Source organism: Terrabacter terrae (assembly GCF_039529575.1).
Lineage (GTDB): Bacteria > Actinomycetota > Actinomycetes > Actinomycetales > Dermatophilaceae > Terrabacter > Terrabacter terrae.
Genome location: NZ_BAAANB010000020.1, coordinates 6,333 through 60,632 on the forward strand (window position 1 = coordinate 6,333; position 54,300 = coordinate 60,632).

The following is a 54,300-nucleotide window of genomic DNA, read 5'->3' on the forward strand; positions in this document are numbered from 1 at the left end:
AGAACACACACATTCCCGGGACCGCTACGCGTACATCGAAGAGCCACTCGGCTCTTCGACGAGCGATGCCGTCCCGGCACGACGCACGAGGGGGTCACGCCATGGGGCGCGGCCGAGCCAAAGCCAAGCAGACCAAGGTCGCACGGCAGCTCAAGTACTACACACCTGACACGGACTTGAGCGCGCTGGAGCGTGAGCTGCACGGACCGTCGCAACGCGACGGTGCCAACCAGCCACGGTCCGTCGACGACGACGAGTACGACGAATACGGCAAGTGGGTATCGGGCGAGCGCTGAGCTCCCCGCCTTCCCCTTCCGTCTGCACCTCGTGTGTCGGGTGTTCACGCCCGGCATGCGTCCGGTGCTGCCCTCGAGGCGCCACCGTCCCGCGTCGCTCAGACGAGGCCGGCCGTCTCGGTGACGCAGCGAAGCCCGCACGCCCTTCCGGGTGCGCGGGCTTCGTCGTGCCTCCGCGCACGAGGCCGTATGCCGTCCCGCAGGGTCAGCGTCTCAGCTGTCGTGCCCGCTGTCGTGGCCCGCCGGGCGTGGCTCCGGCTCCGGGTCTGCCGCTGGGGCAGCAGCCGGCCGCTGAGTCGGCAGACGACCCGCGGTCTCAGGCGGTCGGGTGCGTTCCGACGACCTGGACTGCGCCGCCGTCGACACCCTTGGCCCCGCGCACGATCTCGGCGTCCCGGGCCACGAGCCCGCCGGACTGTGCGCGCTCCTCGGTCGCCACCTCACCGAGGCGCCACGCCCGGATGCCCCGATCCTCGCTGAGGGCGATCGCGCGCTCGGCGTGCGCCTCGGGCAGCACGGCGACGAAACCGATGCCCTGGTTGAGGGTGCGCTCGATGTCGGCCTGAGGCACGCGGCCGAGGTCCTGGATCGTGCGGAAGACGGCCGGCGGCGTCCACGTCGAACGGTCGATGCGGGCGAAGGCGCCGGTCGGCAGCACGCGGGCGAGGTTCGCGGCCAGGCCGCCGCCCGTCACGTGGCTCAGGGCGTGCACGTCCACACCCTCGTCGGCGATCACCTCGAGCAGCGGCTTGGTGTAGATCCGGGTCGGCTCGAGCAGCTCCTCGCCGAGCGTCCGGCCGAAGTCGTCGACGTGGCGGTCCAGCTCCCACCCGGCGCTGGCGAAGACGCGCCGCACGAGGCTGTAGCCGTTGCTGTGCAGGCCGCTGCTGGCCAGGGCCACCACCACGTCACCGTCGGCGACGCGCTGCGGACCCAGCACGGCGGCATACTCCACGACGCCGGTGGCGGCGCCGGCCACGTCGTACTCGTCGGGCGCGAGCAGGCCCGGGTGCTCGGCGGTCTCGCCGCCGACGAGGGCCACGCCGGCCTCCTCGCAGGCGCGGGCGATGCCGCCGACGATGGCGGCGATGCGCTCGGGGACGACCTTGCCGGTGGCGATGTAGTCGGTCATGAACAGCGGCTCGGCGCCACAGACCACGATGTCGTCGACGACCATGCCGACGAGGTCGAAGCCGATCGTGTCGTGCCGGTCGAGCGCCTGCGCGATGGCGACCTTCGTACCGACGCCGTCGGTGCTGGTCGCGAGGATGGGCCGCGTCATGCGCGCGATGGCGCTCGCGTCGAACATCCCGGCGAAGCCGCCGAGGCCACCGACGACCTCCGGACGGGTTGCGCGGCGCACCGACGCCTTCATCAGCTGGACGGCCTTGTCACCTGCCTCGACGTCGACTCCGGCCGAGGCATACGTGATGGGGGCGTCGCTCACGCGCCCAGCCTACCGGCGCCACGACCCAGCCTCGCCCGCCCGTCCAGCCCTGCCCGCCTCGCCGCGATTCGAGGTGTCGGCGACCGGATGCGGTGGCCCATCGCCTCGAACCGGTGGGTGCCCGGTGTCTGCGGACGTGCTCAGGGGTGCTGGAGCGCGCTCTCGCCGCCGACGCCGACTCCGAGGCTGACGCCCTCGACGTCGACGGACCGGTCGTGGCCGGTGCGCACCGACAACGGCAGCGTCTCGAGGACGTGCTTGCCGATGCGGCCGTCCTCCGGGAGCTCGATGGGATAGCGCCCCGTGAAGCAGGCGGAGCACAGCTCGTCGGCGGGCTGGTTGGTCGCGCCGACCATGCCCTCCTCCGAGATGTAGCCGAGGGAGTCGGCGCCGATGGAGGCGCGGATCTCCTCGACCCCGAGGCCGGTGGCGATCAGCTCGGCCCGGGTGGCGAAGTCGATGCCGTAGAAGCAGGGCCACTGCACGGGCGGCGAGCTGATGCGCACGTGCACCTCCACCGCCCCCGACTCGCGGAGCATCCGGATCTGGGCACGCTGGGTGTTGCCGCGCACGATCGAGTCGTCGACGACGACGAGACGCTTGCCGCGGATCGTGTGCTCGAGCGGGTTGAGCTTGAGCCGGATGCCGAGCTGGCGCAGCGTCTGCGAGGGCTGGATGAACGTGCGGCCCACGTAGGCGTTCTTCACGAAGCCCTGCCCGAACGGGATGCCGGACTCCTGCGAATACCCTACGGCCGCAGGCACGCCCGACTCGGGCACGCCGATGACGAGGTCGGCGTCGACGGGGTGCTCGCGCGCGAGGACGCGGCCCATCTCGACGCGCGCCTCGTGCACGACCCGGCCGCGGATGACGGCGTCGGGGCGGGCGAGGTAGACGTACTCGAAGACGCAGCCCTTGGGCTGGGGCTCGGCGAACTTGTGCGAGCGCAGGCCGTCCTCGTCGATGACGATCAGCTCGCCCGGCTCGACCTCGCGGATGACGGCCGCGCCGATGGTCTGCAGGGCCGCGGTCTCGGACGCGACGACCCAGCCCCGCTCGAGGCGCCCGAGCGCGAGGGGTCGCACGCCCCACGGGTCGCGGGCGGCATACAGGGTCGTCTCGTCCATGAAGACGAAGGAGAACGCGCCGCGCAGCTTGGGCAGCAGCTCGAGGGCCGCCTGCTCGGGCGTGCGGTCCTCGTCGGCGGCGAGAAGCGTCGTCACGAGGGCGGTGTCGGAGGTGTTGCCGCGGGCGAGCTCGCCGGTGATGCGGGTGTCGCCGAAGTGCTCGTCGACGAGGGCCTTGAGCTCGACGGTGTTGATGAGGTTGCCGTTGTGCGCGAGGGCCAGCGTACTCGGGCCGGTGCCGCCGAGCGTGGGCTGCGCGTTCTCCCAGGTGGAGCCCCCGGTCGTGGAGTAGCGCGTGTGGCCGATCGCGATGTGGCCGCGGAGCGAGCTGAGGGCTGTCTCGTCGAACACCTGGGACACGAGGCCCATGTCCTTGTAGACGAGGATCTTCTCGCCGTCGCTGGTCGCGATGCCGGCCGACTCCTGCCCCCGGTGCTGCAGCGCGTACAGCCCGAAGTAGGTCAGCTTGGCCACGTCCTCCCCGGGAGCCCAGACGCCGAAGACCCCGCAGGCGTCCTGCGGGCCCTTCTCGCCGGGGATGAGGTCATGGTTCAAACGACCGTCGCCACGTGCCACCGGGCAAGTCTCCCACACCCCGGCGGTGGGCCATCCCGTCAGTCGTCCCGGGTGGCCCGCAGCGGCAACTCGGCGAGCACCTCGTAGCGCGGCCGCCGCCCGCGTCCCTCCCCCAGGTGCGACTCGACGAGCGCCAGCTCCTCGACCCGCCACGCGGGTCCCTCCCAGGCGTCGAGGGCGCGGATCCACCGGGTCGCCTCGGTGGGCCGGTGGAACCGTCCGAGGGTCACGTGCGCCGAGAAGCGGGTCCCGTCGGGTGTCGCACCCACCGAGCTCGCAGCACTGCGTATGCCGTGTGCCACCGCCCCGAGGTCACCGCGCACCTGCTCGACGCCGGCCCAGAGGACGCGGGCGGCATACGGGTTGGGGAAGGCGCCGGCGCCGGCGAGCCGAAGGACGAGCGGGTCCCGGCGTGCGGCGGAGCGGCCGAGAGCCTCGGTGAGATCGTCGAGACGCGCCTCGGGCACGGAGCCGAGGAAGGCGAGCGTGACGTGCCACTGGGGCCGATCCGTCCACCGGATCTCGGGACCGGCCTCACGGCGTGGCTCGAGGTGCTCCTCGAGGTCGTCGAGCACCTCGTCGGGCGGGACGACGGCCACGAACAGCCTCATGGCGCCGGTGCCGGCTCCGCGGCGGCCCCGGAGGCGAGGAGGGCGTCGACGTCCTCGATCCCCCAGGCGGGCAGGGCCGTGCGGGTGTCGGCGCCGGGAGTCGACGGCGCGGTGCCCAGCCGTGCAGGCGTGCGGGAGAACCGGGGGGCCGGGGCCGGCTGGACGATGCCGTGCTGCTCGACGTAGGTGCCGCGGGCTGCGAGGTGCGGGTGCGTGGGCGCCTCGGCATAGCTGAGCACGGGCTCGACGCAGGCGTCGGTCCCCTCGAAGAGGATCGTCCAGTCGTCACGCGTGCGGGCGCGGAACGTGTCGGCGAGCAGCGTGCGCAGCGCGGGCCACTGGCGCGGGTCGAGCCGGTCTGGCGCCGCGTCGGCGATCTCGAGCAGGCGCAGGAGCTCGGCGTAGAAGGCGGGCTCGAGGGGCCCGACCGCCATGAAACCGCCGTCGCTCGTCTCGTAGACGTCGTAGAAGGGCGCGCCGGTGTCGAGGAGGTTGGTGCCTCGCTGGTCGGACCACAGGCCTGCCGAGGCGAGCCCGACGACGAGCGTGGAGAGGTGGGCCGTGCCGTCGACGATGGCGGCGTCGACGACCTGGCCGCGCCCGCTGGTGCGCGCCTCGAGCAGGGCGGCGAGCACGCCGACGACGAGGTAGAGCGCGCCGCCGCCGAAGTCGCCGACGAGGTTGACCGGGACCTGCGGCGGTCCGCCGGCGCGCCCGATCGCGTGCAGCGCCCCCGTGATGGCGACGTAGCCGATGTCGTGGCCGGCGACCTGCGCGAGCGGCCCGTCCTGGCCCCAGCCCGTCATCCGCCCGTAGACGAGGCGCGGGTTGCGGCCGAGGCACTCGTCAGGTCCGAGACCGAGGCGCTCCGCGACACCGGGACGGTAGCCCTCGACGAGGACGTCGGACCGCTCGACGAGCGCGAGGGCGGTGGCCAGGCCGTCGGGGTGTTTCAGGTCGAGCGACACCGAGGGGCGTCCGCGGCGGAGCAGGTCCAGCTCGGGCGGAAGCGGCACGGGAAGGGCGTTCTCTCCCGGCCGGTCGATGCGGATGACGTCGGCGCCCAGGTCGGCCAGCAGCATCGCGGCGAAGGGCGACGGACCGATCCCGGCGAGCTCGACGACCCGCACGCCGGCCAGCGGGCCGCGACGCGCGGCTGCCTCACCGCTCGCAGCACCCCCCGGCGAGGTCACGACCGGTCGCGACCCGAGCGGTCGAGGAGGATGCCCACGATGCCGGCGAGGCCGGTGCCGAGAAAGGCGCCGAGGGCGCCGATGTAGAGCGCGCCGCTGGTGTCGGAGTAGCCCTGGACCTCGTCGCCCATCAGCGAGATCGCCGCACCGATGACGAACCCCAGGACAGCTCCCGTGATGAGGAAGCGCTTGAAGTTCGGGACCCGCGGCCGGTGCTCGGGTCGCGTGTGCGGTGGGCGGTTCGAGGAGGGAATGGTCACGGTTCCACCCTAGGTCAGAGAAGCGGCAGGAGTCCGTGGAGGTGTGCCCGCTGGCCGCTCGCGCGCACCATCGCCCCTGCGAGGGCCGACTCCCAGTCGAGGTCGCCGACGGCGAGGCGCAGCCACGTGACACCGTCGGTCTCGATGACGTTGGGCGGTGTGCCGCGGGTGTGGACAGGGCCCTCGATGCACTGGACGGCGCCGTAGGGAGGCACCCGCACCTCGACGGTGCGTCCCGGCGCGGTCGTCGACAGCTCCTCGAGCGTGAAGCGGACCGCCGTCGCGGTGGTCCTGCGGTCGGCGGACCAGTCGGCCGCGCGGCACTCCTCGAGGGCGGCGCGGCCCTCGGCGACGGGGGTGCGACGGCGGGGCGGCATACGGCCAAGGCTATCCGCGCCCACGGACAGCCGGCCCGCCGCCGTCCGGCGCCCCTCAGCGCAGGCGCGGGATGACATCCGCGGCAACCTCGTCGAGCACCTCGCGCGCGCCCCGGAAGGGCTCGGTGGGCCGCGGCCAGTGCGTGATGACGTCCGTGAACCCCAGCTCGGCGGCACGCCCGACCGCATCCTCGAAGACGGCGGCGCTGGTCAGCGAGAAGGTGGGTCCGGAGTCGATGTTGAGGTAGCGCGCGAAGGGGGGACCGTCGCGGCCGGCCTCCGCCAGCGCGTCGTCGACGCGGCGGCTGAGCTTCCCCACGAGCGCCCACCACTCCTCGTCGGTGTCGGCCGCGCCGCCGTAGGTCATCCAGCCGTCTCCGCGCTCGACCGCGAGACCGATCGACTTCGGCCCGTTGGCCGCGACGACCAGCGGCATGCCGCTGCCGGCGTCGGTGCCGGCGTCGGTGGTGGCGTCGGCTCCGGCATCCCTGCCGCGCACGGGCCCGGGCAGCGTGCGCACGTCGCGAGCCGCGTAGAACCGCCCGTCCTCGGTGACGTGGTCCTCGCGAAGGAGCCGGTCGAGCAGCCGCGTGAACTCGTGGAAGCGGGCGACCCGCTCGCGCAGCGGCAGCTCCTCCCCCATGACCCGTGCGTCGAGGTCGCCGCCGGTGCCCAGCCCCAGCAGGAAGCGGCCGCCGGAGATGTCGTGGAGCGCGAGCACCTCACGCATCAGCTGGACGGGGTGGTGGTTGTTGGGCGAGGAGACGAAGGTGCCGAGGCCGATCCGCTCGGTCACCGCGGCCGCGGCGGCCAGGGTCGGCATCGCCGCGAACCACGGCGAGTCGGGCAGGCCGCCCCACGTGACGTGGTCGAAGGTCCACGCGTGGTCGAAGCCCAGCCGCTCGGCCTCACGCCACATCGGCCCGGCCTGCGCCCACGTGTGCTCGGGCAGGATCGTCAGACCGAATCGCATGTCCTGACCGTAGCCCTCGGCTCCGACGCCCGCCGCCGTTGTGAGTGTCGGCGCCCCGCAATAGCGTCGTGACGACAGAGGCGGATCATCCGGCGACCGACCTCGAACCCGTGACAAGGAGAAGCCATGTCCAACCTGGTCGTCCACTTCGAGATCCACGGCTCGGACCCCGAGCGCCTGGCCGACTTCTACTCCTCGCTCCTCGGCTGGTCGTTCCAGCGCTTCGGCGAGATGCCCTACTGGGTCATCGACACCGGCGATGGCTCGATCACCCAGGCCGGCCCGGGCAACGGCATCAACGGGGGTCTGACGCAGCGCCAGGGGCCGGCTCCGGCGGTCGGCGGCCCGGTCAACGGCTGCAACCTGGTCGTCGGCGTCGACGACGTCGACGGGCTCTTCGCCAAGGGGCTGGAGCTCGGCGGGTCCGAGGCGCTGGCACCCGCCGACATGCCCGGTGTCGGCCGCCTCGCCTACCTGCACGACCCCGACGGCAACGTCTTCGGCCTCATCTCCAACGTGCTGTCCGACGGCACCGGCGCCATGGGCGGTTGACGCGTGGCGTCGGTGAGCGGCCGGGTCTGGGACGCACCAGCGGTGCTGGCGGCCTCGAACGAGTGGGCCTGGGTGCCTGACGGCGCTCCGCACGTCCGGACCGAGGAGTACCTCGTCGTCGCCTACCCCGACTGGTTCGTCACCCCGACGTCCGCTCGCGTCTTCGGCTCCGGGCGTGACCCGGCCGAGCTCACCGACGAGATCTGCGCGGTGGCCCGCGAATGGGGCCGGGACCGCTTGTGGTGGCGCCTCTCCGAGTTCACGAGGCCGGCCGCCCTCGAGCACGAGCTCGCGGCCCGCGGCGCCACCGTCGAGGAGCGCATGGACGTGCTGGCACTTCCGCTCACGGGCGGCGTGCCCGACCTCGCAGTGCCGGGCGACGTCGCCGTGCGGCAGGTCACCGACGAGCAGGCGGTCCGTGACGCGCTCGAGGTCGTCCACGACGCCTTCGGCGGCCACGAGGCGACCGACGAGCAGGTCGCGACCAGTCTCGCGGAGGTCGAGGCCGGTCTCGCGGACGGCTCGGGCGGTCGCTGGGTGGCCTACGTCGACGGCCGGCCCGCAAGCACGGGCGGCTACACGCTCGCCGAGGAGGTATGCCGTCTCTGGGGTGGGGGCACGCACCACTCGCTCCGGGGTCGTGGGGCCTACCGCGCCGTCCTGGGCGCGCGCTTGGCCGCCGCGCGGGCCGCCGGCGCCACGCTCGCCCTGACCCACGGGGTCGTGGACACCTCCTCGCCCATCCTCCGGCGCCTGGGCTTCAGCCGGCACGGCGAGGAGCGCATCCTCGTCCTGGACCTGACGTGAGCCCGGATCCGACTGCCGCACAGCATGTCTCGCTCGAGTGGGACGAGCGCGGTGGCGTCACGGTGCACATGGACGGCGCGCCTCAGTCGCACGTGCAGCCCGACGACCCGACCCTGCTCGTCTTCGAGTACGTCCAGCACCTGGCGCTCGCGATCGACACGATGCCGCCGGGCCCGCTCGGCATCACGCACGTCGGCGGTGCCGGGCTCACGCTGCCGCGGTGGGTCGAGGCCACGCGTCCCGGCTCGCCACAGATCGTCCTCGAGCCGGACGAGGCGCTCACCGAGCTCGTCCGCCGCGAGATCCCCCTGCCCCGGCGCCACCGCATCCGCGTCCGCCCCGTCGACGGCCTCGGCGGGCTCCGGAGCCTCAAGGACGACTCGGCCGACGTGGTGGTGACCGACGCCTACGCGGGAGGTCGGGTGCCCGCCGAGCTGGCCGGGACGGCATACGCCCGCGACGTCGCACGGGTGCTGCGCCCGGCGGGACTGGGCCTGTGGAACCTCGCCGACGAGCCCGGGATGCGTTGGGTGGCAAGGCTGGTGGTCACGGTGTCGACCGTGCTGCCGCACGTCGCGCTGCTCGCGACGCACGAGGTGCTCAAGGGCCGCCGCTTCGGCAACTCCGTCCTGCTGGCCAGCGCGGTGCCCCTGCCGCTGGAAACGTTGCGGCGCGAGGTCGCCCGGGCGGCGCTGCCCACGGGCGTGCGCGAGGGTGCGGCGCTGACGCGCCTGCTCGCGGGCGCCAAGCCGTTCGGTCAGGAGGGAGAGCAGAGCCCGCCACCACCAGAGACAGGCAGATGGCGCGCGCGCTGAACGTGTCGGCACCGGTGGGTCGGCAAAGTCGTTGACCGCAGTCGTGAGCGGCCCCCACCATCGGTGGTGGGAGGAGGCGCTCCCGACCTGCGGACCTGGAGGCGCACGATGGACCGCTCCATGCTCGGCCCGGCCGACGTGCCGGACACCGTCCTCACGACGTATGCCGCCGCGGCACTGCGGCTGGACCGGTCGAGCTGCGAGCTGGTCGGCTCCCGCGTCGAGGTCGTCGACTACGACCTCGACGCGATCACGACCGCAGGCCGCTGGTGGGTCACGGCGGACCTGTCGACCCGCGAGGGGCCGCAGGCAGTCCGCTTCTTCGTCAAGCTCGTGCAGGACTGGAGCCGCTCGCCCTACTTCGCCTTCGTGCCACCGGAGCTGCGCGAGGTGGCCCAGCGCGCAGTCCCGTGGCGCACCGAGCCGCTCGTGTACGAGTCCGACCTCGCCCACAGGCTGCCACCGGGGCTGACCATGGCGACAGTGGTCGACGTCAGGCCCGTCGACGAGCTGTCGACCGCGGTCTGGTTGCAGGAGGTCGACGTGGCCCCCTCTGACTGGCCGTTGGCCGAGGTCACCCGGGCGGCTCGGCTCCTGGGCCGGCTCGCCGCCAGCGCGCGGGTCCGGCCGCTGGCCGCCATCGGCGAGGGCGACGGGCGCAGGGGCGTCAGGTCGTATGCCGAGGGGCGCCTCGCAGCCCAGGTGGCGCCGATGCTGCGGGCCGATGAGCTCTGGCAGCACCCGGTCCTCGCCGCAACGTTCAGTCCGTCGTTGCGCGGCCGGCTGCTCGTGGAGCTCGACCGGGTCGGCGAGCACGTCGACTGGCTGGAGGGCGTCCCCGAGGGCACCGCGCACGGCGACGCGTGCACCAACAACCTCCTGGTGCAGGCGGGCAGCGACGACCTCGTACTCATCGACTTCGGTTTCTGGAGCACCCAGCCGCTCGGCTTCGACCTCGGCCAGCTGCTCATCGGGGACGTCCAGCTCGGACGGCGTCCCGCCGCGACGCTGCACGACCTCGAACGGGCCTGCCTGCCGGCCTATGTGGCGGGTCTTCACGACGAGGGCTGCGCGCTGCCCCTGCCGGTGCTCCGCCGGGCACACGCCCTCCAGATGCTCATCTACTCCGGGTTCTCCTCCTTCCTGCTCGAGGGCCTGCTCGGCCCGGCCGGCCCGGCCGGCCCGCCTGACGACGGCAACGGCGCACGCGCGCCGGGCGCCGCTCCCAGGCCGTCGCTGCTGGAACAGGCTGCCGAGCGCGCCCGGATCACGGAGTTCGTCCTCGACCTCGTGGAGCGGACGGAGCAACGCCCGCACGGCCGTCGCGGGGAAGGAAGGGATCGCGACGCCCACGCGTTGGACGGTTCGTGAAGAACATCGGCTTCCTCTCGTTCGGCCACTGGACGCCGTCACCGCACTCGCAGACGCGGTCGGCCTCGGACGCGCTGCTCCAGTCGATCGACCTCGCGGTCGCGGCTGAGGAGCTCGGTGCCGACGGCGCCTACTTCCGCGTGCACCACTTCGCCCGGCAGCTGGCCTCGCCGTTCCCGCTGCTCGCAGCGGTCGGGGCGCGCACCAGCCGCATCGAGATCGGCACGGGCGTCATCGACATGCGCTACGAGAACCCGCTCTACATGGCCGAGGACGCCGGCGCGGCCGACCTCATCGCGGGCGGCAGGCTCCAGCTCGGCATCAGCCGCGGGTCACCCGAGCAGGTCGTCGACGGCTTCCGCTACTTCGGCTACGTGCCCGAGGGTGACGACCACGCCGCGATGGCGCGCCAGCACACCGAGGTCTTCCTGCAGGTGCTCGAGGGCGAGGGGTTCGCCCAGCCGAACCCTCGCCCGATGTTCCCGAACCCGCCCGGCCTGCTGCGGATCGAGCCGCACTCGGCCGGCCTGCGCGAGCGCATCTGGTGGGGAGCCGGCTCCCGCGCGACCGCCGAGTGGACGGCGCAGCAGGGCATGAACCTGATGAGCTCGACCCTGCTCACCGAGGACACCGGCGTGCCGTTCCACGAGCTGCAGGCCGAGCAGATCCAGCGCTTCCGCGACGCCTGGGGCGCAGCCGGACACGAGCGCGCGCCGCGGGTCTCGGTGAGCCGCAGCATCCTGCCCATCACGAGCGACGTAGACCGGCAGTACTTCTACCGCGAGACTGCGAGCCGCGACCAGGTCGGACACCTCGAGGGCGGTCTGGCCCGCTTCGGCAAGACGTATGCCGGTGAGCCCGACAAGCTGGTCGAGGAGCTCGCCGAGGACTCCGCCGTCGCCGCCGCCGACACGCTGCTGGTCACCGTGCCCAACCAGCTCGGCGTCGACTACAACGCCCATCTCATCGAGAGCGTCCTCAAGGACGTGGCTCCCGGCCTCGGCTGGCGCTGAGGGCGACCGCCGACAGACGGCTTCTGCCGGCGATCGCCGAGAGACCACTCGGGGCCGGCGAACCGCCGGACGCTCGTGCGTCAGTCGCCGAAGACCGCCGGCAGCGTGAACTGGTGGGCCGACCTCAGCTCGGCCACCGAGACCGCGAAGTGCCCGACGACGTCGAGGTCGCGTCCGCCGGTGACGCCGATGCGCGCGTGCGGCAGGTCGCCGAGCAGCGCCTCGAACTCGGAGGCGTGTCCGGCCGGGACCGCCACGAGCGCGCGGGCGCTCGACTCGGAGAAGAGGGCCGTGAAGGCGTCGAGCGGGTTGCCGTCGGCGTCCAGGCCCACCCGGTCGATCCCGTCGATCGTGACGCCGACGCCGTGGCGGATGCACGCCTCGGCGAGCGCGATGGCGAGGCCGCCCTCGGACAGGTCGTGCGCCGCCTCGACGAGCCCCGTGCGGGCCGCCTCGACGAGCACTCGACCGAGCGCCTGCTCGGCGGTGAGGTCGACCTTCGGCGGCACACCGCCGAGGTGCTTGTGGATGACGTGCGCCCACTCGGAGCCGTCGAGCTCGTCACGGGTGGTGCCGAGGAGGTAGACGTGCGCGTCGTCACCGCGGAAGCCGGAGCCCGACCGCTTGGACACGTCGTCCATGACGCCGAGGACGCCGATGACGGGGGTCGGGTGGATCGCGACGTCGCCGGTCTGGTTGTAGAACGACACGTTGCCGCCCGTGACCGGGATGCCGAGGAACTTGCAGCCCTCGGCGATGCCGCGGATCGCCTCGCGGAACTGCCACATGACACCCGGGTCCTCCGGCGAGCCGAAGTTGAGGCAGTCGGTGACGGCGAGCGGAGCGGCCCCCGTGGTGGCCACGTTGCGGTAGGCCTCGGCGAGCGCGAGCTGCGCTCCGGCATACGGGTCGAGCTTGGTGAAGCGGCTGTTGCAGTCGGTCGAGATCGCGACCCCGCGCCCCGTCTCCTCGTCGACGCGGACGATGCCCGAGTCGTCGGGCTGCGCGAGTGCGGTGTTGCCGAGCACGTAGCGGTCGTACTGGTCGGTGATCCATGACTTGTCGCAGAGGTTGGGCGAGCCGATGAGGGTCAGCAGCTGGGCGCGGACCTCCTCGCCCGTCTGCGGCTTGGCCAGCTCTCGTGTGCCCGAGGCGTTCAGCTCGTCGAGGTATGCCGGCCGTGCCAGCGCACGCTCGTAGGTGGGGCCCTCGTGGGCGACCGAGCGCGGCGGGACGTCGACGATGGTCTCGCCGTGCCACGTGATGACGAGGTGGTCGCCGTCGGTGACCTCGCCGATGACGGTGGCCTCGACGTCCCACCTGTCGGTGATGGCCATGAACGCCTCGAGGTGCTCGGGCGCGACGACCGCCATCATGCGCTCCTGCGACTCGGACATGAGGATCTCCTGCGGCTGCAGGCTCGCGTCGCGCAGCGGCACGAGGTCGAGCTCGACCTGCATGCCACCGTCACCGTTGGACGCGAGCTCGCTCGTCGCACAGGAGAGCCCGGCCCCGCCGAGGTCCTGGATGCCGTCGACGACACCCGCCTGGTAGAGGTCGAGGCAGCACTCGATGAGCACCTTCTCGGCGAAGGGGTCGCCGACCTGCACGGCGGGGCGCTTCGTCGGGCCGCCCTCGTCGAAGGTCTCGGACGCGAGGACCGAGACGCCGCCGATGCCGTCGCCGCCGGTGCGGGCGCCGAAGAGGATGACCTTGTTCCCGGCGCCCGAGGCCTTGGCGAGGTGGATGTCCTCGACGCGCATGGCGCCGACGCAGAGGGCGTTGACGAGCGGGTTCCCCTGGTAGCAGTCGTCGAAGACGACCTCGCCGCCGATGTTGGGCAGGCCGATGCAGTTGCCGTAGCCACCGACACCGGCGACGACACCGGGCAGGACGCGCTGCGTGTCGGGGTGGTGGAGGTTGCCGAAACGGAGCGGGTCCATCACGGCGATCGGGCGGGCACCCATCGACATGATGTCGCGGATGATGCCGCCGACGCCGGTCGCGGCGCCCTGGTAGGGCTCGATGTACGACGGGTGGTTGTGTGACTCGACCTTGAACGTGACGGCCCAGCCGTCGCCGATGTCGACGACGCCGGCGTTCTCGCCGATGCCGACGAGAAGCTTCTCGCGCATCTCGTCGGTGGTGTTCTCACCCCACAGCTTGAAGTGGACCTTGCTCGACTTGTAGGAGCAGTGCTCGCTCCACATCACCGAGTACATCGCGAGCTCCGCGATGGTCGGGCGGCGGCCGATGATCTCGCGGATGTTGGCGTACTCGTCGGGCTTGAGCCCGAGCTCGGCCCACGGCTGCTCGACGTCGGGTGTCTCGGCGGCGTGCTGCACCGTGTCGAGGACGGGCGCCACCGGCGCCGGCTGGACGGTCTGCGTGTCGCTCATGCGGTGGCTGCGCTCTCGAGGGTCTGCTTGATGATCGAGGTGAAGAAGCCGCGCCCGTCGAGGCTCGGGCCGTAGCCCTCCTCGACCGCGTGCTCGGGATGCGGCATGAGCCCGACGACGTTGCCGCGCTCGTTGGTGATGCCGGCGATGTGGTGGTAGGAGCCGTTGGGGTTGCGGCCGTGCGCGTCGGGCACGTAGCGGAAGACGACTCGTCCCTCGCCCTCGAGCTCGTCGAGCGTGCGCTCGTCGGCGACGAAACCGCCCTCGCCGTTCTTGAGGACGATCGTGATCTGCTGGCCGGCCTCGAAGTCGGAGGTCCAGGCGGTCGACGCGTTCTCGACCACGAGCTGCTGGTCGACGCAGTTGAACTTGCGGTGGTCGTTGCGGATCAGTGCGCCGGGCAGCAGATGGCTCTCGGTGAGCACCTGGAAGCCGTTGCAGATGCCGAGGACCGGCAGCCCGCCCTGGGCGGCCGGCACGAGCGCCTCCATGACCGGCGCAAAGCGCGCGATGGCGCCGCAGCGCAGGTAGTCGCCGTAGGAGAAGCCGCCGGGGAGGATGACGGCGTCGACGCCCTTGAGGTCGGCGTCACCGTGCCAGAGCGGGACGGCGTCGCCGCCGCACTCACGGACGGCGCGCGCGGCGTCACGGTCGTCGAGGGAACCGGGGAACGTGACGACGCCGATCCTCACTGCGCGTCGCCCTCCGCCTCGCCGGCCCCGTGACCCTCGGGGCTCTCGGAGCGGCCATCGTCGGCCGATCCCTCGTCGAGCACGTGCACCGAGACGACGTCCTCGATAACGGGGTTGGACAGCAGCTTCTCCGCGGCCTCGCGGGCGGCAGCGAGGTGCTGGTCCGTGACGTCGCCGTCGACGGAGAGCACGAAGCGCTTGCCCTGGCGCACGTCGGTGAACCCGCCCAGCCCCAGCCGCGGCAGGGCACCGCCGACGGCCTGGCCCTGGGGGTCGAGGATCTCGGGCTTGAGCATGACGTCGACGACGATGCTTCCCATCAGTGGTGGTTCTCCTGCGCTCGATGGGTGAGGGGACGACCCCAGGGACTGCCCGAGTCTATCGGGCGCCCGACACGCCGACGGACAACGTCTCAGCGTGACTGCAGCGCGTCCAGCGCCACCGCCATGGCCAGGCCGACGCGCCAGTCGATCGGCCTGCCGTCCTCCAGGGCCGGCAGGGCCACCCGGTAGACGTCCCTGATGCCGGCCCGCTTCGTCGAGCTGAGGGCGAGCTGCCCGTCGGCAGAGACGAAGTCGAAGTGGAAGAGGAAGGGCCCGGGGATGTCCCCGACGACGGGGACCACCTCCCAGAGGCGACGGGCGACGGCGACCTTCGTGTTGCGCTCGCGCCCGACGAACTCCCGGCCGTCGGGCAGCCCGAGCGTCCAGGTGGAGCTGACGAGCGAGGCGGTGAAGTGCTTCTTGAACCAGCCGATCGGCTGCCCGTGGCTGTCGGTGACGTCGTACGTCGCGCCGAGGTCGAGGCGCCGGCGGGCCCGGAAGCCGAACAGCGGGTGCTGCTTCGCGGCGTCGGTGAAGAAGGTGACCTGCTCCTTGGTGGCCATCCGCTTCTGCTCGGCGAAGCACAGCAGCCCGAGCTCCCTGCCGTTCTCGTCCGCGCGCATGACCTCGTAGCGGTTGACCACCATCGTCAGCCTCTGGCGCAGGACGTAGCGCTCCGCCGGCGTGTCCGAGGCGGCGTCCGGAGGCGGCTCGGTCATGCGGCCAGCGTGCCACAGCGCACCGGCACGACCGGCTGCGTATGCCGTGTGGCCGGGAGCGTCGAGCGCTGCCTTCGCGTCAGTCCCGGGCAGCGTGCCGGGCCCGGAGCGGCAGCCAGACGGCGAGGTCGCGACGCGTCCGGAGCTTGGCGAACGCGACGACGAGCGCCGCGACGGCGAGGACGAGGGCGATCTCGCCACCGCGGGCGTGCACCTCGATCCAGGAGCCGGCGGCGTCGCGCTCTCCGTCGTGCTCGAGGAAGATCCCGGCCCACAGTCCCTGCAGGAGGACGAGCAGGGCCGTGAGGCCGGTGAGGATGCCGAACAGGCGGCGACCCGGGGTGGCGGCTGTCGCGGCGCTGGGCTCGGAGTGGGTGCGGGTGGAGGGTGATGCCATGGGTGCTCCTCGGTTGCTGATCGGCGGGGATCTGTCGATGGGCGGAACCCGCGACGCTCCCGAGCGCAGGTGAACTGCAGGTGAACGCAGGGCATGCGGCATCCATGGTCGGCCTCGGAGGATCATCCGAATCCCATGTGCGCCACGCGTGCGCCGTCCTGTCCGCCGGGAACCGAGCGCCGCGACCGTGGGGGCACAGGCGTACGCGGTGCTCTCGATGTGCCGGGCGCGCCGACCGCTTCGCGCGCGCCCACCCGGATGGCGCCGACCTGGTCGTCTGGGCGAGGGACTGGTGGTACGCCGGCGGGTCCGACGAGGCGAGAAGCCGGTTCGGCGAGGTGCGGCAGTTCGTGGTCCGGGTCGGTCGAGGGCTCCTCGACGGCTCCTCCCGAGCTTCCGACCTCGGCTGAGCTTCAGAAGGTCTCGCCGGTGAGGCGCTCGTAGGCCTCGACGTACTTCGCGCGCGTCTGTTCGACGACGTGTGCCGGCAGCTCGGGCGGCGGTCCGCCCGCCTTGCGGTCCCAGCCGGACTCGGAGGACGTCAGCCAGTCGCGCACGAACTGCTTGTCGTAGGAGGGCTGCGGGTGACCGGGCTCCCAGAGCTCGGCCGGCCAGAAGCGCGAGGAGTCGGGGGTCAGCACCTCGTCGGCGAGGACCAGACCGCCGCTGCCGTCGGGCGAGACCCCGAACTCCACCTTGGTGTCGGCGATGACGACGCCGCGGTCCGCGGCGATCTCGTTGCCGCGCGCGAGGATTGCACGCGTCAGCCGCGACACCTCGGCCGCGACGTCGGCGCCGAGCTCGGCCTCGACCTCCGCCGGCGACATGGGCAGGTCGTGCTCGCCGACCGGCGCCTTGGTCGTCGGGGTGAAGACCGGTTCGGGCAGCTTCGAGCCGTCGACGAGACCGTCGGGCAGCGGGACCCCGGAGACCGATCCCTTCTCGCGGTACTCCTCGAGGCCCCCACCGGTGAGGTAGGCGCGGGCGATCGCCTCGACCCTGAGCATGTCGAGCTTGCGCACCAGCACCGCCCGGCCGGCGACGGCCTCCGGAACGTCCGTCGACACGACGTGGTTGGGCACGAGGTCCGAGAGCTGGTCGAACCACCACAGCGAGAGCCGGGTCAGCACGGCGCCCTTGTCGGGGATCTCGGGCGACATCATCCAGTCGTAGGCCGACAGGCGGTTCGAGGCCACGAGCAGCAGCTGGTCGGGCACCACCTCGCCGTCGGGACCGACCGGCGCGTAGAGGTCACGCACCTTGCCGGAGTAGACGTGGGTGTAGCCGGGCAGGTCGAGCGTGCTCATCGAGCTCCTCCGATGGTGATGTCGCCGCGCTCGGCGCGAAGCGCGATGTCGGTGCGGTGGTGCGAGCCGTCGAGCTCGACGACGGCCACGGCGTCGTATGCCGCCCGCCTGGCCTCCGCGAGCGAGGGCGCCACGGCGACGACGTCGAGCACGCGGCCCCCGGCCGAGACCAGGGTGCCGTCCTCGTCGAGGGCGGTGCCCGCGTGGAGCACGACGACGCCCGGCACCTCGGCAGCGGCGTCGAGGCCGAAGATCGGGTCGCCGGTCCGGGGCGAGGAGGGATAGCCCTTCGAGGCCACGACGACGACCACGGCGTGCGCGTCGGACCAGCGCAGCCGGCCGAAGTCGGCGAGGCCACCGGTGGCCGCCGCGAGGAGCAGCTGCGCGAAGGGCGTCTCGAGCCGGGCGAGCGACGCCTGCCCGTCCGGGTCGCCGAAGCGCGCGTTGAACTCGATGACCTTCGGGCCGCGGGAGGTCAGCGCCAGCCCGACGTAGAGGGCCCCGACGAACGGCGTGCCGCGGCGGCGCATCTCGTCGATGGTGGGCTGCGCCACGCGTGCCACGACCTCGTCCGCGAGACCGGCCGGGGCCCAGTCGAGCGGCGAGTAGGCGCCCATGCCACCGGTGTTGGGGCCTGCGTCGCCGTCCCCGACGCGCTTGAAGTCCTGGGCCGGCGACAACGCCACGACCGTCCGACCATCGCTGAGGCAGAAGACCGAGACCTCCGGGCCGTCGAGGAACTCCTCGACGACCAGCCGGCCGTCGGGCTTGGCCAGGCAGGCGCGGGCGTGCTCGAGGGCGGCCTCGCGCGAGTCGGTGACGACGACGCCCTTGCCGGCGGCGAGACCGTCGTCCTTGACCACGTGGGGGGCGCCGAGGGCGTCGAGGGCGGCCTCGACCTCGTCCATCGTCGTGCAGACGTGGGCGAGAGCGGTCGGCACGTCGGCGGAGGCCATGACCTCCTTGGCGAAGGACTTGCTGCCCTCGAGGCGGGCGGCCTCCGCGGAGGGACCGAAGACGGGGAGGCCGGCCTCACGGCATACGTCGGCGACGCCTGCGACGAGGGGCGCCTCGGGACCGACGACGACGAGGTCGACGTCGTGCTCGCGGGCGAGCGCGGCGACGGCGGCGCCGTCGAGGATGTCGACCGGGACGCAGAGGGCCGTCGCGTCGATGCCCGGGTTGCCGGGCGCTGCGATCACCGCGTCGACCTCCGGGTCGGCCGCGACGGCCTTGACGAGTGCGTGCTCACGGGCGCCGGAACCGAGGACGAGGACCTTCACGGGCGCCAGCCTAGGGGCAGCCCAACCGCGCCAGCAGGCGTGACCGCACGCCGGGCCACTCGTCCACGAGGATCGAGTGCACGGCCGTGTCGCGCCACGACCCGTCGGGGCGGCGTACGTCGCGCCGGGTCACGCCCTCGAACGTCGCCCCGAGCTTGAGGATCGCCGCCCTGGACCGGGCGTTGACGACGTCGGTCTGGATCTTCACCCGGCCGACTCCGCACGTCTCGAAGGCATGCGCCAGCAGCAGGAGCTTGGTCTCGGGGTTGACCTGGGTGCCCCACCAGCGCGAGCCGTACATCGTCCAACCGAGGTGCACGTGCTCACGCCCGGTGTCGACGTCGCCGAGCGAGCTCGTGCCCACGATCGTGCCGGCCGAACCGAGCTCGCCGTCCTCGACCAGGCGGACCGTGTATGCCGTCCGCCCCGTCCCGTCCGCCGCGCGGGCCGCCACCGCGGCCGCGACGAGCGGCTCCGTGTCCGCCACCGTCCGGGGCGGCCTCATCATCGCGTAGCCCTGCTCGTAGCAGCGCGGGTCCGAGTAGACGGCGAAGAGCCCGGCGGCATCATCACGGGCCGTCAGGTCCAGCCGGACGAACCGGCCCACGAGCGGCGCGCCGGTCGGTGCGATACAGGCCTTTTCGAGCATGGAGTGACAGTAGACTTGATGGTTCCCGCGCCACCCCAGGCGCCCTCGAGAGCCCTTGGATGTCAGTGAGCACTTCGAACAAGTCGTCCCAGCGGAGCAGCATGCCCGGGGCTCGGGGAGCCCGGGATGCCTCGCCGGTGGCCACCAAGCGCATCCCCGACGAGCTCGCCCGCGAGATCGCCGTCGAGCAGGCGCACGTCGACCGCGTGCACCAGGAGCTCGAGAAGGCCGGGCTGCGCGCCGACAGCGTCCAGGCGGAGGGCCTCGCCCGCACCGAGTTCGGGCGGCAGGTCGAGATCGGCGACGCGGAGGGGGCCGGGCTCTTCGAGCGCGACGCCTTGATGTTCCACGCGGCCAAGCGGCGCACGGCGCTCGACACGCAGTACGAGGGCCTCGTCTTCGGCCGTCTCGACATCGACCACGCCATGCTGCGCGCCACGGCCGGCAGCGAGGGCGACGGCCACCGGTCCGTCCGTGAGCCATCGGGCGAGGACCGCGAGGTCCGCTACATCGGCCGCCTCGGCGTCCGCGACGACGACTACGAGCCCCTCGTCATCGACTGGCGCGCCCCGGCCGCCTCTCCCTTCTACCGGGCCACTCCCACGCAGCCGATGGGTGTGATCCGTCGCCGGGTGCTGCGCAGTCGCGGCACCACCGTCATCGGCATCGAGGACGACCTCATGGTCCCCGAGGCTCCCGACGACCTCGTCATCGTCGGCGACGGTGCGTTGATGGCCGCCCTGACCCGCAGCCGCGGCGAGCGCATGCGCGACATCGTCGCCACGATCCAGGCCCACCAGGACGAGGCGATCCGCGCGAGCGCGCGGGGCATCACCGAGATCACAGGCGGTCCCGGCACCGGCAAGACCGTCGTGGCCCTGCACCGCGCGGCCTACCTGCTCTACTCCGACCGCCGCCGCTTCGAGTCCGGCGGGATCCTCGTGGTCGGTCCCTCGGGCGCCTACACGGCCTACATCGAGCGCGTGCTTCCCTCGCTCGGCGAGGAGAGCGTCATCCTCCGTGCGCTGGGCGACGTGCTCGACGTCGTGCACACCGAGCGCCTCGACTCCCCCGCGGTGGCTCGCACCAAGGGCTCGACGCGCATCCGGACCCTGCTCGGCGCCGCCGCGCGCGGCCGGGTTCCGGAGGCGCCGACCGAGTTCCGTGCCATGGTCGCGGGCCGGCCGGTGCGCCTCGACGCGCGGGTTCTCGACCGGGTGCGCTCGCAGGTGCTGCGCCAGCACCAGCGCAACACCGCCACCGCCGCCGCCCAGGCCGCGCTCGGCGAGGCGGCGTGGGCCTCCCTCGGCGTCACCGGCGACCGGGACGCCAAGGAGGAGTTCCTCGACAAGTGGGAGGACCACCTCGACGTCGAGTCGTTCATGCAGCAGTGGTGGCCGCAGGTCGACCCCCGCGAGGTCCTGCTGTGGCTCGGCGACCCCACCCTCGTCCGACGCCACTCCCGCGGCTCGCTGCACGAGGACGAGGTCGAGTCCCTGGCCGCCTCCTTCCGGCTGGCGCTCGAGACCGGCTCGTGGTCGGTCGCCGACGTGGCGCTCATCGACGACGTCGCCGCCCGCCTCGGTCCCGTCCAGGAAGCACCTCAGGAGGAGCGCGGGTTCTACGAGATCGAGGAGCTCGAGGACCTCAGCCAGTACGGCGTCACCGAGGTCCAGCCGGTGCGCAGCGCCGCCCGCGACAACGGTGCGCCTGTCGTCCTGACCCAGCCGCGCGAGAAGCTGCTCGCCGGCCGCATCGGCAAGCCCGACGAGTACGCCCACGTGCTCGTCGACGAGGCCCAGGACCTCTCCCCGATGCAGTGGCGGATGATCGGCCGTCGCGGCCGGTACGCGTCGTGGACCGTCGTCGGTGACGCCGCCCAGGCGTCCTGGCCTGACGCCGCCGAGGCTGCCGCCGCCCGCGAGGAGGCGTTCGGGTCACAGGCGCGCCAGCAGTTCCACATGGACACCAACTACCGCAACGCGCGGGAGATCTTCGACTTCGCGGCGGAGGTGGTGCGCCGCGAGGTGCCCGACGCCGACATCCCGCAGGCCGTCCGAGAGACCGGCGTCGAGCCGCGTGAGGCGGCCCTCGGCGTAGACGCGCTGTCGTCGGTCCGCGACGCCGTCGAGTCGTTGCTCGAGCAGGTCGAGGGCGCGATCGCCGTGATCACGCCCGCGGCCCACGCCGCGGTCCTCGCCCCGGTTGCCGCGCTGGGCGACGGGCGGGTCCAGGTCATCGACCCGATGTCGACCAAGGGCCTCGAGTACGACGCGACGGTCGTCGTCGACCCCGAGGAGATCACCCGCGAGTCGCCCGGCGGCATCCGCGTCCTCTACGTGGCCCTGACCCGCGCCGCGCATCGGATGACCGTGCTGGCCTGAACTGCTGCGCCCTGTGCACCGGAGGCGCATGCGGCACTCGCGGCAACCTCTCGGGTAAAGGTTTGTTCAAGGATTGCCGCAACCGTCGACTGTGGCCTCGGCCGGGAGGATGATTGACGCAACGTCGAGGCCGTGCGACTCCTACCCTCCCCGCCGTCTCCTCCCCCCTGAGACCCTTGACGTTCTGCGTCAGTCCGTCCCCCCAAGTGGACGACGCACCGGGCGAGGGACGAGATGCAACCCCCCTGCATCTCGCCCCTCGCCCGCTCCCATGTCCGGGCCGGGAGGGCTCGTGCCGCTCACAGGTGGCATCGAACATGCTGCGAGCCGACTCCCAGACTCCTGCCGTTCTCGCGCCTCGAGGAGCACTGAAAAGCGCCCTTTTCTGAGAGTGCGCTGGGAATGGCGGTCGGCGCCGGCCAAATGTTCTTCAAGCACGGGCAAACATTGCGTCGCTGCTCTGGCGCCCGGTCGGGCGACCGACGACTGTTGCGGCACGGTCACCCGGACCGCCCTCGGGGGGCAACTCGCAGCGCACATCGCCAGCCAGGAGAACGCCTTGAAGAAGAGCTTCATCACGACGACGATCGCCACCGCAGCGATCGCCGGCACCGCCCTCGCGACCGTCGCCACGAGCGGCGCGCAGGCCGCCACCCAGTCACCGCCCGGCGCGAGCCTCGACCGTGTCGTCGCCGCCGCGAAGGCCCACGGCGCCGCGTTCGGTCTCGACGGGGACCAGGCCCTCACGACCCGCAGCGTCGCGGCGGACAAGGACGGGACGACGCACGTCCGCTTCGACCGCACGTTCAAGGGACTCCCGGTCGTCGGCGGCGACCTGGTCGTCCACACCGACCGGTCGGGCGGGTGGAAGGGTGTCGACGCAGCGGCCACCTCGGTCCGGATCTCCTCGACCACGCCCGCCGTCGCGGCCGCCACGGCTGCCACCACCGCAGCCCGCACCGCCGACTTCACGGTGAGCAGGTCCACGCCGTCCCTGGCGGTCTACGCGATGGAGGGTCCGGCCCGCCTGGCGTGGAAGACCCAGGTCGACGGCGTCGGCGCGCACGGCGAGCCGGCCGGCAAGGTCGTCTTCGTTGACGCCCGCACCGGCTCGGTCCTCGACCAGTGGGCCACGGAGATCAACGACGCGGGCACCGGCAACAGCCTCTACCTCGGCACCGTGACGCTCCAGACCACCCTCTCGGGCGGCAGCTACCAGCTCGTCGACGGCACCCGCGGCGGCGCCCGCACCGAGGACGCCAACAACGGGTCGACCTCCTCGACCACCGGCACTCTCTACACCGACGCCGACAACGTCTGGGGCACCGGCTCCAGCACCAACCGCCAGAGCGCTGCCGTCGACGCCGACTTCGGCGTCGGTGCGACCTGGGACTTCTACAAGAGCACCTTCGGGCGCAACGGCATCAAGAACGACGGCAAGGGCGCCCGCAGCCTCGTGCACGTCGGGACCAACTGGGTCAACGCCTCCTGGAGCGACACCTGCTTCTGCATGCGCTACGGCGACGGTGACGGCGTCAGCTACGGCCCGCTGGTCTCTCTCGACGTGGCCGGCCACGAGATGACCCACGGCGTCACGTCGGCGACGGCCGGCCTCGCCTACCGCCGCGAGTCCGGTGGCCTCAACGAGTCGACGTCCGACGTCATGGGCACGATGGTCGAGTACACGGCCAACACCTCGGGCGATCCGGGCGACTACCTCATCGGTGAGCGCTTCGCCATCGGCTCGGGCGGCCCCCTGCGCTACATGGACAAGCCCAGCAGGGACGGCGCGTCAGCGGACTGCTGGAGCAAGACCGTCGGCAGCCTCGACGTCCACTACTCCTCCGGCGTCGGCAACCACCTCTTCTACCTGCTGTCCGAGGGCAGCGGCGCCAAGACCCTGAACGGAGTCAGCTACAACAGCCCGACGTGCAACAGCTCCGCGGTGACCGGCATCGGCCACGACGCGGCGTCCGCCATCTGGTACCGCGCCCTGACGACGTACTGGACGTCCTCGACGAACTACGCGGGCGCCCGCACCGGGATGCTCTCGGCCGCCAAGGACCTCTACGGCTCGGGCAGCGCGCAGTACAACGCGACCGCAGCCGCCTGGTCCGCCGTCGGCGTCAACTGACCGCCACTACCTACGTCGAAAGGCCACAAACCGGGGGTCCCGAGTCCGGACCCTGAGGTGCCCTGCACCCCGGTTTGTGGCCTTTCGACGGTTCGAGGTCACTGGCCGAGGAGGGTGCGGACCCGGTCGGCGCCGACGGCCAGGAGCAGGGTCGGCAGCCGGGGACCGGTGTCCTTGCTCACGAGCAGTCGGTAGACGAGGACGAAGAAGGCACGCTGCGCCGCCGACAGCTCCGGGTCCTTGACCTTGGTCGCGGGGTCGATGCCGCGCTGGACCTTCGGCACGCCGTAGACCAGGTGCGTCAGGCCGTCGAGCGACCAGTGCTCGTCGAGGCCGTCGGCGAGCAGGCGGAGCGACTCCCGCTGCGCCTCGTCGAGGCTGGCGAGCAGCTCGGTGTCGGGCTCGGTGCGCACGATGGTGCGGTCCTCGGCCGGCACGTAGCCGAGCATCCAGCGCTCGGCACAGTCGAGGCGCGGCCGTAGGTCGTCGATCGAGGTCACCGGGTTGTCGGGCTCGAGCTCGCCGAGGATCCGGACGGCCTGCGCCTCGTCGCCCTGCGTCACGTCGATGACTGAGGCGATGGTGCGGAACGGCATGGGTCGCGGCGTCGCCGGCAGTGGACCGGCTGCCGTGGACGTGGCGCGCAGGTGTGCGGCGAGGTCACCGGCCTGGGCGGAGCCGTCGGCCACCTTGCGCCCCAAGGCATCCCACTCGTCGTAGAGGCGCTGCAGCTCGGGGCCGAAGGCGACGTCGAAGCTCTGGTTGGGCCGGCGTCGGGCGTAGAGCCAGCGCAGCACCGGCGCCTCCATCACCTCGAGCGCGTCGTTGGGGATCGGCACGCCACCCTTGCTCGAGCTCATCTTGGCCATGCCCGCGATGCCGACGAAGGCGTACATCGGGCCGATCGGGCGCTCCCAGCCGAAGATCGGCGCGAGGTCCTTGCCCACGACGAAGCTGGACCCGGGGCTCTGGTGGTCGACGCCGGACGGCTCGAACATGACGCGCTCGTGCGCCCAGCGCATCGGCCAGTCGACCTTCCACACGAGCTTGCCGTTGGTGAAGGTGTCGAGGTCGACCGTCTCGGAGTGCCCGCACTTGGTGCAGTCGTAGGTCAGCTCGTGGCTGTCGTCGTCGTAGGCGGTGACGGTCGTGAAGTCGGTGCCGCACGAGGTGCAGAACGGCTTGAACGGGTAGTAGCCGGCCTTGCCCGAGCTGCCGTCGTCCTCGGTCGCGGCGCCGGAGCCGCGCTCGGCCTCGGTGGCCGCCGCGGCCTGCTCCTCCGTCAGCTTCGCGGCCTTGTCGCCGCCCTTGCCCTTGCCCTTGCCGCTGGCCTTCTGGCGCGCGGCCTCGACCGCCTCGAGCGTGCGGTACTGGTCGAGCACCTTGTCGATGGCGGTGCGCTCACGCATCGCGAGCAGCACCTGGTCGCGGTAGACGCCGGCACGGTACCGCTCGGTCTGGCTGATCTGGCGCACCTCGATGCCGGTGGCCGCCATGGCCTCGAGCAGGGGCGCCTTGAAGTGGTCGGCCCAGCTCGCGTGCGGCGACCCGGCGGGCGGCGGCACCGCGGTCAGCGGCATACCGATGTACTGCTCCCACGAGTCGTCCACTCCCGCAAGCCTCTTCGGCACGCGGCGGAAGCGGTCGAAGTCGTCCCAGCTGAGGATGTGCTCGCAGTCGATGCCGCGGCGCTTGATCTCGTCGGCGACGAGGTGAGGTGTGATGAGCTCGCGGAAGTTGCCGAGGTGGATCGGCCCGGACGGGCTGATGCCCGACGCGCACACGATCTTCTCGCCGGGGTTGCGCTCCTGCGCCTCGGCGATCACGTCGTCGGCCAGACGCGTGACCCAGTCGAGCGGGGCGACGTCTTCAGTCATGGGTTTCCTTCAGTTCCAGAAGCTTTCGTATGCCGTGTGCTGCGGGACACGCGAACGCGTCAGCCCGCGACGGCCGGCTTGAGCGGGAAGCGCTCGATGATCTCGTCACGGCCGGGGCCGACGCCGATGGCCGAGACCCGGGCGCCGATCAGCTCCTCGATGCGCAGGACGTAGGCCTGGGCGTTGGCCGGCAGGTCCTCGAAGGTGCGGCACTGGCTGATGTCCTCCCACCAGCCGTCGAGCTCCTCGTAGATCGGGGTCGCGTGGTGGAAGTCGGTCTGGTTGACCGGCATCTCGTCGTGGCGCACGCCGTCGACGTCGTAGGCGACGCAGACGGGCACCTTCTCGAGGCCGGTCAGGATGTCGAGCTTGGTGACGACGAAGTCGGTGACGCCGTTGATCCGGGTGGCGTAGCGGCCGATGACGGTGTCGAGCCAGCCGCAGCGGCGCGGGCGGCCCGTCGTCACGCCGTACTCGGCGCCCGTCTTGCGGAGGAACTCGCCCATGTCGTCGTGCAGCTCGGTCGGGAAGGGCCCCTCGCCGACACGGGTCGTGTAGGCCTTGAGGATCGCGATGACCGAGTCGATGCGGGTCGGCGGCACGCCAGAACCGGTGCAGGCGCCGGCCGCAACGGCGTTGCTCGAGGTGACGTAGGGGTAGGTGCCGTGGTCGACGTCGAGCAGGGTGGCCTGCCCGGCCTCGAAGAGCACCGTGTCGCCCCGGTCGAGCGCCTGGCTCAGCACGAGGCTGGTGTCGGCGACCATGGGGGCGAGGCGGCCGGCATACGACAGCAGCTCCTCGACGACCTCGTCGACGGCGGAGGCACGCGTGTTGTAGATCTTGACCAGCAGCTGGTTCTTCAGCTCGAGGGCGGCCTCGACCTTCTGGCGCAGGATGCCCTCGTCGTAGAGGTCCTGGATGCGGATGCCGACACGGTTCATCTTGTCGGCGTAGGTCGGACCGATGCCGCGGCCGGTGGTGCCGATGCGGCGCTTGCCGAGGAAGCGCTCCGTGACCTTGTCGATGGTCCGGTTGTAGCTCGGGATGACGTGCGCGTTGGCGCTGACGAGCAGCTTGCTCGTGTCGATGCCGCGGGCCTGCAGGCCGTCGAGCTCCTCGAAGAGCACCGAGAGGTCGATGACGACGCCGTTGCCGATGACCGGCGTGCAGTTGGGCGACAGGATGCCGGAGGGCAGCAGGTGCAGCGCATACTTCTCGCGCTTGCCGTCCTTCTCGATGACGACGGTGTGGCCGGCGTTGTTGCCGCCGTTGAACTTGACGACGTAGTCGACGCTGCTGCCGAGCAGGTCGGTCGCCTTGCCCTTGCCCTCGTCGCCCCACTGCGCTCCGACGAGCACGATTGCCGGCATCGGTCTGCCTTCCGGTTGTGGTCCAAGCCAACCGCAAGGTTATCGGTTCGAGACCGGCACTCCCGACCCCGCCCGCGCCGGTTCCGCGCGGGGACCCGGGCGTGGATCCGTGGTGCAGTCCTCGACCTGGTTCCAGTCGCGCGACATGTCGCCGGACCCAAGACGGTTCGGGCGCCGCGAGACAGATCGCCGGGCCGACGCGCAGCCGACTTCTCGCTCACCCGGCCCTGCGCAGGGCCGCGGCGCGTCGCATCGCCGCCTCGACCAGCGCCCGCACACGCTCGGGCTGCGACAGGTCGGCCCAGGTCAGGCGGACCACCTCCCAGCCGAGGGCTCGGATGCGGTCCTCGCGCCGCTTCTCGTCCCACAGGTCCTGCGCCGATGCGTACTTGGAGCGCCCGTCGAACTCCACGAGGACCCTCGAGCCGACGATCCCGAGGTCGGCGCGGTAGCCCTGCCCGCCACGCGTGAAGGCCTCGGTGCCCGGCACGGCGAACTGCGGGACCGTTCGGAAGCCCAGATGGTGCAGGACCCAGGCGGTGACGGTCTCGCCGGGTGACTCGTGGCGGGCGTCGCATCGCGGCAACGCCGCCCTGACGCGCTCGATGCCAGGGCGACGTCCGATCACCTCGACCGCCAGCTGCAGCTCGTCCCGCGTGACGTGACCGTCGCGCAGGGCGGCATCGGCGGGCACCAGGAAGGCGCACGGATCGGTCAGCCCCGCCAGTGCGACGGCCACGGCGGGATGCACCGCCCGGCCGGTTGGCGGCAGTCGAGTGACCTCGGGGTGGACGAGCGCGGGGCGCACCACGAGATCAGCCTTGCGGTGCGCTTTGACCCGACCAGAGGCGGTCGGCCGGGTGCGCATGAGGTGGGCCACCGACCAGTCGGGTTCGTAGGTGGGCAGACCGAGCAGGAGCAAGGCTGAGGCGTCGCTCGCGACGGCGCCGGTGGCGTACTGCTGGAGCAGTGCGGCGAGCCGCAGCCGGTGGCGGTCCGCCTCGTCGGCCGGCGCACGGACGGCGAACCAGCCGTGGTGCAGCCGGTGGACCCGGCCCTGTTTGGCGAGCCGCCGCAGCTCGGCGCGGTCGATGCCGACCGACAGGGCTCGCGAGAGGGGGAAGACGTCGTCGTGGGTGATGAGCGACAGGTGCATGGAGCGACAGTCGTCGCTCGGGAGTCCGACGGCCAGGCGCCAGCGGGCGGTTGTGGACGCCGACCGGGCCTCGGCAGGGGATGGGGACATTGGTTCGGTCGGGCGACCCGGCCCCGGTCGCCAGACAGATCGGCGGACTGAGCCACGATCCCGGGCGCGAGGACGAGTCCCGGGCACAGCAGCCGTCAGCGCGAGGCGAGCCAGTCCTCGAGGTAGTCGGCGACGCCGTCCTCGCGGTGGTGGCCGGTGACGACCGTGGCGGCCTCGAGCGCCGGGTCGACAGCGTTCGCGACCGCGACCGCGGTCCCCGCCACGGCGAACGCGGAGACGTCGTTGTGGTTGTCGCCGAAGAAGACGGTGTCGGCGAGGTCGACGCCCAGCTCCCCCGCCAGCGCGCGCAGCCCGTCGCCCTTGGAGCACGCGGCGCTGGCGATCTCGAGGTAGGTCGGCTTCGACCGGTACGTCACCATGCCGGCACGGCCGGCGAGCGCCGTCTCGAGCTCGTCGACGAGCGCCGGGTCGCCCATCGCCATCACCTTGTGCGGCGGCCGGCGATCGACCCACCCGTGGGTGACGTAGTCGTGCGCCGAGGCGGGGTTCGGGTCGACCGCCGTGATCGTCGCCTCCCGCTCGGTCCACTCGTCGGGGCCCCAGGCGTACCACTCGTCACCGGCGAAGAAGCTGGCGTGGAGTCCGAGCCGGGAGCACACGGCATACGCCTCCCGGGCGTCGCCCGGCGTGATGGGCACGTCCGTCACGACGGAGCGGTCCGCGCGCAGCACGAGACCGCCGTTGTACGCGATGAGCGGGGTCGGGTCGACCCCGCAGAGCCGCTCGAGCCCCTCCAGCGACGCCGGCATCCGGGAGGAGCACAGGACGAACGCGTGCCCCGCCGACCGCACCGCCCGGATGGCCGCGACGGTGCGGTCGGACAGGGTGCGTCGGTGGTCGAGGAGCGTGCCGTCGACGTCGGAGCAGAAGAGGGTCACGCGGTGCGGTGAGGGGGCGGGAGCGGGCTCAGACACCGAGCTCGCGCGCCGCCTCGGCGGAGCTGTCACGGAGGAACTGCGTGCAGCGGGCCTCCTCGTCGCTCTCGCCGATGGCGCGGGCGGCGCGGGCGAGGGCCGCGAGGGCCCGGAGGAACCCGCGGTTCGGCTCGTGCGACCACGGCACCGGGCCCTGGCCGCGCCAGCCGGACTTGCGCAGGCTGTCGAGCGCGCGGTGGTAGCCGGTGCGGGCGTACGCGTACGCCTCCACGTCGCGGTCACCGTCGGCGAGCGCGTCCTCGGCGAGCACCGCCCACGCGAGCGAGCTCGCGGGGTAGGTCGCGGCCACCTGGACCGGGTCGACCCCGGCCTCGAGCTTCTCGGCGGCCGGGTCGACGGCCAGACGCGTCTCGGGGATGCCGAGCAGGTTGTCGCTCACGCGTGGGTCCCCGCCGAACGCAGCGCGGTGCAGGCCTCGACGACGCGCACGGCCATGGCCTCCTCGGCCGCCTTGCCCCAGGCGCGCGGGTCGTACTGCTTCTTGTTGCCGACCTCGCCGTCGACCTTGAGGACGCCGGCGTAGCCGGAGATCATCCAGTCGGCGATGCGGCGGGTGAACGCGTACTGCGTGTCGGTGTCGACGTTCATCTTGATGACGCCGTTGTCGACCGCAGCCGAGATCTCCTCGGGCAGCGAGCCGGAGCCACCGTGGAAGACGAGGTCGAAGGGTCGCGCGTCGTCGGACAGGCCGAGCTCCTTGGCGGCGGCCTGCTGGGCCTGCAGGAGGATCTCGGGCCGCAGCTTGACGTTGCCCGGCTTGTAGACGCCGTGGACGTTGCCGAAGGTGAGGGCCGTCAGGTAGCGGCCGTTCTCGCCGGCGCCGAGTGCCTTGATCGTGGCGATGGCGTCCTCGGGCGTGGAGTAGAGCTTCTCGTCGATGGCGCCCTCGACGCCGTCCTCCTCGCCGCCGACGACGCCGACCTCGATCTCGAGGACCACGTTCGCGGCCTTGGCGAGGGCGAGCAGCTCCTGGGCGATCTGGAGGTTCTCGTCGAGCGGCACGGCCGAGCCGTCCCACATGTGCGACTGGAACCAGGGCGTGCCGCCGGCCTCGACCCGCTCGGTCGAGGCAGCGAGCAGCGGGCGGACGAAGCCGTCGAGCTTGTCCTTGGGGCAGTGGTCGGTGTGGAGCGCGATGTTGACGGGGTAGTTCTTGGCCACCTCGTGCGCGTAGGCGGCGAAGGCCAGCGAGCCGCTCACCATGTTCTTGATGCTCGGACCGGAGAGGTAGTCGGCACCGCCCGTCGAGACCTGGATGATGCCGTCGGAGCCGGCGTCGGCGAAGCCCTTGAGCGCCGCGTTCAGCGTCTGCGAGCTCGAGACGTTGATGGCGGGGTACGCGAAGGAGCCGGCCTTCGCGCGGTCGAGCATGTCGGCATACACCTCGGGGGTGGCGATGGGCATTGCAACTCCTGCTGTGTGGGAAGCGGGTTCACGATCCGTTCGAAATCCTGCCACGTATGCCGTCGCGTGTTCGCGGGTGCCCACCAACCGGTGAGCGCCCGCTCAGCAGCGACCAGCCGGGTCAAGATCGCGGGTCGAAGACGTACGGCGTCGTCGTCGCGACGCGGTGCAGGCCGAGGCGTCGCAGGATCGGCTCGGAGTCGGGTGAGGCGTCGACTCGGACGTACTCCTTGCCGCGGTCGAGGCCGAGCCGGGCCCGGTGGAGCAGGGTCGCGCGGTAGAGGCCGCGGCCGCGCCACTCGGGCAGGGTCGAGCCACCCCACAGCCCGGTGAAGCTGCTCTCGTCGTACTCCCCTCGTGCCGCGCAGAGGACCGGCCCCTCACGGGACTCCTCCACCACGACGACGTGCATCGACTCCGGCTTGGCGAGCCAGTCGGGGTAGAGCGAGTCGGTCACGTAGGCGTGGTCCTCGCCCCACACCGTCTCGGACATGGTGCGGAAGCGCACGAAGTCCTCGAAGCAGTCGGCGGCGCGGACGACGACGCCCTCGCGCAGGTGCAGCTCCTGCTCTGCAAGGGGTGCCGCCTCGCCGAGGATCAGCGCCTCGTCGTCCTCGCGGACGAAGCCGGCCGCCTCCAGCCGTGGGCCGAGGTCTGCCGGCTCGTCGTAGTCGTAGGTCTTCCACTCGACGCGCTGCCCGCGGCCGGCGAAGAAGTCCCGGACCCGCGCGATGAGGCCGTCGGGGTCCTCCCCCAGCCCGTCGGGGCTCTCCACCATCGCGAAGTGGCCCGCAGGGTCGAGGTCGTAGTGCCGGCGGACCGGGCCGTCGAGCTCCACCGGCCGCTCCGCGGTCCCCAACGGGACGGGCGCACGGGTCTGGTCGTGGAAGACGCGCAGCAGCTGCTCCACGTCTCCCGCCGAGGGGGCATCGCTCTGGAACGAAGAGGGGTTCACAGCCGACAGCCAAGCATGGTCGAATCCGTCTCGTCATGCGTGTTTCCCATCCCTCCACTCGCGCTGCCGCGGCCCTCGCCGACGCCCGGCCCGTCCCGTTCTGGACGGACCGCCCCGAGCGCCCGGACCCGCGGGCGCCCCTCAAGGGCGCCGCGCGGCGCACCGACCTGCTCGTCGTCGGCGCCGGCTTCACCGGGCTGTGGGCCGCCATCCAGGCCAAGGAGGCCGACCCGTCGCGCGACGTCGTCGTCATCGAGGCCGGGCGCCTGGCCGACGGCGCCTCGGGCCGCAACGGCGGCTTCCTCGCGCCGTCGCTGACGCACGGCCTGGCCCAGGGCGTGAGCTGCTGGCCGGACGAGATGCGCACCCTGGACCGGCTCGCCGCCGAGAACGTCGCGGGCATCGAGAGGACGCTGACGGCATACGGCATCGAGGCGGACTTCCACCGCCCCGGGGAGCTGACGCTCGCGCTCAGCGGGCACCAGGTGCCCGCGGTGCGCGAGTCGTACGAGCTGCACCGCGCCCACGGCGTCCCGGCCCTGCTGCTCGACGCGGAGGGCGCGCAGGCGCGCGTGCACTCCCCGCGCTACCTCGCCGGGATGTACGACCCCGAGGTGGCGCTCGTCGACCCGGCGCGCCTCGTCTGGGGACTGGCCCGCGCCGCCGAGTCCCTCGGGGTGCGCCTGCACGAGCACACGCGCGCAACGGGTTTCGACACCGCCGGCGCCGGGGTGCGCGTCACCGTCGATGGCGGTTCCATCCACGCACGTCGCGTCGTGATCGGCACCAACGCGTCACGGGGCGTGCTCAAGCGCTTCCGAGCCTGGGTGCTGCCCGTCTACGACCACGTCCTCATGACGGAGCCGCTGACGCCGGAGCAGCTGGCCGCGATCGGCTGGGAGGGGCGCGAGGGCCTGACCGACGCCGGCAACCAGTTCCACTACTACCGAAGGACGCTCGACGACCGGGTGCTCTTCGGCGGTTACGACGCCAACTACCACTTCCCCGGGCGCATCGACCCGGCGCTCGAGCAGAACGACGCCTCGCACGGGCTGCTCGCCGACCACTTCCTCGACATCTTCCCGCAGCTCGAGGGCATCCGGTTCACGCACCGCTGGGCCGGGGTCATCGACACGACGTCACGGTTCACGCCGGTCTTCGGCACGGCCCTCGGCGGGCGGATGGCGTATGCCGTCGGCTACACCGGGCTGGGCGTGGCCTCCACCCGCTTCGGCGCGGCCGTCGCCCTCGACCTGGCCGACGGGAAGGACACGGAGCTCACCCGGCTGGGGATGGTGCGGCGCAAGCCGATCCCCTTCCCTCCCGAGCCGATCCGGTATGCCGCCGTGCGGGCCACGCGCTCCTCGCTCGCCGCGGAGGACCGCACCGGCCGGCGCAACGTGTGGCTGCGGGCGCTCGACCGGATGGGCGTCGGCTTCGACTCCTGACCGGTCCGCCCCACAGCCGCGTCAGAGGACGGCGAGGTCGGTCGGGCGGTTGTTGAAGCGCTCGACCCCGTCCTCGGTCACTGCGACGATGTCCTCGATGCGCGCACCCCAGCGCCCCGAGAGGTAGACGCCCGGCTCGATGCTGAAGGTCATGCCGGCCTCGACCGGCAGGTCGTTGCCGGCGACGATGTAGGGCTCCTCGTGCCCGTCGAGCCCGATGCCGTGCCCGGTGCGGTGGATGAAGTGCTCGGCCAGGCCTGACCCGGCGAGCACGTCACGCGCGGCCCGGTCGATCGCCTCGCAGGTGACGCCCGGGCGCACGGCCTCCACAGCAGCCTGCTGGGCCGCCTGGAGCGCGGCGTACGCAGCGGCGACGTCGGGCTCACGAGGTGTGCCGACGGCATACGTCCGCGTGCTGTCCGAGCCGTAGCCCGAGGGCAGCGGTCCGCCGATGTCGACGACCACGACGTCACCGTCCTCGATCACGCGGTCACTGACCGAGTGGTGCGGGCTCGCGCCGTTGGGGCCGGAGCCGACGATGACGAAGTCCGCTGCGGCGTGGCCTTCCTCGACGATCGCGGCGGCGATGTCGGCGGCGACGTCGGCCTCGGTGCGACCGGCGCGCAGCCACTCCCCGACCCTCGCGTGCACCCGGTCGATGGCGGCCCCGGCAGCGCGCAGCTCGGCCAGCTCGGCGGCGTCCTTGCGCATCCGCAGCTCCCGCAGGACCGGGCCGGCGAGCTGCTGGTCGACGGCGCCGGCGTCGCGCAGGCGCAGCAGGTGCAGCGCAGGGGTCATGTCGGACACCGCGACGCGACCGGTCGGCACCCCGCCGAGGGCGAGCGCGTAGGGGTCCTCGCCGTCGACCCACGTGCGCACCTCGACGCCGAGTTCGGCCAGCGGCACGTGGCCGAGTCCGGCATACTCCAGGGCCGGTGAGACGAAGACCGGCGCCACGGCGGCATCGCTCGGCACGACCAGGGCCGTGAGCCGCTCGAAGGACGACCCGGCGATCCCGGTGAGGTAGCGCAGGTCGGAGCCGGGCGAGACGACGGTCGCCGCCACCCCGGCCTCCGCCGCGTGGGCCCGCAGCCGGTCGAGCCGTGAGCGCATCGTCGTGACGTCGAGGACAGAGGAGCTGACACCCATGGCCCCGACCGTACCGCCGCCGCACCTCCCCCTGACGGGGGATCCGGCGCCGGCACTCAGTCCCTAGGCTGTGCCCCATGGTCGGGGGCCGCAGGATGAGCGCACGCGTCGCGGAGTGGGCAGGCGTCGACGTCGACTGGGAGCGGCTGCCGCAGGACCCGGCCCGGACCCGTCGGGTCGACGCGTGGGTCGCGCTGGCGTTCCTGCTCACCGGGTCCCTCGGCGTGGAGCTGCTGCGCAGCATCGATGCGCTCGGTGCCCAGGCGGACTCCTGGCTCTGGCCGCACGTCGCGGTGGCGGTCGGGACCGTGCCCTTGGTGTGGCGTCGCCGCTGGCCGCTGCTGGTGGCCGCCGGGCTCTCGCTCCACCTCTTCGCGTTCGGCATCCTCATGCCGGCGATCGCCGTCTCCATGCCCCTGCAGGTCGTGTACTTCCTCGCCCTCTTCACCGGGGTGGCCTGGGCGCGTGACCGCCGGGCGATGCTCGGGGTCGTCATCGGCGTCGTCCTGCTCATGTTCGGCTGGCTCACCTGGCAGTTCGCGGTCGGCAGCGGCATCGAGGAGGCGATGAGCCGGGGCGGCCGGCCCCTCACCCGGCAGGGGATCTTCAGCCCACCCGCCGCCTACGTCGTCTACTCGCTGCTGGTCAACGTCGTCTACTTCGGCGGTGCCATCATCGGCGGCCAAGCGGCGTGGCGAGGCGCCCTGCAGCGTGACCGCCTCGCCGAGCAGGCCCGCACCATCGACGAGCAGGCGACGAGCCTGCAGCGCCAGGCCGTCGTCGAGGAGCGGCTGCGAATCGCCCGCGAGCTGCACGATGTCGTCGCCCACCACGTCTCGGTCATCGGCATCCAGGCCGCTGCCGCGCGGCGTGTGCTGCGCAAGGACGCCGACGTGGCGGAGCGAGCGCTGAGCTCGGTCGAGACTTCTTCCCGGGAGGCCGTCGCCCAGATGCGCTCGCTGCTCGGGACGCTCCGCTCCGGCGACGACACCGGGGCCGATGGCCTCCGCTCGCCGGAGCCCCGGCTCAGCGACGTCCCGGCCCTCGTCGACGACGTGTCCGGCACCGGCATGCACGTCGAGTGCCGCGTGGTCGAGGACTCTCCAGGAGCGGTCTCCGCCGTGCCCGAACCCGTGGGGCTCTCCCTCTACCGCACCGTCCAGGAGGCGCTGGCCAACACCCGGCGGCACTCGACGGCCTCGGCCGCGAGCGTGTTCGTGCGCGTGGACCGCCGTCCCGAGCCCGGCTTCACCCACGGCTACGCGGAGGTCGAGGTGCTCGACGACGGGCGCCCGAGGTCGGGGACGTCCGGCACGGGTCTGGGCCTGCTCGGCGTCCGCGAGCGCCTCGCGGCCCACGGCGGCATCAGCGAGATCGGCCCGCGCGTGACCGGCGGCTACCGGGTCCGCGTCCGTATGCCGTTGCCCGAGGACGCGTCGTGAGCGCCCCCCGCACTCGCATCCTCCTCGTCGACGACCACCGGCTCGTGCGCGCGGGCTTCTCGCTCATCCTCTCGGTGGAGGCGGACCTCGAGGTCGTCGGCGAGGCCGGCGACGGCGCGGAGGCCGTGGAGCTCTGCCGCGAGCTGCGCCCCGACGTCGTCCTCATGGACGTGCAGATGCCGGTGATGGACGGCATCGAGGCGACCCGCTGCATCGCCGCCGAGGACCTGTCGCAGGTCGTCATCCTGACGACCTTCGACCACGACGACTACGTCTTCGCCGGCCTCGATGCGGGGGCGAGTGGGTTCCTGCTGAAGAACTCGCACGCCGAGGACCTCGTCGACGCCGTGCGCACCGTGGCGAGCGGCCACGCCCTGCTCGCCCCCGAGGTGACCCGCCGGGTCATCGAACGGCTGGCCCGCGTCCGGGCGGGCGACCGCGCCCGTCCGGAGGGGCCACCGAGCACCGGAAGCGGCCGGCCGGCATACGTGGGCTCGTCCTCGGAGCCCCGCGACCCGCGGCTCGCGGAGCTGACCCCGCGGGAGCTCGAGGTGCTCGGGCTCGTCGGTCGCGGACTGTCCAACGCCGAGGTCGCCCTGCGGCTCCACGTCGGCGAGGCGACGGTCAAGACGCACCTGTCCAACGTCTTCGCCAAGCTGCACCTGCGCGACCGCGTGCAGGCCGTCGTGCTCGCGTACGAGGCCGGGCTCATCCTGCCGGGGGACGTCGACGGTCCCCCGCCAGGCTGATCCGCCGGGCGGCCCCGCCTCCTAGCGTTGGCGGCATGAGGGACACGGGGAGAGTCAGGGACAGAGCCACGGCCGACATCGAGCTGCGACGCCTGTCGCGCACCTTCGGCGAGGTGCGCGCCGTCGACGAGGTGAGCTTCACGGTCTCGGCGGGCCGGCTCACGGGGTTCGTCGGCGGCAACGGCGCCGGCAAGACGACGACGATGCGCATGGTCATGGGGGTCCTGTCTCCCACCGGCGGCGACGTGCTCTGGGACGGTCGCCCCATCACCGCGGCCGACCGGCGTCGGTTCGGCTACATGCCCGAGGAGCGCGGGCTCTACCCGAAGCAGCCCGTGCTCGACCAGCTCGTCTACCTCGGCCGGCTGCGCGGGCTCGGCGCGGCGTCCGCGAAGGCGTCGGTGACCACCCACCTGGAGCGGCTGGGCCTGGCCGACCGGGCCCGCGACCACGTCGAGAAGCTGTCGCTCGGCAACCAGCAGCGGGTCCAGGTCATCGCAGCACTGATGGGCAGGCCGCGCGCGCTCGTGCTCGACGAGCCGTTCAGCGGGCTGGACCCGGCCGCCGTGGACGACATGGCCGAGCTGCTGCGCGAACACACCTCACGCGGCGTGCCCGTCCTCTTCTCATCCCACCAGCTGGACCTCGTCGAACGCCTCTGTGAGCGGCTCGTCGTGCTGGCCCGCGGACGTGTCGTGGCCGACGGCACCCCCGAAGACCTGCGCTCACGGTCCGTCACCCGCCACAGCCTCGTGCTCTCCGGCGACGCCGGCTGGGTGCGCGGCGTCCCCGGCATCCACGCCGTCGACGTGGAGGGCTCCCGCGCGCTGCTCGAAGTGGTCGAGCACGGAGCGGAGCGACGGCTCCTCGAGGAGGCCCTTCGACGGGGCGAGGTGCACGAGTTCTCCCGCCAGCGACCGAGCCTGGCCCAGATCTACCGCGAGGTGACCGCATGACCACCACCCAGCAGCGTCCCTCCGGCGTCGGTGACGACGAGACGCACCCGCGCGGACTCCCCGGGGCGGAGGCTCCCACCGCGCGGATGTGGGCCGTCGTCGCCGTGCGCGAGATCGTCGTCCGCCTGACCAACCGGGCCTTCCTGGTCTCCACCCTGATCACGCTGCTCTTCATCGCCGGCTACGGCGCCTTCTCGGTGTGGCAGAGCGGGAGGACGACGACCTACACGGTCGCCGTGACCGGGGCCGAGGGCACCCGCCTCGCCGAGCGGGCGGCCACCGCGGCACGCCAGGTGGATGACTCCCTGTCGGTCCGGTCCACGCCGGTGTCGGGCGAGCCGGCCGCTCGCACCCTCGTCGAGGACGGCACGGCCGACGTCTGGCTGCACCAGGGCTCCTCCGGCTGGACGCTCACCTCGGCGGACGACGTCGACCCGACGTTGCGCACTGCCCTCGAGGGAGCCCTGCGCAGCGCGGCCCTGGAGCGCAACGCCACCGCGGCAGGCACGACCATGGCCGCCCTCGAGAAGGGGACGACCCTGACGACCACGCGTTTCGACGGCGAGACGCGCGACAGCGGGTTCGTCAAGGGCGCGACCTTCGCCTTCGCCGTGCTCTTCTTCATGGCCGCGATGATGTTCGGCCAGCAGATCGCGGCGAGCGTCGTCGAGGAGAAGCAGTCCCGGATCGTCGAGATCATCGCCACCGCCATCCCGCTGCGACAGCTGCTCGCCGGCAAGGTGGTCGGCAACTCCCTTCTCGCCCTGGCCCAGGTGGTCGTCTTCTCGGGCGTGGGCCTCGTGGCGGTCTCGTTCACCGACGCGTCCACGCTCCTGCCGACCCTCTCCGGCGCGGTCGTCTGGTTCGTGCTCTTCTTCGCCGTGGGCTTCTTCGCCCTGGCCTGCCTCTTCGCCGTCGCCGGCGCGCTGGCGTCGCGGACCGAGGACCTCCAGTCGACGACCGCCCCGCTGACCATCGTCATGATGTTCGTCTACGTGGCGAGCTTCAGCCTGAGCGGCACGGCTCTCGAAGTGGCCTCGTTCCTGCCCATCGCGTCGGTCGTGTCGATGCCCGGGCGCATCCTCGCGGGTGATGCGGCGTGGTGGGAGCCGGTGCTGGCCCTGGCCGTGATGGGTGCGTTCTCGGCCCTCACGGTCGCCGTCGGCGAGCGGATCTACCGCCGTTCCCTTCTGCAGACCGGCGGCCGCGTCTCCTGGCGGCAGGCCCTCCACACGGCCGACTGAGCACGCGTCCGGGCGCGCGTCCGGGCGCACGTCCGGGGGCGCGTCCGGCTGCCGCGGCCGCGTCCGGTCGGCCTACGGTTCCTTGACGCGCCCTTGCGGAGTTCTTACCTGAAGGCCATCGCGTGCCGGCACCATCGGTCCTACCGTGGGAGGTGGCGTTCGGAGGGCTCCGGGCGACGACACCAGCGACCGGATGCTCCCCCGGTCGCGCCGAGCAGGCCCCGGCATCCGGATGCGTCGGGGCCTGCTCGATGCCTGCTCGATGCCAGCTCGAGCACTGCCCCCGCGTGCGTCAGGCGGGCAGCGGCATACGGCCGCTCGTCGGGACCGGCTGGGGCGGTGGTGGCCCGACGTAGCGTGCCGCCGGCCGGATGATCTTGGGGTCGCGGGCCTGCTCGAGGATGTTGGCGGTCCACCCGACGGCGCGGGCGACGCAGAAGGTCGGCGTGAACATGCTGGGCTCGAGACCCGCGAGGCGCATGACGACCCCGGCGTAGTACTCGACGTTGGCGTAGAGCGGCCGGTCCGGCTTGAGCTCGGCGAGGACGCGCTCGATCGTCGCCTCGACCCCGATCGCGAAGTCGACGAGCGGGTCGTCCCACCGGCGCGCCACCGCCTTGAGCATCTCCGACCGCGGGTCGTGGGTGCGGTAGACGGCGTGGCCGAAGCCCATGATGCGGGCTCCCCGCCCCACCTGCTCCCGCACCCACGGCTCGGCCCGGTCGGGCGTCCCGATCTCGTCGAGGGCCTCGAGCGCCCGGCTCGGCGCGCCGCCGTGCCTGGGGCCGGAGAAGGACCCGATGGCGCCGACGAGGCAGGCCGCGAGGTCGGCCCCGGTGCTGGCGATGACGCGAGCCGTGAACGTCGAGGCGTTGAAGCCGTGGTCCATCGTGGCGACGAGGTACTGCTCGACCGCCCGGGCGTCCCGCTCTGCGGGCAGCCTCCCGGTGACCATGCGCAGGTAGTCGGTGGCGTGGGGCAGGTCGGGGTCGGCCGGCACGGGGTCGAGGCCGAGGCGCAGCCGGTGAGCCGCGGCCAGGATCGTCGGCGTCACCGCGGCCGCCGCCATCGCCGAGGCCAGCCGCTCGTCCTCCCCCGCGTCGTAGAGCGGTCGCTGCCCGGTGATCCCGCCCCACGCGGACAGCGCGGTGCGCAGGACCTGGAGCGAGTCGCCCGTCGTCGCGCAGATCGCGGGCAACAGTCCGGCGAGCGCCGGCGGCAGGACCCGCCGGCGTCCGGCGTCGTGCCGCAGGGCGTCGAGCTCGGCGGCGAACGGCACGCGCCCGTGGAAGAGCAGGTGCCAGGCCTGCTCGAAGCCCACCTGCTCGGCCAGCTCGACGGCCGAGTACTGCCGGTAGTGGTAGAAGCCCTCGTCGCCGCGGACGTCTCCGATCTCGGTGTCGGTGACGACGACCTTCGCGAGGCCGGGCGGCACGAGGACGAAGCCGGCGGGGGTCGGAACGGTCGGGCCAGATGAGTGGGTGGACATGGTGTGCTCCTCTCGGGTTCACTCATCACCCTGAGCAATGTTGATCAATGTCGTCAATGTTGATCCGGTCAACCGTTGACCGCGTCGACACCGCTGTCGCGCCCCGTCCCAGCCACTCTCGACCGAGGAGGTCTCGTCGTGACGACTCCCCGCAGCCCGTGGATCACGACGACGGAGGCCGCCCAGCGCCTCGGGGTCAAGCGGGCCACCCTCTACGCCTACGTCAGCCGAGGAGTGCTGCGCAGCGAGCGCCGACCGGGCCAGCAGGAGAGCCTCTTCGACCGCGCGCAGATCGACGCGATGGCGACGGCCGCGCGGCCACAGGGTGGCCCGCAGCCGGTGCTGCGCTTCCGGAGCATCGCGACATCGGTGAGCACCACGACAGAGGGCGAGCTCTCCTACCGCGGGCGCCCGCTCGCCGATGTCGTGGCGCTCGGCTCGCTCGAGGAGGCGGCGGCCGTGGTCCTCGGTACGCCGGCCGTGCCCGAGCCCGTGCCCGAGCCCGTGCCCGTGCCCGTCCCACCATCGGTCGGCGTCATCGACCTGGCCGCGCTCCCCCTCCACCGGCGTATGCCGGTGGCCGTGCAGCTGCTCGCGGCCGCGGACCCGTTTGCGTCGGACACCGAGCCCGAGCGGGTCCGGGCCGCCGCAGTCCCGACGCTCCGGGCCGCCCTCAGCCTGCTGGCCGGCGCGAGCCCCGGCCACCCGGCACACGGCGACCTGGCGGCGCTGGCTCTCGCGGCCCTCGGCGGGCGAGCGGACGCGCCGGGTGACGTCGCGGTCCTGCGGGTGCTGCTCGTCGCCCTGCTCGACCACGGCCTCACGGCCTCGACGGTCGCCGCCCGGGTGGCCGCCTCCACGCGAGCGGGACTCCCCGACTGCCTGTGTGCCGCGTATGCGGCCATGTCCGGCCCGCTGCACGGCGCCGCCCCCGTCGCCGCCCACGCGCTGCTCGCCGACAGCACCGACCCGGCCGCGCTCCTCGCGCGGTCGCTCCGCACGGGTGGGTCGGTGGCCGGGTTCGGGCACTTCCTCTACCCCGACGGCGACCCTCGCGCCGAGATCGTCCTCGAGGCACTGTGGCGCCGGCGCGGCACGACCGGACTGCGGCGTCGCGTCGACGCCCTCTCGACGCTGGTCGCCGAACGCATCGGAGCCCTGCCGAACATCGACCTCGCGAGCGCCGCCGTGCTGCACGCCCTCGGGCTGCCGGCCGAGTCGGGTGAGGTCGTCTTCCAGGTCGCACGGTCCGTGGGCGTCGCCGCCCACGTCGTCGAGGAGTACGCCGAGGAGCCGTTGCGCTGGCGCGGGCGCGACCCGCAGGGCTGAGCTACACCTGCTGGTCGAACACGTGCCGGCGGACCCACGCGTGCATGGCCACGGCTGCGGCCGCGCCGGCGTTGATCGAGCGCGTCGAGCCGAACTGCTCGATGTGCAGCACGGCCGCGCACTCCGCGCGCATCGCCTCGGACAGCCCCGGGCCCTCCTGGCCGAAGACGAGCACGCACCGCCGGGGCAGGTCGAAGGTCTCCAGGGGCACCGAGCCGGGCAGGTTGTCGACGCCGAGCAGTGTCAGGCCCTCGGCGCGTGCCCACTGCGCCAGCGTGGTCGCGTCCCGGTGGTGGTGCTCGTGCTGGTAGCGGTCGGTCACCATGGCGCCGCGCCGGTTCCAGCGGCGGCGACCGACGATGTGGAACGCCGCCGCGCCCATCGCGTTGGCCGTGCGGATCACCGAGCCGATGTTGAAGTCGTGGCCCCAGTTCTCCACGGCCACGTGGAAGTCGTGCCGCCGGGTGTCGAGGTCCGCGACGATCGCGTCGTGGCGCCAGTAGCGGTACGCGTCGACGACGTTGCGCCGGTCGCCCTGCTCGAGCAGCTCCGGGTCCCACTGGTCGCCCTCGGGCCACGGCCCCTCCCAGGGGCCCACGCCGATCTCCGGCGGTGGTGGCGACGGTTGCACGGGGGCGAGTCTACGGTCGCTGCCCACCGAGGAGCCGGGCTCGGGCGGTCGGGAGGAGGACGGCACGTCGCCGCCGCGTCCATGCAGGTCGGCGCGGCCCCGAGTGCTCCGGCGCTGCCGGCCTCCTCCCTTGCTCCCGCCTCCATGGTGAACCCGCCCGCCGGGCGGGCAGAAGCGACGTCATCCCATCGAGACGATCTCGAGACGTAGCTGAGACTTTCCAGAGTCTTTCCTGAGACCCCCGCACGGAGGCCGTCCGGGGCCCGCGGGGATTCAGCCGCGCCCGACCACACGGCATACCCTGTGACGCATGCACGCTCTCGCCGCCCTGTCGGCCGCCGCCCCCGCCCTCGGCCCGAAGTGGATGGACCCGACGTACCTGCTCCAGCAGTACGGGAGCGCGTTCTTCGTGATCGCCCTCGTCATCGTCTTCATCGAGTGCGGGCTGCTCTTCCCGATCCTGCCGGGCGACTCCCTGCTCTTCGCCGTGGGCCTGTTCATCGCGACCGGCCAGATCGACCTCAACCTCGGCCTGGCGATCGGCGGCCTGGCCATCGCGGCCTTCCTCGGCAACGTGGTCGGCTACGAGATCGGTCGAGGAGTCGGGCGGCCCCTCTACAAGCGGCAGGGGCGCTTCATCAACACGGCCAACTTCGACAAGACCAACGCGTTCTTCGACAAGTACGGCAGCCGGGCCCTGGTGCTCGGGCGCTTCGTGCCGATCGTGCGCACCTTCATCACCGTCGTGGCCGGCATCGGCCGCATGCACCGCCAGCGCTTCTTCGGCTGGAGCGCCGTCGGAGCCGTCGCCTGGGTGGTCAGCGTGACGCTGCTCGGCTACTTCCTCGGCCAGATCTTCCCCGGCCTGACGAAGAACATCGAGTACGCGATCCTGCTCGTCGTCGTCGTGTCCGTGCTGCCGATGCTCTTCGAGTTCCTCAAGCACCGTCGCGAGGGGAAGGCGCTCGCGGCCGCGGGCACCGACCACACCGGCGGCACCAACGGGGCCGGCGAGGTGGCCGACCCCGTTCGCGGCACCGAGCGCAGCTGAGCCCGGTCGGCGCGGCCGTCCGGCTGGCGCTCGGGTCGCCGGGTCAGGCGTTAGGGGTGCCGGAGTCGCGCGTCGGGTCGGGCTGGACCGCGCCGGGCGCCTGGGCCTGCGGCAGCGCGCCGGGCGCGGCGCCGGGCTGGGTCGAGGGACCGCCGATGGCGCCGGGCTGGGTGGAGGGTGCGACGCCCGGGGTGCTGCCGGACCCACCGACGGTGTTGTCGCCGAAGGACACGTTGGGCACGACGGCCTCGGTGGCGGGGGCCTCGAAGTACTCCGCACGCTTGACGCCGGCCATGTTGGCCACGACGTTCGAGGGCACCGACTCCACCTTGGTGTTGAGCTCACGCACGAGCGCGTTGTAGTAGCGGCGCGAGCTCGCGATGCGGTCCTCGGTGCTCGTCAGCTCCTGTTGGAGGGCGAGGAAGTTCTGGTTGGCCTTGAGGTCGGGGTAGGCCTCGGCGACGGCCATGAGGCGACCGAGCGCCTGGCTCAGCTGGCCCTCGGCCTGCGCCGCAGCAGCCGGCGTCGAGGCGCCGGACATCGCGGCGGACCTCGCCTTCATGACGTCCTCGAGCGTGCCCCGCTCGTGGCTGGCGTAGCCCTTGACCGTCTCGACGAGGTTGGGGATGAGGTCGTGGCGGCGCTTCAGCTCGACGTCGATCTGGCGCCAGCCCTCCTCGACCTTGTTGCGCAGGCCGATCAGGCCGTTGTACATGACGACGCCCACGATCGCGGCTAGCACGACGAGGCCGATCAGGATCCAGACGATGATCATGGGTTCTCCCGAGAATCTGGGCGGTCAGTGTGCCGATCCTAGTGCGGGCTGGACCCCCGGACCGGGCCGTCGGTGCGACGGCGAAGGCGCACGACCGGTTCCTGTCGCCTCCTCTCAAGGCCCGTTCGCGCCTGTCGGTGTCTCCTTCTAGCGTGAAGGGCATGTCAACGCCCGCACCGGCGCGCAACCGGGTCCGCCCGCTCGGTGACGTCGTCGCGGCGCCGGGGCGAGGTGCCTGGATGGGCAACCGGGGCCGGTTGCACGACGGCGCGGGCACGCGCGAGGTGCGTCGACACCACGTCGGCCGGGCCTGGATCACGTGCGCGCTGACCTTCCGCGACCGCCGCGTCCGCCAGTGGGACCCCGGGCACTACACCCCGCTCTTCTTCCTCGACGAGGCCGTCTCGTTCGCCGCCGGGCACCGGCCGTGCGCGGAGTGCCGGCGCCCCGCCTTCACGGCCTTCCGCGACCTCGTGGCCGTCGCCGCCGGCGTCGACCGCCCGAGCGCCCCCGAGCTCGACCGGCTGCTCCACTCGGAGCGCTGGGACCCATCGCGACGCGCCCGCCGGCTGCACGCGTACCCGTGGGCCGACCTGCCCGACGGCGCCTTCGTGCTGCTCGACGACGAGGCCGTCCTCGTGGCCGGGGACGGCCTCCTGCCGTGGCGACCCGACAACACGTATGCCGTCCAGCCCGTTCCGCGGCCGGGCACCGGACGTGCCGAGCTGCTCACGCCGCCATCGGTGGTGCGGGCGCTGCGCGCCGGCCTGCCCGTTCAGGTCGGCGCGCCGGGCGGCTGACCCGCGCCACGCGGCTGACCGCGTCAGGCCAGCCCGAGCTCCTCGAGCGAGAAGGCGTAGCGGTACTCCACGCCCGCCTCCGCCGTGATCTTCTCGCCGGCACCCGTCGCACGGTCGGCGATGGTCGCGACCGCCACCACCTCGGCGCCGTCCTCGCGAGCGGCCTCCACCGCAGCGAGCGGCGAGGCGCCGGTGGTCGTGGTGTCCTCGACGACGAGCACACGCCGGCCCTTGATCGACGGTCCCTCGATGCGCTGCTGGAGGCCGTGCGCCTTGCCGGCCTTGCGCACGACGAAGGCATCGAGGCGCTCGCCCGCGGCCGCGGCGGCGTGCAGCATCGAGGTGGCGACCGGGTCGGCGCCGAGCGTGAGGCCGCCGACGGCGGCATACGTGAGGTCCTTGGTCAGCTCGCGCATGACGAGCCCGACGAGGGGCGCGGCCTCACCGTCGAGCGAGATGCGGCGCAGGTCGACGTAGTAGTCGGCCTCCTTGCCGGAGCTGAGGGTCACGCGACCGTGCACGATCGCCTTCTCCTTGATGATCTCGAGCAGGCGGGCACGGGCGGCGGCGGTGTCAGTGACGGTCACGAGGCTCCATCGTAGGGCGCTCGGGCCGCGGCCCCGACAGCGTGCTCAGCGGCGGACGAGGCGGGCGCGGCCCCGGACCAGCGACCGCGGCACCACCCGGAGCAGCCCGACGACCGCCTTGTACTGCAGGCCCGGCACCGACACGACCCGTCCCCGGTCGACGTCGTGCAGGCAGTCGGCGACGAGCTTCTGCGGGTCGAGCCACAGGAACTCGGGTCCCGGCTTGCTGATGCCGGCGCGCTGCTGGAACTCGGTGTTGGTGAACCCCGGGCACAGCGCCGTGACGGTGACACCCGAGCCGGCGAGCTCGGTCGCGAGACCCTCGCTGAACGTCGTCACCCACGCCTTGGCAGCGGAGTAGGAGCCCGAGGCGATGAAGCCGGCGACCGACGAGACGTTCACGATGTGGCCGCGGCCTCGCTCACGCATCGCGACCCCAGCAGCGTGCGAGAGCACGAGCACCGCACGGGTCAGGACGTCGAACGCCGCCTCCTCCACCGCGAGGTCGTTGCGCAGGAACGAGCGCCGCTGGCCGTAGCCCGCGTTGTTGACCAGCACGTCCACGGGCCGGTCCCGGTCGGCGACCCGGTCGGCGACCGTCTGCAGCGCCGACCGGTCCGAGAGGTCGGCGACGAGCACCTCGGCGGAGACGGCATACCTCCTCGTCAGCTCGGCGGCGAGCCGCTCGAGCCGGCCGCGGTCACGAGCGACGAGCACGAGGTCGTGGCGCCGAGCCGCCAGCTGGTGTGCGAACTCCCGCCCGATGCCGGCGCTCGCACCGGTGACGAGGGCGGTCGGTCGCGTCGTCTGCTCTCCAGTCATGCGCCTCACCCTAGGCACCCGGTGTTCCCGCGGCCGTCTAGGGTGGCCGACTGTGCGCATCGCCACCTGGAACGTCAACTCCATCCGGTCCCGCATCGACCGCGTCGCCGCCTGGCTCGAACGCACCGACGTCGACGTGCTGGCCATCCAGGAGACCAAGGCCCGCGAGGACCAGTTCCCGCTCGAGCGGTTCGAGGCGCTCGGCTACGAGGTGGCGCACCACGGCCTCAGCCAGTGGAACGGCGTGGCCATCGCCTCCCGGGTCGGCCTCGAGGACGTGCGCGTCGGCTTCGACGGGATGCCCGGCTGGGGAGACCCCGTCGTCCCCGAGGCGCGCGCGGTCGGCGCGGTCTGCAACGGCGTACGCGTGTGGTCGCTCTACGTGCCCAATGGCCGCGCGCTCGACGATCCGCACCTGCGCTACAAGCTGACCTGGCTCGAGGCCCTGGCCGTGGCTGGTCGCGGCTGGCTCGCCGAGGACCCCGACGCGCAGATCGCGCTGCTCGGCGACTGGAACATCGCGCCGACCGATGCCGACGTGTGGAGCGTCGCCTACTACGAAGGCCGCACGCACACCTCGCCCGGCGAGCGCGCGGCGTTCCAGGGCGTCGTCGATGCCGGCTTCCAGGATGTCGTCCGTCCGCACACCAGCGAGCCGGGGACCTTCACGTACTGGGACTACACGCAGCTGCGGTTCCCGAAGCGGCAGGGCATGCGCATCGACTTCGCCCTGTGCTCCCCCACCCTGGCTCAGCGCGTCGTCGGTGCGGCGGTCGACCGCGAGGAACGCAAGGGCAAGGGAGCCTCCGACCACGCCCCTGTCGTCTTCCAGGTCGGCGAGTGACCGCGCCGGCAGCGGCTGTCAGGCCTCGATGGGACGGCCGGTGAACGAGCCGGTGCCGCGCATCGAGACGGCACCCGACGGGTCGAAGATCGTGAACTGGTAGGTCCCCCGGATCCGGTCACCGCTCACGGTGCCTCGGATGTGGACCCGGACCGTGACTCCCGGCTTGCCGGGACCGGCGGGCCCGGGCTGGCCCGTCCAGACCGTGGCCTCGAACCCGTTGTCCCCTCGACGTGCCCAGGTGCCGATGAGGGGCGAGTCCGCCGGAGAGATGTCCTGGCTCAGAAGGACGCTGCCTGCCGCGAAGCCGACCACGGTCGTCGTCCTGACCGCGCCGGCGGTGTCGTCCTTGCGGGAGACCACCCAGCTCCCACTGATCCCAGAGCCCCCGGTGCTGCTCGCAGCCGCCGACGAGGCGCCGGCGACGCCCCCGATGGCCACGGCGCCCGTTCCCAGCAGGACCCGCCGACGGTTCAACACGTGCTCGTCCATCTCCAACCCCCTTGGTGCGGTGACGGTCGGCTGAGGCCGGCCGCCATCCTCCAGAGTCGGGGTGGTCGAGATCGGCCGTCAAGAGAGGCACTTGCCTTCACCCCACATGCGTGGGAGGGGCGGATGGAGTAGAGCGCCGCGGTATCGCGCCGTCTGGCCGGCTGCCGTGGCCGCCGCGAGGTTCCGGCCGACACCGCGCCATCCGGCGCCCATGTGGGGCTGGGCGAGGTGCCGTCAGAGGGCGACGAAGCGGGGCCGGTCGGTGTCCGGGTCGGTGTGCGGCTCGGTGTCCGTCCCGGTGGCTCGGTCGGTCGCTCCGGTGCTCGTTCGAGAGCTCAGGCCGAGCGTCAGGGCGCCCCCGGCCCCGAGCAGGGCCGCGACAGCGCCACCGAGGAACACCGTCTGAACCTGCACCACCCCGGCCCCGATGAGTGCGTCGGTGTCGAGCTGGTTCGGGAGGCGGCGGACGGCATCGAAGTAGCGGCTGAGGCCGATCGAGGTGAGCAGCGCCAGCCCCACGACCATCCCGACCATGCGCGCCACGACGACGAGGGAGCTCGCGACGCCGTGGGAGTGGGCCGGCGAGTCGGCGAGCGCCGCGTCGTTGACCGGAGCGAGGGCCAGACCCATGCCGAGCCCGACCACCACGAGCACCACCGTGGCGGGCACCGTCTCGGTGACGGACTGGAGCGTCCACCCGGACATGACGAGCAGACCGGCGCCGGCGAGCAGCAGGCCGGGCCCCGCGACCGCCCCGTCGCCGAGCCGCCGCAGCGCCAGCCCGCCGAGCAGCGCGCCGACCGGGACGGCGAGCAGGAAGCGGACGAGGACCAGCGCAGCCCCCGTCTCGTCGTAGGCGTCGGTGAGCCGGGCGAGGAGCGGCACATCGACGACGACGGCGACGAGGGCCGCCCCGACGAGAAGGCTGACGACGAGCGAGCGCAGGCCACGCGCGCCCAGGGTGCCCCGAGGGATCAGCGGGTCGGCGGCGCGCCGGTGCCACCACGCCAGGGCCACGAGAGCGAGCGCGCCGACCGGCAGCAGGCTGTAGCCGAGCGGCCCGACGACCTCCTTCTCCGGGTCCGAGGAGGCGAAGGTCAGCACGAGGCAGCCGAGCGCCACCGCGACGAGAAGGGCCCCGACGAGGTCGGCCCGCCGCAGCACGGCCCACCAGCGCGGGGCGGTGAGCGCCGCCACGACGACCAGCAGGCCCAGACCAGCGACACCGATCGGAGTCAGCAGCCGGGACGTGCCGGTGAACGGCACGAACGGGGCTCCCAGCGCCACGTCGGTCACGAGCGACTCCGGGGCCGCCAGGGCGAGGCCCGTCGCGGCGAGTCCCAGCACCAGCAGCACGACCACGACCGCCGACACGAGCCTCCAGCGGGTCGTGTGCGCGCTGCCCGGGGTAGGGGTCCGTCCGCCCTCCGCCTGCCCGCGGGTCCCGAGGACGTGGATGACGGCATACAGCACGAGGGCGGCGGCGACGTTGAGCCAGAAGATCGCTCGCCAACCGGACCACGCGAGGACGACGGCTCCGAGCACCGGTCCGAGCACCGAGCCGAGCTCCTGCACGGCCCCGACGACGCCGAGCGGCGTGCCGCGGCGGTGGGCCGGCCACAGGTCCGCGACGAGCGCGAGCGTCGCCGGCACGAGCCCTCCTCCGCCGATGCCCTGGAGCACCCGTCCGGTGACGAGGACCGGCATCTCGACGGCGAGTGCCGTCACGGCGGACCCGACGACGAAGACCAGAAGGCAGCCGAGCAGGATGCGGCGCCGGTCGAGCAGGTCCGACAGGCGCCCGATCAGCGGGAGCACGGCGATGTAGCCGAGGAGGAACCCGGAGATGATCGGGGTCGCGCGCTGCAGGGCGTCGATGCCGATGCCGACCCCGGCCATCATGTCGGTCAGGGCCAGGACGACGACGTAGGTGTCGGCGGCCGCGAGCGCCACCGCGGCCGAGGCCGCCGCGAGCAGGGCGAACCGGTGCGTGCCGTGCGCGGTGGCGGAGGGCATCGCGGGCCCTCAGGGCTTGGTGATGGTGACGGGTCGGCCGTACTGGTCGAGCGTCAGCGTGTAGGTCGAGGTGGTCCCCGCACCGAAGAACGGTCCCGCGATGGCGACCTGGCGCAGCTCCTGGGTGTCGGTGAGCCCGTAGGTCGCCGAGAAGGTTCCGTTGCTGTCGCCGATGAGGAAGAGGTCCGTGACCGCCTTCCCCGGCAGGCTGCCCTTGATGGTGGACAGCACCTCGGAGCCGCGGCGCACCTTGTCACCGGCGCTGGGCGACGTCGTGGCCGTGAGGAGCGTGGTGAGCCCCTTCTCGGGCGAGAAGAGGACGGCGGGGTCGGGCACGTTGAAGGTCTTGGGGTCGATCTTGTTGGTGCCCGGGATCAGCGGCAGCCTGGCGTAGACGTCGCCGCCGAGCGAGGTGATCTCGGCGTCGGCCTGCACGCCCTTGAGGCTCACCTTGAAGGTGCCCTTGAACGCCGGCGGGTGCTTGCCCCAGCCGTCGGCCGACACGACGCCGGAGGAGCCCTGCGGCACGTCGGAGCTGGCGAGCTGGAGGTGCACCGAGGGGGCGGCGTCGACCTTGGCCTTGGCCGCCGCCAGGCGCTGCGCCGGCGACAGCTGCGTCTGGTTCGGCGAGGCGCCGTCCGGGCTCGAGCAGGCCGCGACGGTGACCACGCACGTCGCCGAGAGGGCAGCGGCCGCAAGCTTTCCGGTGATGCGCATGCGCGTCAGGCTAACCGAGTGGTGCGGCACCGCTCGGCTGGCCGCGCCAGGTGGGTATGGCTAGGTTCGGGGACCGCGGCGGGACCGCCTCGCCACCTGACGAAGGAGCACGAACCCATGGCACTGCTCGGAGTCATCCTGCTACTGCTCGGCGTCGCAGTGGGCGTCGTCGCCTACGTCGCCACCCACGCCGCCACCGCCGTCGTCCCGGTCACGGCGCTGGGCCTGACCCGCAACGCGTCCCCGCTCGAGCTCGTGCTCTACGGCGTGGTCGCGATGCTGCTCTTCGCCCTCGGCTGGGCGCTCCTGGCGGCGGCGGCCCGCCGTCGGGCTCGACTGCGCCGCGAGGAGAAGGAGCGCGCCCGTGTCGCCGAGATCGAGGAGGGCGCCGAGGCCACGCGCCGCGAGCACGAGGACCGCCTGCACGAGGCCGGCCTGCGCGACGAGGACCTGCGCCGTCGTGAGAACGAGCTCGCCGCCCGCCACGAGGGCCTCGACACCCGGGAGGCCGAGCTGGCCGACCGTGAGTCCCGGCTGCGCGAGCGCGAGCAGCCGTCGGTCGCCGACGTCGTGACCGGCCGCGCCGAGGGCAGCGTCCACGAGGGCACCGCGTCCTGGCGGACGTCGGGAGACGACACGCGCGACTACGCCCACGACGACACGAGCCACAGCGGCACCGCCTACGGCGACACGGCATACAGCAGCGACACGACGTACGGGAGCGACCGCGACGACACGGCATACGGCGCCCACCACGGGGGGACGGCCCACGCCGAGGGCGTCTCCGAGCACACCGGCTCGACGGTCGCCGAGGAGCGCGAGCAACGCGACTCGTCGGTGTGACCAGGCACGCTGCCTACGTCTTCGACCTCGACGGCGCCGTCCGGGACTTCGGCCCGGGCGACGCCGCTCCTGCCATCGAGGCGGCCCTGGGGCTGCCCGCCGGGCACGTCTCGACGACGGCGTTCCGCAGTGACCTGCTGCTGCCGACCATCACCGGCCGGCAGGGCTTCGTTTTCGACGCGGTGCTCAACAGCGCCGACTTCGGCGTCGTGAAGCCGGACTCGCGGGCCTACACCGCAGCCCACGCCGTGATCGAGGCCGACGTGGGGCGCGAGCTGGGCCGTGGGGAGGTCTGGTTCACCGATGACCGGGCCGAGAACGTCACGGCCGCCCGTGAGTTCGCTTGGCACGCAGAGTTGTTCACCCTCGGCCGGAAGTGGGCGCTGCCGGGAGCGTGACGACGGCGCGCACCCCGGGTGCAGCGTCCTCCAGCGTCACGTCCCCGCCCCGGCGCCGTAGGAGGGCTCGGGTGATGGGCAGGCCGAGGCCGGTGCCCCCGCTGTCGCGGTCGCGAGCCTCGTCGAGGCGGGTGAAGCGGTCGAAGACGCGCTCACGGTCGGCAGCGGGTATGCCGTGCCCGTCGTCGGTGACGACGACACACACCTGGTGGTGGCCGGGATCGGTGACGCGGTAGGCGTCGAGCACGACCGAGCCCTGAGCGTGACGCACCGCGTTGTCGACGAGGTTGGTCAGGGCGCGGGTCAGGTCCACCGCCGGCACGGTCACCTCGAGCCGGTGGCTGGGGAGGTGACGCGCCGTCCGCACGGGCACGCGGGCGGAGCGGTACCGCTCCACGATCTCGTCCAGCAGCGCAGCCACGTCGACGCACGACGGTGGACCCGGGGCTCCCGGCGTGGCGGCGTCGTCGGTGCGGGCCAGGAGCAGCAGGTCGTCGACGAGCCGGGAGAGCCGGTCCACGTCGGGCAGGAGCTCCTCGGGCAGCCGGCCGCCCTCCCGGAGGCGCTGCGCGACCTCGAGCTGGGTGCGCAGGCTCGCCAGCGGGCTGCGCAGCTCGTGCGCGGCGTCGGCGACGAAGGCACGCTGCCTCCGGCGAGCCGTGCCGATCCGGTCGAGCATGGCGTTCAGCGTGGTGGCGAGAGCACTCACCTCGTCGTCGGTCGGCGGGACCGGGAGGCGCACGTCCTCCGACGACGCGTCGTCGATGCGTTCCGCCCCCTGGCGCAGCGCCTCGACGGGCGCCAGCGCGGCCCCGATGACCCGCCAGGCGATCACCGCGAGCACTGCGAGCAGCAGGGGAAAGATCACGAGGAGCAGCCAGCGCACCGTTCGGGCACTCTGCTCGATGTCGGCCGTGGAGGCGGCCGCCACGACGGTGTAGGTGCGGCCTGGGCCTCCCTGCGGACCGGCCGCGACCGCCGCGACCTGCAGCCGGCCACTGAGGCCCGAGCGACTCCCCGGCACGACGACCGTGTCTCCGGCCAGGGCCTGGCGACGCTCGGCGTCGGTGACGAGCGCGGTGAGCCGGTCGGCGGTCACCGAGCCGCTGACGACCCGTCCCTCGGCGTCGAGGACCTGGAGCACCTGTGCGCCAGACACCGGTACGGGGTCGGGGACTCGGCCCGCGTCGACGAGCAGGGCCACCTGCTGGGCGCTCGCGCGGGCGGCCGCCTCGACCGAGCGGGACAGCGACCCGGTCAGCACGACGTAGAGGAGCACCCCACCGACGGCAAGGGCGCCCGCGACCCCGAGGAGCCCGACGAGCATGAGGCGTCCGCGCAGCCCCAGTCCCGCGAGACGACGAGCGCCTCTGCGGAAGAAGGCCTCCCGGGGCCGGCCCGCGTTCACCGCGCCATCCGGTAGCCGGCGCCGCGCACGGTCTCGATCCGCGACCGCCCGAGCTTGCGTCGCAGGTAACCGACGTACACCTCGACGACGTTCGGGTCCTCCCTGCCGCCCCAGACCCGCTCCAGCAGCTCCTCCTTGGGCACGACGGCGTCACCCGCGCGCAGGAGGTGCTCGAGCAGGCGGAACTCACGCGGGGCGAGCGCCACTTCGGCGCCGTCCACCTCGACGCGTCGGGTGGACGGGTCGAGACTCACGCCCGAGTGCCGCAGGACGACCGGCCGCGGGGCGGGGTCACGGCGCAGCAGCGCCCGTAGACGGGCGAGGAGCACGACGAACGAGAAGGGCTTGGTGAGGTAGTCGTCTGCGCCGTAGTCGAGGCCGTCCGCCTCGTCGTACTCTCCGTCCTTCGCGGTGAGCAGGAGGACCGGGACCCAGTTCTCCTCCTCCCGCAGGGTCCGCACGACGGTGTAGCCGGACAGGCCTGGCAGCATGATGTCGAGGACGACCACGTCGTAGCCGCCGAAGCGCGCCGCGTCGAGCCCGGCGACCCCGTCGGCGACGTGGTCCACGACGAAGCCCTCGGCGCCGAGTCCGCGCGCCAGGGCGGCGGCCATCCGGGCCTCGTCCTCGACCAGCAGCACCCGCACACGGCAACCATGGCACGCGGCGCGGGAAGGAGGCCGTCGAGCGGCCGACACGGCGCCCGTCCCTTCTCAGTCGCCTCTCAGCCGGACAGGCGCACGATGGGTCCATGAGCATCTTCACCGAACACCCGGCCGCCCGCTGGGGCCTGCCGGCCGCCGCCGTCGGGGTCATCGGCGTCGCGGCGCTCGCGCTGAACCAGTCGGCGTCCGCCGACTCCGGCCTGCCCTCCCGGACGGCCCAGCAGCTGCTCGCGGACGTGCGCTCCGCCGACGTCTCGCGCCTCTCCGGCACCGTCGTGCAGACCTCGGACCTCGGGCTGCCGCAGCTGCCGGGCCTCACCGCGGGCGGCCCGGCCGGCGGCGGCGCCGGTGGAGGGGGCCTGACGGCGGCCGGCGGGAGCTCGCTCACCTCGCTCCTGTCGGGCACCCACACGTGGCGCGTCTGGGTCGACGGGCCGTCGCGACAGCGGCTCGCCCTCGTCGGCACGAGCGGTGAGTCCGACGTGATCCGCAACGGCTCCGACCTGTGGCTGTGGTCGAGCGCAGACAAGACGGCCGTTCACCACACCCTCGGCACGGGTCACCGCCCTGGCCAGCCGGGCACGGCGCCCCACCGCCCCTCGGGCACCCTCCCGGGGGGCGTCCCGAGCACTCCGGACCAGGCGGCCTCGGCGGCGCTGGCCGCCATGGGCAAGGACACGGCAGTGACGACCTCGGGGGCCGCGTCGGTCGCCGGCCGGTCGGCATACGAGCTCGTCCTGACCCCGAAGGACACGGCCACGCGGGTGGCGTCGGTGCGCATCGCGATCGACGCAGAGAAGCACGTGCCGCTGCGGGTGCAGGTCTACTCGACCAAGGTGTCCAACCCGGCCTTCGAGGTGGGCTTCACCGCCGTCGACTTCTCGACGCCGGAGGCACGTCAGTTCGCCTTCACCCCGCCCGCCGGCACGACG

The 54,300-nt window shown here is 72.7% G+C and carries 53 protein-coding genes; 20 read left to right on the plus strand and 33 right to left on the minus strand.

All coding sequences use genetic code 11. The features are described 5' to 3' along the window. Window positions 1-101: 101 nt before the first annotated feature. On the plus strand, window positions 102-296 hold the full coding sequence (locus ABD194_RS09075; protein WP_142181019.1) for a DUF3073 family protein: 195 nt from the start codon (window positions 102-104) through the stop codon (window positions 294-296). 316 nt (window positions 297-612) lie between these two features. Here ABD194_RS09075 and purM read toward each other — a convergent pair whose 3' ends face one another. The 7 genes from purM to ABD194_RS09110 all read right to left on the minus strand — a co-directional run bounded on the left by purM (window position 613) and on the right by ABD194_RS09110 (window position 6,860). Next, on the minus strand, window positions 613-1,743 hold the full coding sequence (gene purM / locus ABD194_RS09080) for a phosphoribosylformylglycinamidine cyclo-ligase (RefSeq protein WP_343990424.1): 1,131 nt from the start codon (window positions 1,741-1,743) through the stop codon (window positions 613-615). Between the two features lie 140 nt (window positions 1,744-1,883). After that, window positions 1,884-3,446, minus strand: coding sequence for an amidophosphoribosyltransferase (gene purF, locus ABD194_RS09085; RefSeq protein ID WP_343990427.1), 1,563 nt, complete (start codon window positions 3,444-3,446; stop codon window positions 1,884-1,886). Between the two features lie 38 nt (window positions 3,447-3,484). Beyond that, the gene (gene thpR, locus ABD194_RS09090) at window positions 3,485-4,057 is read right to left on the minus strand and encodes an RNA 2',3'-cyclic phosphodiesterase (RefSeq protein ID WP_343990431.1); all 573 of its coding nucleotides are present in this window, start codon (window positions 4,055-4,057) and stop codon (window positions 3,485-3,487) included. Further along, on the minus strand, window positions 4,054-5,250 hold the full coding sequence (locus ABD194_RS09095; RefSeq protein ID WP_343990434.1) for a CaiB/BaiF CoA transferase family protein: 1,197 nt from the start codon (window positions 5,248-5,250) through the stop codon (window positions 4,054-4,056). The genes thpR and ABD194_RS09095 overlap by 4 nt, the downstream gene beginning before the upstream one ends. Then, window positions 5,247-5,510: a hypothetical protein gene (locus ABD194_RS09100; RefSeq protein ID WP_343990437.1), complete on the minus strand. Its 264-nt coding sequence runs from the start codon at window positions 5,508-5,510 to the stop codon at window positions 5,247-5,249. The genes ABD194_RS09095 and ABD194_RS09100 overlap by 4 nt, the downstream gene beginning before the upstream one ends. A gap of 14 nt (window positions 5,511-5,524) precedes the next feature. Next, window positions 5,525-5,887, minus strand: coding sequence for a sterol carrier family protein (locus ABD194_RS09105; protein ID WP_343990440.1), 363 nt, complete (start codon window positions 5,885-5,887; stop codon window positions 5,525-5,527). A gap of 55 nt (window positions 5,888-5,942) precedes the next feature. Beyond that, window positions 5,943-6,860, minus strand: a complete 918-nt coding sequence (locus ABD194_RS09110; RefSeq protein WP_343990443.1) for an LLM class flavin-dependent oxidoreductase — start codon at window positions 6,858-6,860, stop codon at window positions 5,943-5,945. A gap of 126 nt (window positions 6,861-6,986) precedes the next feature. Between ABD194_RS09110 and ABD194_RS09115 the strand changes: the two genes are divergently transcribed. From ABD194_RS09115 to ABD194_RS09135, 5 genes are all read left to right on the plus strand, one after another. Beyond that, on the plus strand, window positions 6,987-7,412 hold the full coding sequence (locus tag ABD194_RS09115; RefSeq protein WP_343990446.1) for a VOC family protein: 426 nt from the start codon (window positions 6,987-6,989) through the stop codon (window positions 7,410-7,412). A gap of 3 nt (window positions 7,413-7,415) precedes the next feature. Next, a complete protein-coding gene (locus ABD194_RS09120) occupies window positions 7,416-8,219 on the plus strand; it encodes a hypothetical protein (RefSeq protein ID WP_343990449.1) in 804 nt (267 codons plus the stop codon). Further along, window positions 8,216-9,034: a spermidine synthase gene (locus ABD194_RS09125; protein WP_343990452.1), complete on the plus strand. Its 819-nt coding sequence runs from the start codon at window positions 8,216-8,218 to the stop codon at window positions 9,032-9,034. Before ABD194_RS09120 ends, ABD194_RS09125 begins: the two co-directional genes overlap by 4 nt. A 108-nt stretch (window positions 9,035-9,142) precedes the next feature. After that, window positions 9,143-10,405, plus strand: a complete 1,263-nt coding sequence (locus tag ABD194_RS09130) for a phosphotransferase (RefSeq protein ID WP_343990455.1) — start codon at window positions 9,143-9,145, stop codon at window positions 10,403-10,405. After that, complete coding sequence (locus tag ABD194_RS09135; protein ID WP_343990458.1) at window positions 10,402-11,418, plus strand: LLM class flavin-dependent oxidoreductase; 1,017 nt, start codon at window positions 10,402-10,404, stop codon at window positions 11,416-11,418. The genes ABD194_RS09130 and ABD194_RS09135 overlap by 4 nt, the downstream gene beginning before the upstream one ends. 80 nt (window positions 11,419-11,498) lie before the next feature. Here ABD194_RS09135 and purL read toward each other — a convergent pair whose 3' ends face one another. The 8 genes from purL to ABD194_RS09175 all read right to left on the minus strand — a co-directional run bounded on the left by purL (window position 11,499) and on the right by ABD194_RS09175 (window position 19,187). Then, complete coding sequence (gene purL / locus ABD194_RS09140; RefSeq protein WP_343990461.1) at window positions 11,499-13,817, minus strand: phosphoribosylformylglycinamidine synthase subunit PurL; 2,319 nt, start codon at window positions 13,815-13,817, stop codon at window positions 11,499-11,501. After that, complete coding sequence (gene purQ / locus ABD194_RS09145; protein ID WP_343990464.1) at window positions 13,814-14,509, minus strand: phosphoribosylformylglycinamidine synthase subunit PurQ; 696 nt, start codon at window positions 14,507-14,509, stop codon at window positions 13,814-13,816. Before purQ ends, purL begins: the two co-directional genes overlap by 4 nt. Beyond that, window positions 14,506-14,829: a phosphoribosylformylglycinamidine synthase subunit PurS gene (purS, locus tag ABD194_RS09150; protein WP_343990468.1), complete on the minus strand. Its 324-nt coding sequence runs from the start codon at window positions 14,827-14,829 to the stop codon at window positions 14,506-14,508. The genes purQ and purS overlap by 4 nt, the downstream gene beginning before the upstream one ends. A gap of 92 nt (window positions 14,830-14,921) precedes the next feature. Beyond that, complete coding sequence (locus ABD194_RS09155) at window positions 14,922-15,551, minus strand: LURP-one-related family protein (protein ID WP_343990471.1); 630 nt, start codon at window positions 15,549-15,551, stop codon at window positions 14,922-14,924. 79 nt (window positions 15,552-15,630) lie between these two features. Beyond that, window positions 15,631-15,948 carry a hypothetical protein gene (locus tag ABD194_RS09160; RefSeq protein ID WP_343990474.1) on the minus strand — a complete coding sequence of 106 codons (318 nt, stop codon included), beginning with the start codon at window positions 15,946-15,948 and terminating at the stop codon, window positions 15,631-15,633. A 413-nt stretch (window positions 15,949-16,361) separates the two neighbouring features. Next, window positions 16,362-17,255: a phosphoribosylaminoimidazolesuccinocarboxamide synthase gene (locus tag ABD194_RS09165; RefSeq protein WP_343990477.1), complete on the minus strand. Its 894-nt coding sequence runs from the start codon at window positions 17,253-17,255 to the stop codon at window positions 16,362-16,364. Further along, window positions 17,252-18,538 carry a phosphoribosylamine--glycine ligase gene (gene purD, locus ABD194_RS09170; RefSeq protein ID WP_343990480.1) on the minus strand — a complete coding sequence of 429 codons (1,287 nt, stop codon included), beginning with the start codon at window positions 18,536-18,538 and terminating at the stop codon, window positions 17,252-17,254. The genes ABD194_RS09165 and purD overlap by 4 nt, the downstream gene beginning before the upstream one ends. Before the next feature lie 10 nt (window positions 18,539-18,548). Then, on the minus strand, window positions 18,549-19,187 hold the full coding sequence (locus ABD194_RS09175; RefSeq protein ID WP_343990483.1) for a GNAT family N-acetyltransferase: 639 nt from the start codon (window positions 19,185-19,187) through the stop codon (window positions 18,549-18,551). Window positions 19,188-19,288: 101 nt separating this feature from the next. Between ABD194_RS09175 and ABD194_RS09180 the strand changes: the two genes are divergently transcribed. Both ABD194_RS09180 and ABD194_RS09185 read left to right on the plus strand, forming a co-directional pair. Further along, window positions 19,289-21,571 carry a HelD family protein gene (locus tag ABD194_RS09180; RefSeq protein ID WP_343990826.1) on the plus strand — a complete coding sequence of 761 codons (2,283 nt, stop codon included), beginning with the start codon at window positions 19,289-19,291 and terminating at the stop codon, window positions 21,569-21,571. A 559-nt stretch (window positions 21,572-22,130) separates the two neighbouring features. After that, complete coding sequence (locus ABD194_RS09185; protein WP_343990486.1) at window positions 22,131-23,705, plus strand: M4 family metallopeptidase; 1,575 nt, start codon at window positions 22,131-22,133, stop codon at window positions 23,703-23,705. Window positions 23,706-23,803: 98 nt separating this feature from the next. Here ABD194_RS09185 and lysS read toward each other — a convergent pair whose 3' ends face one another. From lysS to ABD194_RS09220, 7 genes are all read right to left on the minus strand, one after another. Continuing rightward, window positions 23,804-25,582, minus strand: a complete 1,779-nt coding sequence (lysS, locus tag ABD194_RS09190; protein ID WP_343990489.1) for a lysine--tRNA ligase — start codon at window positions 25,580-25,582, stop codon at window positions 23,804-23,806. A gap of 59 nt (window positions 25,583-25,641) precedes the next feature. Then, a complete protein-coding gene (locus ABD194_RS09195; protein WP_343990492.1) occupies window positions 25,642-26,952 on the minus strand; it encodes an adenylosuccinate synthase in 1,311 nt (436 codons plus the stop codon). Between the two features lie 217 nt (window positions 26,953-27,169). Beyond that, window positions 27,170-28,108: a hypothetical protein gene (locus tag ABD194_RS09200; RefSeq protein ID WP_343990495.1), complete on the minus strand. Its 939-nt coding sequence runs from the start codon at window positions 28,106-28,108 to the stop codon at window positions 27,170-27,172. 185 nt (window positions 28,109-28,293) lie between these two features. Next, on the minus strand, window positions 28,294-29,133 hold the full coding sequence (locus ABD194_RS09205; RefSeq protein ID WP_343990498.1) for a Cof-type HAD-IIB family hydrolase: 840 nt from the start codon (window positions 29,131-29,133) through the stop codon (window positions 28,294-28,296). Then, complete coding sequence (locus ABD194_RS09210; protein ID WP_343990501.1) at window positions 29,126-29,533, minus strand: DUF3151 domain-containing protein; 408 nt, start codon at window positions 29,531-29,533, stop codon at window positions 29,126-29,128. The genes ABD194_RS09205 and ABD194_RS09210 overlap by 8 nt, the downstream gene beginning before the upstream one ends. Next, window positions 29,530-30,558, minus strand: a complete 1,029-nt coding sequence (gene fbaA / locus ABD194_RS09215; protein ID WP_343990505.1) for a class II fructose-bisphosphate aldolase — start codon at window positions 30,556-30,558, stop codon at window positions 29,530-29,532. The genes ABD194_RS09210 and fbaA overlap by 4 nt, the downstream gene beginning before the upstream one ends. A gap of 121 nt (window positions 30,559-30,679) precedes the next feature. Continuing rightward, entirely contained in the window at window positions 30,680-31,513 is an 834-nt protein-coding gene (locus ABD194_RS09220) for a GNAT family N-acetyltransferase (RefSeq protein WP_343990508.1), read from the minus strand. 35 nt (window positions 31,514-31,548) lie between these two features. On the opposite strand from ABD194_RS09220, the gene ABD194_RS09225 reads away from it, so the two are divergent. Then, on the plus strand, window positions 31,549-32,961 hold the full coding sequence (locus ABD194_RS09225) for an NAD(P)/FAD-dependent oxidoreductase (RefSeq protein ID WP_343990511.1): 1,413 nt from the start codon (window positions 31,549-31,551) through the stop codon (window positions 32,959-32,961). Window positions 32,962-32,982: 21 nt separating this feature from the next. Here the strand turns inward: ABD194_RS09225 and ABD194_RS09230 are convergent, their stop codons facing one another. Continuing rightward, the gene (locus tag ABD194_RS09230; RefSeq protein ID WP_343990513.1) at window positions 32,983-34,110 is read right to left on the minus strand and encodes a M24 family metallopeptidase; all 1,128 of its coding nucleotides are present in this window, start codon (window positions 34,108-34,110) and stop codon (window positions 32,983-32,985) included. Between the two features lie 95 nt (window positions 34,111-34,205). Between ABD194_RS09230 and ABD194_RS09235 the strand changes: the two genes are divergently transcribed. The 4 genes from ABD194_RS09235 to ABD194_RS09250 are packed head-to-tail and all read left to right on the plus strand — an operon-like array spanning window position 34,206 to window position 38,501. After that, complete coding sequence (locus ABD194_RS09235; protein ID WP_343990515.1) at window positions 34,206-35,552, plus strand: sensor histidine kinase; 1,347 nt, start codon at window positions 34,206-34,208, stop codon at window positions 35,550-35,552. After that, window positions 35,549-36,301, plus strand: coding sequence for a response regulator (locus tag ABD194_RS09240; protein ID WP_343990517.1), 753 nt, complete (start codon window positions 35,549-35,551; stop codon window positions 36,299-36,301). Before ABD194_RS09235 ends, ABD194_RS09240 begins: the two co-directional genes overlap by 4 nt. Before the next feature lie 35 nt (window positions 36,302-36,336). After that, window positions 36,337-37,257 (plus strand): ABC transporter ATP-binding protein, encoded by a 921-nt coding sequence (locus tag ABD194_RS09245; protein ID WP_343990520.1) that lies wholly within the window; start codon window positions 36,337-36,339, stop codon window positions 37,255-37,257. Next, the gene (locus ABD194_RS09250; RefSeq protein ID WP_343990523.1) at window positions 37,254-38,501 is read left to right on the plus strand and encodes an ABC transporter permease; all 1,248 of its coding nucleotides are present in this window, start codon (window positions 37,254-37,256) and stop codon (window positions 38,499-38,501) included. Before ABD194_RS09245 ends, ABD194_RS09250 begins: the two co-directional genes overlap by 4 nt. Window positions 38,502-38,793: 292 nt before the next feature. On the opposite strand, the gene ABD194_RS09255 is transcribed toward ABD194_RS09250, so the two are convergent. Continuing rightward, entirely contained in the window at window positions 38,794-39,990 is a 1,197-nt protein-coding gene (locus tag ABD194_RS09255; RefSeq protein ID WP_343990525.1) for a citrate/2-methylcitrate synthase, read from the minus strand. A 138-nt stretch (window positions 39,991-40,128) separates the two neighbouring features. Between ABD194_RS09255 and ABD194_RS09260 the strand changes: the two genes are divergently transcribed. After that, window positions 40,129-41,319: a citrate/2-methylcitrate synthase gene (locus tag ABD194_RS09260; protein ID WP_343990527.1), complete on the plus strand. Its 1,191-nt coding sequence runs from the start codon at window positions 40,129-40,131 to the stop codon at window positions 41,317-41,319. A 1-nt stretch (window position 41,320) separates the two neighbouring features. On the opposite strand, the gene ABD194_RS09265 is transcribed toward ABD194_RS09260, so the two are convergent. Then, complete coding sequence (locus ABD194_RS09265; protein WP_343990529.1) at window positions 41,321-41,950, minus strand: TrmH family RNA methyltransferase; 630 nt, start codon at window positions 41,948-41,950, stop codon at window positions 41,321-41,323. Window positions 41,951-42,260: 310 nt separating this feature from the next. Here ABD194_RS09265 and ABD194_RS09270 point away from each other — a divergent pair, with 310 nt between their 5' ends. Further along, a complete protein-coding gene (locus tag ABD194_RS09270; protein ID WP_343990531.1) occupies window positions 42,261-43,001 on the plus strand; it encodes a DedA family protein in 741 nt (246 codons plus the stop codon). Between the two features lie 43 nt (window positions 43,002-43,044). Here ABD194_RS09270 and ABD194_RS09275 read toward each other — a convergent pair whose 3' ends face one another. Continuing rightward, entirely contained in the window at window positions 43,045-43,776 is a 732-nt protein-coding gene (locus ABD194_RS09275) for a LemA family protein (protein WP_343990533.1), read from the minus strand. A gap of 161 nt (window positions 43,777-43,937) precedes the next feature. Here ABD194_RS09275 and ABD194_RS09280 point away from each other — a divergent pair, with 161 nt between their 5' ends. Beyond that, entirely contained in the window at window positions 43,938-44,576 is a 639-nt protein-coding gene (locus ABD194_RS09280; RefSeq protein WP_343990535.1) for a hypothetical protein, read from the plus strand. Window positions 44,577-44,599: 23 nt separating this feature from the next. Here ABD194_RS09280 and pyrE read toward each other — a convergent pair whose 3' ends face one another. Then, a complete protein-coding gene (gene pyrE / locus ABD194_RS09285; RefSeq protein WP_343990537.1) occupies window positions 44,600-45,163 on the minus strand; it encodes an orotate phosphoribosyltransferase in 564 nt (187 codons plus the stop codon). Window positions 45,164-45,208: 45 nt separating this feature from the next. Next, window positions 45,209-45,985 carry an SDR family NAD(P)-dependent oxidoreductase gene (locus ABD194_RS09290; RefSeq protein ID WP_343990539.1) on the minus strand — a complete coding sequence of 259 codons (777 nt, stop codon included), beginning with the start codon at window positions 45,983-45,985 and terminating at the stop codon, window positions 45,209-45,211. Window positions 45,986-46,037: 52 nt separating this feature from the next. Between ABD194_RS09290 and ABD194_RS09295 the strand changes: the two genes are divergently transcribed. After that, window positions 46,038-46,829: an exodeoxyribonuclease III gene (locus ABD194_RS09295; protein WP_343990541.1), complete on the plus strand. Its 792-nt coding sequence runs from the start codon at window positions 46,038-46,040 to the stop codon at window positions 46,827-46,829. A gap of 18 nt (window positions 46,830-46,847) precedes the next feature. Here ABD194_RS09295 and ABD194_RS09300 read toward each other — a convergent pair whose 3' ends face one another. The 3 genes from ABD194_RS09300 to ABD194_RS09310 all read right to left on the minus strand — a co-directional run bounded on the left by ABD194_RS09300 (window position 46,848) and on the right by ABD194_RS09310 (window position 50,054). After that, a complete protein-coding gene (locus tag ABD194_RS09300) occupies window positions 46,848-47,321 on the minus strand; it encodes a hypothetical protein (RefSeq protein ID WP_343990543.1) in 474 nt (157 codons plus the stop codon). A 234-nt stretch (window positions 47,322-47,555) separates the two neighbouring features. Next, the gene (locus tag ABD194_RS09305; RefSeq protein WP_343990545.1) at window positions 47,556-49,337 is read right to left on the minus strand and encodes an MFS transporter; all 1,782 of its coding nucleotides are present in this window, start codon (window positions 49,335-49,337) and stop codon (window positions 47,556-47,558) included. A 9-nt stretch (window positions 49,338-49,346) separates the two neighbouring features. Then, the gene (locus tag ABD194_RS09310) at window positions 49,347-50,054 is read right to left on the minus strand and encodes an LppX_LprAFG lipoprotein (protein WP_343990547.1); all 708 of its coding nucleotides are present in this window, start codon (window positions 50,052-50,054) and stop codon (window positions 49,347-49,349) included. A 117-nt stretch (window positions 50,055-50,171) separates the two neighbouring features. On the opposite strand from ABD194_RS09310, the gene ABD194_RS09315 reads away from it, so the two are divergent. Further along, complete coding sequence (locus ABD194_RS09315) at window positions 50,172-50,897, plus strand: hypothetical protein (RefSeq protein ID WP_343990549.1); 726 nt, start codon at window positions 50,172-50,174, stop codon at window positions 50,895-50,897. Continuing rightward, window positions 50,894-51,295: an HAD family hydrolase gene (locus ABD194_RS09320; RefSeq protein ID WP_343990551.1), complete on the plus strand. Its 402-nt coding sequence runs from the start codon at window positions 50,894-50,896 to the stop codon at window positions 51,293-51,295. Before ABD194_RS09315 ends, ABD194_RS09320 begins: the two co-directional genes overlap by 4 nt. Here ABD194_RS09320 and ABD194_RS09325 read toward each other — a convergent pair. Together ABD194_RS09325 and ABD194_RS09330 are read right to left on the minus strand one after the other, a co-directional pair. Next, window positions 51,258-52,703, minus strand: coding sequence for a sensor histidine kinase (locus ABD194_RS09325; protein ID WP_343990553.1), 1,446 nt, complete (start codon window positions 52,701-52,703; stop codon window positions 51,258-51,260). The two genes, ABD194_RS09320 and ABD194_RS09325, sit on opposite strands and share 38 nt — an antisense overlap. Continuing rightward, a complete protein-coding gene (locus tag ABD194_RS09330) occupies window positions 52,700-53,350 on the minus strand; it encodes a response regulator transcription factor (protein WP_343990555.1) in 651 nt (216 codons plus the stop codon). The genes ABD194_RS09325 and ABD194_RS09330 overlap by 4 nt, the downstream gene beginning before the upstream one ends. A gap of 104 nt (window positions 53,351-53,454) precedes the next feature. Between ABD194_RS09330 and ABD194_RS09335 the strand changes: the two genes are divergently transcribed. After that, on the plus strand, window positions 53,455-54,300 hold an 846-nt coding region (locus tag ABD194_RS09335; RefSeq protein ID WP_425579966.1), incomplete at its 3' end, for a LolA family protein.

What these genes read in the sequence shown, in the direction of transcription:
- ABD194_RS09075 (WP_142181019.1), top strand. Translation starts at nt 102, where the DNA reads ATGGGGCGCGGCCGAGCCAAAGCCAAGCAGACCAAGGTCGCACGGCAG.
- thpR (WP_343990431.1), bottom strand. Translation starts at nt 4,057, where the DNA reads ATGAGGCTGTTCGTGGCCGTCGTCCCGCCCGACGAGGTGCTCGACGAC.
- ABD194_RS09105 (WP_343990440.1), bottom strand. Translation starts at nt 5,887, where the DNA reads ATGCCGCCCCGCCGTCGCACCCCCGTCGCCGAGGGCCGCGCCGCCCTC.
- ABD194_RS09110 (WP_343990443.1), bottom strand. Translation starts at nt 6,860, where the DNA reads ATGCGATTCGGTCTGACGATCCTGCCCGAGCACACGTGGGCGCAGGCC.
- ABD194_RS09115 (WP_343990446.1), top strand. Translation starts at nt 6,987, where the DNA reads ATGTCCAACCTGGTCGTCCACTTCGAGATCCACGGCTCGGACCCCGAG.
- ABD194_RS09130 (WP_343990455.1), top strand. Translation starts at nt 9,143, where the DNA reads ATGGACCGCTCCATGCTCGGCCCGGCCGACGTGCCGGACACCGTCCTC.
- purL (WP_343990461.1), bottom strand. Translation starts at nt 13,817, where the DNA reads ATGAGCGACACGCAGACCGTCCAGCCGGCGCCGGTGGCGCCCGTCCTC.
- purS (WP_343990468.1), bottom strand. Translation starts at nt 14,829, where the DNA reads ATGGGAAGCATCGTCGTCGACGTCATGCTCAAGCCCGAGATCCTCGAC.
- ABD194_RS09155 (WP_343990471.1), bottom strand. Translation starts at nt 15,551, where the DNA reads ATGACCGAGCCGCCTCCGGACGCCGCCTCGGACACGCCGGCGGAGCGC.
- ABD194_RS09160 (WP_343990474.1), bottom strand. Translation starts at nt 15,948, where the DNA reads ATGGCATCACCCTCCACCCGCACCCACTCCGAGCCCAGCGCCGCGACA.
- ABD194_RS09165 (WP_343990477.1), bottom strand. Translation starts at nt 17,255, where the DNA reads ATGAGCACGCTCGACCTGCCCGGCTACACCCACGTCTACTCCGGCAAG.
- ABD194_RS09175 (WP_343990483.1), bottom strand. Translation starts at nt 19,187, where the DNA reads ATGCTCGAAAAGGCCTGTATCGCACCGACCGGCGCGCCGCTCGTGGGC.
- ABD194_RS09180 (WP_343990826.1), top strand. Translation starts at nt 19,289, where the DNA reads ATGCCCGGGGCTCGGGGAGCCCGGGATGCCTCGCCGGTGGCCACCAAG.
- lysS (WP_343990489.1), bottom strand. Translation starts at nt 25,582, where the DNA reads ATGACTGAAGACGTCGCCCCGCTCGACTGGGTCACGCGTCTGGCCGAC.
- ABD194_RS09195 (WP_343990492.1), bottom strand. Translation starts at nt 26,952, where the DNA reads ATGCCGGCAATCGTGCTCGTCGGAGCGCAGTGGGGCGACGAGGGCAAG.
- ABD194_RS09200 (WP_343990495.1), bottom strand. Translation starts at nt 28,108, where the DNA reads ATGCACCTGTCGCTCATCACCCACGACGACGTCTTCCCCCTCTCGCGA.
- fbaA (WP_343990505.1), bottom strand. Translation starts at nt 30,558, where the DNA reads ATGCCCATCGCCACCCCCGAGGTGTATGCCGACATGCTCGACCGCGCG.
- ABD194_RS09225 (WP_343990511.1), top strand. Translation starts at nt 31,549, where the DNA reads ATGCGTGTTTCCCATCCCTCCACTCGCGCTGCCGCGGCCCTCGCCGAC.
- ABD194_RS09230 (WP_343990513.1), bottom strand. Translation starts at nt 34,110, where the DNA reads ATGGGTGTCAGCTCCTCTGTCCTCGACGTCACGACGATGCGCTCACGG.
- ABD194_RS09235 (WP_343990515.1), top strand. Translation starts at nt 34,206, where the DNA reads ATGAGCGCACGCGTCGCGGAGTGGGCAGGCGTCGACGTCGACTGGGAG.
- ABD194_RS09245 (WP_343990520.1), top strand. Translation starts at nt 36,337, where the DNA reads ATGAGGGACACGGGGAGAGTCAGGGACAGAGCCACGGCCGACATCGAG.
- ABD194_RS09250 (WP_343990523.1), top strand. Translation starts at nt 37,254, where the DNA reads ATGACCACCACCCAGCAGCGTCCCTCCGGCGTCGGTGACGACGAGACG.
- ABD194_RS09255 (WP_343990525.1), bottom strand. Translation starts at nt 39,990, where the DNA reads ATGTCCACCCACTCATCTGGCCCGACCGTTCCGACCCCCGCCGGCTTC.
- ABD194_RS09270 (WP_343990531.1), top strand. Translation starts at nt 42,261, where the DNA reads ATGCACGCTCTCGCCGCCCTGTCGGCCGCCGCCCCCGCCCTCGGCCCG.
- ABD194_RS09275 (WP_343990533.1), bottom strand. Translation starts at nt 43,776, where the DNA reads ATGATCATCGTCTGGATCCTGATCGGCCTCGTCGTGCTAGCCGCGATC.
- ABD194_RS09280 (WP_343990535.1), top strand. Translation starts at nt 43,938, where the DNA reads ATGTCAACGCCCGCACCGGCGCGCAACCGGGTCCGCCCGCTCGGTGAC.
- ABD194_RS09290 (WP_343990539.1), bottom strand. Translation starts at nt 45,985, where the DNA reads ATGACTGGAGAGCAGACGACGCGACCGACCGCCCTCGTCACCGGTGCG.
- ABD194_RS09300 (WP_343990543.1), bottom strand. Translation starts at nt 47,321, where the DNA reads ATGGACGAGCACGTGTTGAACCGTCGGCGGGTCCTGCTGGGAACGGGC.
- ABD194_RS09305 (WP_343990545.1), bottom strand. Translation starts at nt 49,337, where the DNA reads ATGCCCTCCGCCACCGCGCACGGCACGCACCGGTTCGCCCTGCTCGCG.
- ABD194_RS09310 (WP_343990547.1), bottom strand. Translation starts at nt 50,054, where the DNA reads ATGCGCATCACCGGAAAGCTTGCGGCCGCTGCCCTCTCGGCGACGTGC.
- ABD194_RS09315 (WP_343990549.1), top strand. Translation starts at nt 50,172, where the DNA reads ATGGCACTGCTCGGAGTCATCCTGCTACTGCTCGGCGTCGCAGTGGGC.